Raw genomic sequence first — 55,321 nt, forward strand, 5'->3', positions numbered from 1 at the left:
CGAGGCGCGGATCGCCATGGAGCTGGCGGGCCGGGCGCGCGACGCCACCACCGTGAGCTGGGTGGCCAACAACCGCGGGCTGATCTGCCTGCACCAGGGCCGGTTCGGCGACGGCAAGGCCTTCTTCGACCAGGCCATCGAGGGGTTGCGGGCGGCGGGCAACCGGCCCTTCGAGGCGACCGCGCTCGGCAACCTCTCCCGCGCGCACCTCGGGATGGGCAACACGGAGCGGGCGGTGGAGATCGCCCGGCGCGGCCTCGCCGCCCACCACGAGATCGGACGCTCGGTGCGTCTGGCCAACAGCCACTTCGCGCTGGGGGTGGCGCTCACCCAGGCCGAGGAGTACGCGGAGGCCCTCGCGGAGTTCTCCGCCGCGCTGGAGATCTTCCACGAGCACCGGCAGTGGCTGTGGGAGGGCGTGACGCACTTCCGTATCGCCCAGGTGCATCTGGCGGCGGACCGTCCGGCGCGGGCGGCCCACCACGCCGAACTCGCCCTGACCCTGGGGGTGATCGGCGGCGACCGGATGCGCGGCAACGTCCTGACGCTGCTGGGGCGGGCGCTCGCCGCGCTCGGGCAGGCGGACCGGGCCAGGGTCTGCTGGCGCGACGCCCTCGGCCTCTACGAGGGGTCCGGGGCACCGGAGACCGACTCCGTCCGCGCGCTGCTGGCGGCCGTCTCCGCACCGTAGGAACGCGGTGGCACCGGGCCGTTCAGCGTTTGTTTATCGCCCACCGGCACTGTGGGGACAACGGGACCGTCGCGTCGGGGGGCAGGCGGTCCGGCAGGGGCCTCACCAGTTACTGTGTGCGGCTCCGAACGCCCGTCCGGCGGCCCTCGGGGGAGCATGCCGGACGGGCGTTTCTCACACGTCACCACAGCAGAGGAACTCAGTCCCATGAGCGACCAGAACACGGACGCGACCGCCGCACCGGCGAACAACGCCATGCCGACGCCGCCCGCCCCGGAGGAGCCGGGCGAGCAGATCACCACACTCAACAACGCCATGCCGAGCGAGCCCGCCAAGGGCGAGCAGATCACCGCGCTCAACAACGCGATGCCCGCCCCGCCCGCCCTCGACCGCGACCGCGGCGGGAAGTAGCGGCCCGGCACCCACGACGGGGGGACACGGGGGAGCACCACGGGGCCCGACGGGGGAACGACGGGCCCTGCGGGGGAACACGGGGGAACACGGGGGAGCACAGGGGGGACACGGGGGAAGGCGGACGACCGCGGCGGCGCGCAGCAGCGTCACCGCGGTCGTCCGCGTTCCGGCCGAGGGTTAACCCTTCAATCACCGGCAACACCCCAGAGTTCAGCGATCATTCGGCACCAGGGGGTGTGATTCCGGCCGCCTCACCAGGATGCTTTTGACATGAACCTGTTGCCCGAGGGACGGGCATCAGCCCTCATGGAGGTGTCGGAAATGCACCGCAGACTCGCCACCGCACTGACCGCCTCGGCCTTCGCCCTGGGCACCGTGGTCGCCACCGCGACCGCCGCGGGAGCCGCCCCCGCCGACAAGCCGCAGGTCCTCGCCAACTGGACCCAGACCAGCGCGTCCAGCTACAACCAGTGGGCCTCGGCCCGCGCGAACCAGGGCTCCTGGTCCGCGTACGGGTTCGACTGGTCGACCGACTACTGCTCGTCCTCGCCGGACAATCCGTTCGGCTTCCCCTTCCAGAACTCCTGCGCCCGCCACGACTTCGGCTACCGCAACTACAAGGCGATCGGCACCTTCTCCGCGAACAAGGCCCGCATCGACAGTGCCTTCTACGAGGACCTGAAGCGGGTCTGCAACGGCTACAGCGGCGCCACCAAGACCGCCTGCAACAGCACCGCGTGGACGTACTACCAGGCCGTGCGCATCTTCGGCTGACCCCGCGGTTCGGCGGGGCGTCTCAACGGGCGCCCCGCAGTTCGCCCTTGACCACCTTCCCGCTCGCGTTGCGCGGGAGCCGCGCCACGAACTCGACGGTGCGGGGCACCTTGTAGTTGGCCATCTCCCGCCGCGCCCAGGCGATCAGGTCGTCGGAGGTGGTGGGCGCGCCGGGTCTGCGCACCACGTACGCCTTGCCGACCTCGCCGAGCCGGTGGTCGGGGACGCCGACGACCGCGACGTCGGCCACGTCCGGGTGGAGACCGAGGAGTTGCTCGATCTCCGCCGGATAGGCGTTGAAGCCGCCGACGATGAACATGTCCTTGATCCGGTCGGTGATCCGCAGGTTGCCGTCCGCGTCGAGGACGCCGACGTCGCCGGTGCGCAGCCAGCCGTCCGGGCCGATCACCTCGGCGGTGGCGGCGGGGTCCTCGTGGTAGCCGCGCATCACGGTGAAGCCGCGCACCCGCACCTCGCCGGGCTCGCCCGGTCCGCACACCGTGCCGTCGGCGGCGACGACCCGCACCCGCGTGCCGGGGATCGCCCGGCCGGAGGTGGTGGCGATCACCGAGGGCGGGTCGCCGCGGCGGCACATGGTGACGATGCCGCTCGCCTCCGACAGGCCGTACGCGGTGAGGACGGTGGCGACGCCGAGTTCGGCGCGCAGCTGCTCGACCAGCCGCAGCGGCACCACGGCGGCGCCGGTCACGACGAGCCGCAGGCTGGAGAGGTCGTGGGCGGCGCGGGCCGGGTGGTCGAGCAGCGACTGGTGCAGGGTGGGCGGGCCGGGCAGCACGGTGATCCGCTCGGTGGCGATGTGGGCGAGGACGGTGTCGGCGGTGAAGACCGGCTGCGGGATCATCGTCGCGCCGCGGGTCAGGCAGGCGACGACGCCCGCCTTGTAGCCGAAGGTGTGGAAGAACGGGTTCACGATCAGGTAGCGGTCCCCCGCGCGCAGTCCGGCGAGGTCGGACCAGAGGGCGTAGGCGCGGACCGTCTGCGCGTGGGTGATGACGGCGCCCTTGGGGCGGCCGGTGGTGCCGGAGGTGAAGACGAGGTCGGAGGGCCAGTCCGGGCGGACGGCGTCGGCCGCCGCGCGCACCCGGCCGGGCGGTACGTCCTCCCCCGCGGCCAGGAACTCCTTCCAGGTGAGGAAGTCGGGCGGGGCGTCGCCGGAGAGGACCACCACCCGCTCCAGCGCGGGCAGCCCCGGCAACGGGCCGCGGCTGGGGCCCTGTTCGGGAGCGGGTCCCGCCGCCGGTCCCGCGGCGCGGCGCAGGGAGGCGACGTAGGAGGTGCCGAGGAAGGTGCCGGTGACGAAGAGCAGGCGGGCGCCGCTGCGGGCGAGGACCTCGGCCGCCTCGCCGCCCTTGAACCGGGTGTTGAGCGGTACGAGGACCGCGCCCGCCGACACCGCGCCGAGGGCGGCGGTGATCCAGTCGAGCGAGTTGGGCGCCCACACGGCGACCCGGTCCCCGGCCCGCACCCCGTACGCCAGGCAGGCCGCCGCGGCCCGCTCCACGCGGGCGCCCAGCTCGCCGTAGGTGACGCGGGTCCGGCCGTCGACGACGGCCTCGGCGGGGGCGAAGCGGCGGGCCGCCCAGCGCACCAACTCCGGTACGGTCCGCCACTCCTGGCGCCCGTGCGGCTCCGGTGCCTCCGCGTCCGGCATGACGGCCTCCCTCACGCACATTGAGCTGACGGATCATCAGATTAACGCTAACCTGACGCACTGTCAGCCCGAAGTCCCCGTGCGCGGAGGTGACCGGAAGATGGCCGGGCTCAAGGACGCCACCGCGATCGTCGGCATCGGGCAGACGCCCTTCGCCAAGCACCTGCCCGAGGACGAGAAGACGCTCGCCTGCCGGGCCGTCCTCGCCGCCCTCGACGACGCCGGGATCGACCCCGGCGAGGTCGACGCCCTCGCCTCGTACACCATGGAGGAGACCGACGAGGTCGAGCTGGCCAAGGCGGTCGGCCTCGGCGACCTCACCTGGTTCGGCCGGGTCCCGTTCGGCGGCGGCGGGTCCTGCGGCACCGTCGCCCACCTCGCCACCGCGATCGCCGCGGGCCAGGCCACGGTGGGCGTGGCCTGGCGGTCCCGCAAACGCGGCAGCGGCCCCCGCCCGTGGCGCGACACCACGGCCCAACTCCCCACGCCCGCCCAGTGGACGCGGCCCTTCGGCCTGCTGCGGCCGGTCGACGAGATCGCCCTGCTGGCCCGCCGCTGGCTCCATGAGTACGGCGCCACCCGCGACCACCTCTTCCACGTCGCCCTCGCCTGCCGCAACCGCGCCAACCAGAACCCGGCCGCCCTGATGTACGCCCGCCCCCTCACCCGCGAGGCGTACATGACCGCCCGCTGGATCAGCGAACCCCTCTGCCTCTACGACAACTGCCTGGAGACGGACGGGGCGTTGGCCTGCGTCGTCGTCTCCCGCGAACGCGCCCGCGACTGCGCGCAGCGGCCCGTCTACGTCCACTCGGTCGCCCAGGGCCTGCCCGCCCAGCACCACGGGATGGTCAACTACTGGAACGACGACCCGCTCACCGGCCCCGCCTGGACCGCCGCCCGGCACCTGTGGAAGCACGCCGACCTCACCCCGCAGGACGTCGACGTCGCCCAGATCTACGACGCGTTCACCCCGCTGATCCCGCTCTCCCTGGAGGGCTACGGCTTCTGCGGCCGGGGCGAGGGCGGCGCGTTCACCGAGGGCGGCGCCCTGGAGATCGGCGGACGGCTGCCGCTGAACACCGGCGGGGGCGGCCTCAGCGAGGCGTACGTGCACGGCTTCAACCTGATCACCGAGGGCGTGAAGCAGTTGCGCGGGACCAGCACCGCCCAGGTCCGCGGCGCCACCACCTGTCTGGTCACCGGCGGGGAGAGCGTCCCCACCTCCGCGCTGCTGCTGAGGAGTTGACATGCTGCGACCCCAGGTCGACGCGGACGGCGCCCCCTTCTGGGCGTACGCGGCCCGCGGCGAACTCCGCGTCCAGGCCTGCGCCGACTGCGGCGAACCCCGCTTCCCGCCCCGCCCCTGCTGCCCGCACTGCCACTCCTTCGCCCACGAGTGGCGGCCCACCGACGGCCGGGGCCGCGTCTGGTCGTACGTCGTCGCCCACCCGCCGCTGCTCCCCGACTACGCCGCCCACGCCCCCTACAACGTGATCCTGGTGGAGCTGTCCGACGCGCCCCGGGTCCGCCTCGTCGGCAACCTGGTGACCGGACCCGGCGCGCCCCTGGGCTCGTTCCCCCGCGAGCGGCTGGACCGGCTGCGGATCGGCGCCCGCGTCCAGGCCGTCTTCGACGGCTCGGGGCTGCCCCGCTGGGTCCTGGAGCGGCCGTGACCGTCCGCCGCGACACCGACCCGGAGAGCGGGGTCGCCGTCGTCACCCTGGACCGCCCGGCGCGGCTCAACGCGATCGACCTGGACACCGCCCGCGAACTCGCCGCCGTGTGGCGGGCGTTGCGCTGGGACGACACGGTCCGCGCGATCGTCCTCACCGGCGCCGGACAGCGCGCCTTCTGCACCGGCATCGACCGCGACGCCGTCGTCCCGCAGCCCGGATCGCCGTACATGCAGGACGACCCGCTGCTCACCCTCGGCCCCAAGGCGAACGACCTGTGGAAGCCGGTCGTCGCCGCCGTCGAGGGCATGGCCTGCGGCGGCGCCTTCTACCTGCTCGGCGAGTGCGAGTTCCTGATCGCGTCCACCGACGCCGTCTTCTTCGACCCGCACACCACGTACGGCATGGTCAGCGCCTACGAGTCGGTCCTCATGACCGGCCGGATGCCGCCCGGCGAGGTCGCCCGCACGATGCTGATGGGCACCGCCGAACGCCTCTCCGCGCACCGCGCCCACACCATCGGCCTGGTCTCCGAACTCACCGCCCCCGGCGCCGCCCTCCCCACGGCCGTCGCCCGCGCCGCCGTCATCGCGGGCCACCCCCCGCTCGCCGTCCAGGGCACCGTCCGCGCCCTCTGGTCCGCCGGCACCCCCACCCGCACCGCGGGCTACGCCCAGGCCCCCCACCTCATCACCCTCGGCAACCTCCCCCCGCAGGAACAGGCGGAGCTGTTCGGGAGGCGGGGGGAGGAGGGGGGCGGGTACCGGGTGCGGTGAGCGCCGCGTGAGCCCCCGTCTCCTCCCCGGGGCTTACGCCGTCCGGGCCGTGCCCGTGCCCTTCTCGGCGTCGAGGGCGTAGACGCAGCGGTCCTTGCTGCACGCGTAGACGATGCCGTCGCGGACGACGGGGGAGCCGGTGATCTCGCCGCCGGTGGCGAGTTTCCAGCGGAGGCGGCCGTCGTCGGCCTTGAGGGTGTAGAGGAGGTGGTCGGTGGAGCCGAAGTGGATGCGTTCCTCGGCGACCGCGGGGGCGCCGACGATGTCGCCGCCCGCCTGGAAGCGCCACTTCGGGGTGCCGGTGACGGCGTCCAGGGTGTAGAGGCCCTTGCCGCTGCCGACGTGGACGTGGCCCGCCGCGACCAGCACCGGGTCGATGGAGGAGCGGGCCTCGGTGGCGATGCGCCAGCGGTCGCGGCCGTCGGCGGCGTCGAGGGCGTAGACCGTGCCGAGGTAGTCGGCGAGGTAGACGCCGCCGCCGGTGACCGCGGGGCCGGGGACGAAGGCGGGCGGGGAGAGGAAGACCGCGGGCGCCTCGAAGTGCCAGCGGACCCGGCCGCTGGCGACGTCGACGGCGAGGACGCGGGTCCCGGCGGCGAGGTAGACGTGGCCGTCGGGGGCGTTCGTGACGCGGACCGGGACCCCGCCGCAGGAGGCGGCGTCGCCGATCGGGTACGACCAGCGCTCCTCGCCGGAGCGGGCGTCGAGGGCGCGCAGGCGGGCGTCCTGCCAGACGTAGACCGTGCCGTCGTGCAGGGCCGGGCCCGCCTCCGGGGACTCGAAGTCGGTCTGGCAGCCGGTGATCTCCCACAGTTTGCGGCCGTCGGACGCCTCCCAGGCCTGGACGCCGCCGCCGCGGGTGCCGGTGACGACGACGCCGTGCTCGGCGCGCAGGCAGTACACCCAGGCGTCGGTGGGCAGCCGCCACAGGTCGGTGCCCTCGCGGGCGTCCAGGGCGAAGAGGGTGGGGCCGTCGGAGGCGTGCACGCGGCCGTCGGCGACCGCCATCGACCAGGCGACGTCGCGGGTCTTGAAGCGGCGGCGGCCGGTGGCCACGTCCAGGGCGTGCACCTCGAAGGAGGTGACGTAGACGAGGTCGCCCGCGACCGCCGGGGTGCCCCACACGTCGTTCGACATGCGGAACCGCCAGGGCCGCCAGCCCTCCGGGGTGGCCGGGGCGGCGGGCGGCGCGGCGGTGGGCGCCGGGTCGGCGCCGTTGACGCCGGGGCGCAGCCGCGACCAGTGCGCGACGAGACCGGGGTCGGGCGCGGGCGCCTTCACGGCGGCGGTGTGCCGTACGTCGGCGACGCGCGGGCCGGGACCGATGGGGACGGCGTTGCCCGCCAGGCGGACGGGGCCGGTGCCGGGGGCGCCGACCGCGGCGGGCGGCACCGGTTCGCGGGGCGGGGCGGGCACCACGGGGTCGTGCGCGGGCGGGGGCGGCACCTGCGGCTGGGGCGGGCGGGCCATGCCGACGCCGGGGCGCTGGGCGGGCGCGGCCTGCTTGACCGGGCGCCCGCCGCGGCGGGACTCGATGAGCGCGACCGCCTTCTCGGGCAGCCACGCGGACGCCGTACCGCTGTCGTCGGAGCCGGGGCCGAAGAGGTGCGGGGCGAGCTGGGCCTGGAGGTCGGCGGGGCTCGGGCGGCCGGGGGCGTCCATCTGCATGCAGGACTCGATGAGCGGGCGCAGCTCGTGCGGCAGGCCCTCCAGGTCGGGGCCCTCGCGCAGCAGCATGAAGACGGTCTCGACCGGGTTCGCGCCGTGGAACGGGGGGTGGCCGGTGGCGGCGAAGACGAGGGTGGAGCCGAGGGAGAACACGTCGCTGGCGCCGGTGACGCTGCGGGAGTCCTTGGCCTGCTCGGGCGACATGTAGGCGGGCGTGCCGACGGCGACGTTCGTCATGGTCAGGCGGGTGTTGGAGACGCCGGAGGCGATCCCGAAGTCGATCACCCGGGGGCCGTCCTCGACGACGAGGACGTTGGACGGCTTCAGGTCGCGGTGGACGAGCCCGGCGCCGTGGATGGACTGGAGCGCCTCCGCGATGCCCGCGGCGAGCCAGCGGACGGCCTGGGCCGGCAGCGGCCCGCAGTCGTTCACTATCTCCTCCAGCGAGGGCGCCGGGACGTAGGCGGTGGCCAGCCAGGGCACGGCCGCCCGCGGGTCGGCGTCGACGACGGCGGCCGTGTAGAAGCCGGAGACCGCCCGCGCCGCCTCCACCTCCCGCGTGAAGCGCACGCGGAAGAGCTGGTCCTCGGCCAGTTCGGTCCGGACCGTCTTGATCGCCACCCGCCGCCCGGAGGCCGAACGCGCGAGATAGACCAGCCCCATGCCGCCGGCCCCCAGCCGTCCCAGCACCTCGAACGGCCCGATCCGCCGCGGGTCGTGCTGCGTCAGCTGATCCACCACTTGCCTGCCACCTCCCCGTACGGGCCGCGTCACCCATGTGTGTACGCGGCCCCGTGCAGCGTCTCACCACCGCACCGCCGCGGCGGCACGCACCCTGATTCTTCCTGGCCCGGCCCGTGGTTGCGAACCCTGCGACAATCGGGGTGTCTCATCTCATATACGTGCAGACGAGACGGGTTCAGCGCTGGAGCAGCGCGAACGACGCTCCTTGATTGTCCGTGACGACCGCCACAGTTCCGTACGAGGCGGCGAACGGACCGGCCTGCACGCGCCCCCCGAGGCGGCTCACCGTGCCGAGGGCGGCCGCGCAGTCGTCGGTGCCGAAGTGGACGAGGAAGTGCGGCGGCATCATCGCCGAGAAGACGTCCGCGACGGGCGAGCGCCCGAAGTCGGGTTCGGCGCCGGGCCCGAAGAGGGCGTCGTGGAAGAGGTGGCCGTAGAAGGTGTTCGCGGCGCCGGTGTCGCGGGCGTAGAGCTGCGCCCAGGCGAAGGCGCCGGGCCGGTGGCGGACGCCGAAGCCGGGCAGCGCGGCGGGCTGCCACAGGCCGAACACGGCGCCCTCGGGGTCGGCGGCGAGGGCGGCGGTGCCCGCCCCGCCGACCGGGAGCGGCGCGGTGACCAGCTGTCCGCCGGCCGTCAGGATGCGGCGGGCGGTGGCGTCGGCGTCCGGGGTCGCGAAGTACACGGTCCACACGGTGGGCATGCGGCCGTCCGCCTTGCGGGCCAGTCCGGCGACGGGGACGCCGTCGAGGAGGGCGGGTACGAGGCCGTCCGGGGCGTCGGGCTCGCCCGTGCGGCCGTTCAAGGGGCCGCTCGCGGGGCCGTTCTGGGGGCCGTTCGCGGGGCTGGTGCCGTCGGGGGCTTCGGGGGCGTTCCCGCGGCCGCTCGCGCGCCCGCCCGGACGCTCGCCGGTGCCGGGGAAGTCCCATCCGAACAGCTCACCGTAGAAGCGCTTGCCCGCGTCCACGTCGGGGAGCTGGGCGTCCACCCAGCAGGGAACGCCCTCTGCGTACACCGGTGCCCTCTTGGGGACGTTTTCGGCCATGCAGCCAAACTAACGGCGCCGCGCGCAGGCCGCAGACCAGGCACACCCGCCTCCGGACGCCCCCGCACCCCATTTGCAGTCGGCCGAATCGCGCTCCGATCACCCCTCGGTAAGCTGACGGCATGACAGGACAAGTGCGTACCGTCGACGGCCGCGTGGCCGGTCGGCGCGGGCAGGCGACGCGGCAGAAGCTGCTGGACTGCCTCAGCGAGATGCTCAGCTCCTCTCCGTACCGCGACGTCAAGGTCATCGACGTCGCCCGGAAGGCGGGCACTTCGCCCGCGACCTTCTACCAGTACTTCCCGGACGTCGAGGGCGCCGTCCTGGAGATCGCCGAGCACATGGCCGCCGAGGGCGCCGGGTTGACCGAGCTGCTGGCCGGACGGTCCTGGGTCGGCAAGGCGGGCTGGCAGACCGCGCAGGAACTCGTGGACGGCTTCCTGGAGTTCTGGCGGAAGAACGACGCGATCCTGCGCGTGGTCGATCTCGGCGCCGCCGAGGGCGACAAGCGTTTCTACAAGCTCCGCATGAAGATCCTGAACTCGGTGAACAACTCCCTCGCGGACGCCGTCGCCGAGTTGCAGTCGAAGGGCAAGGTCGACAAGGACGTGAACCCGGCCGCGGTCGCCGGTTCCCTGGTCGCGATGCTCGCCGCCGTCGCCTCCCACCAGAAGGGCTTCCAGTCCTGGGGCGTCAAGCAGGCCGAACTCAAGCCGAATCTGGCCCTGTTGGTCTATCTGGGGGTCACCGGCAAGAAGCCGACGAAGTGACGGCGTAGCGCGCGGCGGCACGGCAGCCGCAGATACCCAGGCCCCACGTCCTGTCTGGCAGGCGGTGGTTCACCCGCGACCGGGTGAGCCACCGCCTGCCGCGCTCTGCGGAGCCGGACGGAATTCGCCTACGGCGCCGGGGCGTTGACTGTGCGCCCGGCGACCGGGCCGGGGTTCACGCGGGCAGCGGGCGGTCGCGCACCACGTGCTTCATCACCAGCGTCGAGGTGAGGCGCTGCACCCCCGGCAGGGTGGCGAGCCGTTCGTCGTAGAGCCGCTGGAAGGCCGCGAGGTCGGCGGTGGCCACCCGCAGCAGATAGTCCGGCTCCCCGAACAGCCGCTGCGCGTCGAGGACATGCTCCACCTCGCCGACGGCCCGTTCGAACTCCACGACCGTGTCCCGGTCCTCCTGCCGCATCGAAACGAAGACCAGCGCCTCGAAGGCCAGCCCGAGGGCGGTGGGCTCCACGACGGCCCGGTAGCCGCTGATCGCCCCGGACCGCTCCAGCTCCCGCAGCCGCCGGTGGCAGGGCGAGACGCTGAGCCGCACCCGCGCCGCCAGCTCGGTCACGGTCAGCCGCCCGTCCTGCTGGAGCTGGGCAAGAATCTTCCGGTCCACGTCGTCCATGGGCAAGATCTTTCCCCATAAGGGGCGAATCCGTGAAAACTTCGAAAACACCTTCGCCCGATTCACGCCTGATGTCCCCGGCATGGACACCGGCACCCTCCTCTCCTTCCTCGCCCTGGACCTGCTCCTGGTCTGCGTCCCGGGCGCCGACTGGGCGTACGTGATCGCCACCGGCCTGCGCGGGCGCCCGGTCGGCTGGGCGGTGGGCGGCCTGGTCGGCGGGTACGCCCTGCACACGGCGCTGGCCGCCGCGGGCCTCGCGGTACTGGTGGCGGGCTCCCCCGGCACCCTCACCGCGCTGACGGCGGCGGGCGCCGGATACCTGGTGTGGCTGGGGTGGGGGGTGCTGCGGCGACCGGGGGTGCGGGGCGGTGCGGAGGCGCCGGGGCGGGCGGCGGGGCAGGCGGCGGGGCCGCCGGAAGCGGGGCGGGAAGCGGTGGGGGCCACCGGAGGGGTGCGGGCGGCCGGGGGTTCGCAGGGTGCGGCGGGGTGGGCGGGCGTGTTCCGGCGGGGTGCCGCGATCAGCGGCCTCAACCCCAAGGGCCTGCTGCTCTACCTCTCGGTGCTGCCGCAGTTCCTGACGGTGGGCGCGGCCGGTGCGGGCTCCGGGGCGGGGGCAGGCTCGGCGCCGGGGCCGGGTTCGGGGTCGGTGGGGCTGCCGGTTCCCGTACAGACGGCGGTCCTCGGCCTGCTCCACATGGCGTGCTGCGCCGCCGTCTACGGCGCGGTCGGGGTCGCGTCCCGCCGTCTGCTGGGCGCCCGCCCGCGCGCGGCCCGCGCGGTCACCCGGACGTCGGGGGCGGCGATGCTGGGGATCGGGGCGTTCCTGCTGGTCCAGCGGCTGGCGGCCGTGGGCTGAGCCGGAACAGCCGGATCTCCCGCGTCACCCGCGCCTGGTAGGCGGCGTACGGCGGCCAGAACGCGAGGGCGGTCCGCCAGGCCGCCATACGTTCCTCCCCGGTCAGCAGCCGGGCGGTGACCGGGATGTCGGTGCCGCGCCAGCTGATCTCGGCGTCCGGGTGGGCGAGGAGGTTCGCGGTCCAGGCCGGGTGCCCCGCGCGCCCGAAGTTGGACCCGACCAGCAGCCAGCCCCGGCCCCCGTCCTCGGGCAGACAGGCGAGCGGCGTACGCCGGGCCAGCCCGATGCGGGCCCCGGTCGCGGTGAGCACGAGCCCCGGCAGCAGATGGGCGCTGAGCAGCACCTTTCCCCGCGTGAGCCGGTGAACGGCCCGGTCGAGGGCGGGGACGACGTGCGGGGCGGCGCGCGCGAAGGCGGGCGTGGCGGAGACCCGCTGGACGAGCCGTACGAACCAGGCGGCCCGGAGGGGCGAGCGACGACGGGACGGGCGTAGACGGGACGGGTGTAGACGGGACGGGCGGCGTCGACGGGGCGGGTGGGACGCGGCGGACTGGGGGCCGCCGGTCACGGGGACACCCCGGCGGGGGCGGGGGCCGGGGCGAAGAGCCCGGCGCGCTCGGCGGCGTGGGCGCGCAGCCGGTGCGCGGGACCGAACAGCAGCGCGTCACCGGCGGCGCGCTTGAAGTACAGGTGGGCGTCGTGCTCCCAGGTGAACCCCATCCCGCCGTGCAACTGGATCGCCTCGGCGGCGGCGGTACGGAGCGCTTCGAGAGCGGCGGCGAGAGCGGGCCCGGCGACGGGTTCGGGGGACTCCACCGTTCGGGTGAGGGCGGGGCCAGGAACCGGGACCGGGGCCGCACCCGGGGCCCTACGCGAGACCTCCACCGCCCCCTCCCCCACTGGATGCTCCCCCTCCCCCTCCGGAGGCTCCCCCACCGCCCAGGCGGCGTAGTACGCGGCGGACCGGGCGGCCTGGACCTGGACGTAGACGTCGGCCAGCCGGTGCTGGACGGCCTGGAAGGAGCCGATCGTCCGCCCGAACTGCTCGCGCCGTCCGACGTGCTCGACGGTCAGCTCCAGCGCGCGCCCGGCGGCCCCGACGGCTTCGCAGGCGAGGACGGCGGCGGCCCCCTCCCCGACGGAGGCGAGCGCGGCGAGCACACCGCGAGCGCTCCCCACCGCTCCCGCCGCCCCCGCCTCCTCCTCACCCAGTAACTCGGCGCGGGTGTCGCGCAGTTGTACGCGTCCGAGCGGGCGGGTGGCGTCCAGCGCGGTCTGCCGTACGCGGGTCAGGCCCGGGGTGTCGCCGGGGACGAGGAAGAGGCGGACGCGGGAGCGGGCGTACCCCCCGGTGTGGGCGGCGACGAGGAGGAGGTCGGCGCTGTGCCCGTCGAGGACCTGGGCGGCCTCGCCGTACAGCCGCCAGGTGCCCGCGACCCGGCGGGCCTGGACGCCGCCCGCCCGGCCGCCGCCAGCCCAGTCGCCGCCGTTGCGGCGGGTCAGCCCGAGGGCGGTGGCGAGGGCGGCGCCCGGCACGGCGAGCGTGGCGGTGAGGGCGCCGGAGGCGAGGCGGGGCAGGAGGGCGGCGCGCTGGGCGCCGGTGCCGAGGGCGAGGACGAGCGGGGCGGCGAGGACGGTGGTGGCGAGCAGCGGGGAGGGGGCGAGGGCGCGCCCGGTCTCCTCGCAGGAGAGGGCGAGGTCGGTGACGGGGCAGCCGATCCCGCCGTACGCCTCCGGCAGGGCCAGGCCGGGGAGGCCGAGCTGTCCGGCGAGGGCGGCCCAGAGGCCGGGGTCGTGCCCGGCGGGGGTGTCGAGAGCGGCGCGCAGGGCGGTGGGGCCACAGCGGTCGTGGAGCAGTTGGCGCAGGGCGCGGCGCATCCCGTCCTGCTCGGCGGTGAGGCTGGGGTCCATGGGACGGCACTCCCTCCCGATCCGCCGGCTCACCCGGAGCCGACCTGACGGCCCGTCATATTAGGCGCGAAGTAACGGATTTCCCACACCCCCGACACCCTCCACTCCCCAACTCCCCCACTCCCCAACTCCCCAACTTCGCAACTCCTCCGCTCCCCCACCCGCACTTAATCTGATGTACCGTCAGATTTATGTCTCCTGTGGGTTCCCGCAAGGTGGCCGTGGTCGGGGTGGCGTTGTCGGACTGCGGCCGGGTGGACGACGTGACGCCGTACGCGTTGCACGCGCAGGCGGCGCGGCGGGCGTTGGCGGACGCGGGCCTGGACCGTGGGCTGGTGGACGGTCTCGCGTCGGCCGGGCTCGGCACGCTGGCGCCGGTGGAGGTGGCGGCCCATCTGGGGCTGCGGCCGACGTGGGTGGACTCGACGTCGGTGGGCGGCTCGACGTGGGAGGTGATGGCGGGGCACGCGGCGGACGCGATCGCGGCGGGGCACGCGAACGCGGTGCTGCTGGCGTACGGTTCGACGGCGCGCGCGGACGTCCGGGCGGGACGGCGGAGCGGGACGTACGCGTTCGGGGCGGGCGGCCCGCTCCAGTTCGACGTCCCGTACGGGCACACGCTGATCGCGAAGTACGCGATGGCGGCCCGCCGTCACATGGTCGAGTACGGCACGACGATCGAGCAGTTGGCGTCGGTGGCGGTGCAGGCGCGGGCGAACGCGGCGCTGAACCCGGAGGCGATGTTCCGTACTCCGCTGACGGTGGACGAGGTGCTGTCGGGCGGGATGATCGCGGACCCGTTCACGAAACTGCACTGCTGCGTACGGTCGGACGGCGGGGCGGCGGTGCTGCTCGCGGCGGAGGAGTACGCGCGGGACTGCCGTACAGAGCCGGTGTGGGTCCTCGGCACCGGGGAGCACGTGTCGCACGCGAGCCTGTCGGACTGGGAGGACTTCACGGTGTCCCCGGCGGCGGTGAGCGGTCGCCTCGCCTTCGCGCGGGCGGGCCTGCGCCCGGCCGAGATGGACTTCGCGCAGCTCTACGACGCGTTCACCTACATGACGTTGGTGACGCTGGAGGACCTCGGCTTCTGCGCGAAGGGCGAGGGCGGACCGTACGTGGCGGAGGGCGGCCTGCGCGTCGGCGCGGGCGGCGGCCTCCCGGTCAACACGGACGGCGGCGGCCTGTCCGCCCAACACCCTGGCATGCGCGGCCTGTTCCTCCTCGTGGAGGCGGCCCGCCAACTCCGCGGCGAGGCAGGCCCCCGCCAGACCCACCGCCCGGACGGCACCCTGCCCCGACTGGGGGTGGCGTCGGGGATCGGGGGGTGGTTCTGCTCGGCGGGGACGGTGGTGATGGGGGTGGGTTAGGGCCTGTCTCAGACAGGCCCCAGGCCGGGCACTAAGGTCGAGCGCGGAGGTGGGGCGATGTCCTGGCAGTCCGTGATCATCCTTGTCCCCGAGGGACAACGCGCGTCGCTGGAGGCGCGTTTCCACGGTCTCGACCTGAACCCCGATCCCGTGACGGGGGCCGAAAGGCCGCCGCACCAGGACGGGTACGCGCACTGCTTCGACCTCTCGGGCCACGTCCTGACGGACTACGCGCCGGAGAAGCTCGCCGAGGTGAGGGACCGGATCGGCGCACCGTACGCGGCCTTGGTGGAGTACCCATCGGTGGACGCGGCACGAACCGTGCTCCGCCGCGTCCTGCCCGGTGTGCACGGCCTCGTCGACACCGACCACCACGAGATCCTTCGGGCCGACGACTTCCTCACCCTGCTGGACCGCTTCCCCGACTGGGACTGGCACCACCGCCCGAGCACCGAACTGCTTTAGCCTCCACCGCTGTTGCCTGACCGTCGTCCGTCGTCCGTCGTCCGTCGTCCGGCACGATGGGCTCTCGTGACAGCTGGACGGGATGACCTCAGGGCGCTGCTGCGGCACGCCGGACTCGACGTGGTGGCGGGCGAAGGGGCCGTGGGGTCGAAGGCCGTGTCGCCCTCGGCCGCATGGCGCATGGTCGTCGCGGCCGGTACGGAACCGGCGGTACGGGTGCGCGCGGACCGGCCCGACGTCATCACGGAGCTGAACGCACGATGGCTCGCCCTCGCGACCCGCACCGAGCCAGCCAGCGCGGACGGGGCCGGGATCGTGGGCGAGGGCGGCGAGTTCCTCATCGATGTCGCCGGTGACTGGACCCACGGCGGGGAGCGGCGCTGGACGCGGGTGCGGCTCGCCGAGGGCTGGGATCTCGCCGGGGTCCTGGGCGAGCGGCCCGGCGGGCCGGAGTTCGTGACGCTGGCGCCGGACGGGAACGCCCTGCTGGGCATGGTGTGCGGCTCGGACGAGGTCCGCCTCGTCTCCGTACCGGACCTCCCCGCGCGGCGGGAGGCCGAGGCGCGGGCGGCCGTACGGGAGACCCCGCGGCAACGGGCGGACGCCTGGGACTCGTTGGCGTCGGGTCCGGTGCCGTCGCCGGAGTTGCGGGAGCAGTGGGCGAGCGGGCTGGCGACGAACGAGGCCCTGCCGGAGGAACTTCTCGTCCCTCTGCTGGGCCGGTCGCATCTCCTGCTGTGGCGTCCCCTTCCGGCGGCGGTCGTCGAGGCGGCCCTCGTCCACCCCGATCCGACGGTGCAGGATCTGCTGGCCGACGCCCAGACGAACCTGACCGGCCCGCAGTGGGCACGGCTGATCCTCGGCGCGCGGGACGAGCGGCACCGTTGGATCTACACCTGGAGTGCGGCGGACCGGGGTGCCGTACTGCCCGCGGAGGTGTGCGAACGGCTGGCCGCCGACCCCTCCGCGCGGGTGCGGGAGCAGGCCGCGAGGCTGCCCGGACCTCCCGGACTGTCCGGACTGTCCGCGGCGACGCTGACGGCTCTGGCGTCCGACGGGGCCGCGCGGGTGCGGGCCGAGGTCTGCCGGACGGCTTGGGCCGACCTGCGCCCCGAGGACCGCCGGGCGCTGCTCGACGACGCCGACGGTACGGTCCGCGAGGAGGCGCTGTTCCGGCACCACAGGGACCGGCCGGTGTCACGGTCAGTGTTCCGGGCGATGGTGGGTGATGGCGACGGGGCGTCGCCGGACGGAGCGGCGCGCGGGTCCTGGACGGATCACGGTGGCACCGTCCCCGCGGGGGCCAAGGAGATCCGGGTGCTCTCCGGCCTCCGCCTGGAGCGGGCCGTGGCCGAGGAGGCGGTCCGGCACGCGGACCCGGCGCGGCGCCGGGCGCTTGCGGGCAACCGTCACCTGGACGCGGACCTGGTCGCCGTACTCGCCTCGGACCCCGACGCGGCCGTCCGGTCCGCGGTGGCCGTACGGCACGACCTCACCGAGGAGCAACGGGCCCTCATACAGGTCGACTTCGATCCCAGGGGCTACCACTACACGCTCGACTGGGTCGGGAAGCTGCACACGGACGCCGACGCGATGCGCGGGCTGGCGGCCTCGTCGCATCCGCTGATCCGCAGGAGCGTGGCCCGTGCCCGGCGGCTCCCGCCGGATGTCGTCGCGCTGCTCGCCCGCGACGAGGACCGTGTCGTCCAGCTCTTCCTGGCGGAGTCCTGCGACGACGCGCCCGCCGAGATGCTGCTGCGCGTGTGGCGGTGGTGGACCGGCAGCCTCAGCGTCCCCGACCGCCCCCGCGGACACCCGAACTTCCCGCGCGAGGGCCTTCTGCGCTACGCCGACGACCCGAGCCCGCGGATGCGGCGTCTGGCGCCGGACGACCCCGCGTCGACGGCCGACCACGTCGAGCGGTGCGGCCGGGACGACGCGGAGGAGGTGCGGCGGCGGGCCGCGAAGGACCCGCGGCTGACGCCCGCGTCGGCGTTACGGCTGCTCGACGACCCGAGCAGGCGGGTACGGTGCGCGGTGGCCGCGGGGCATCCCGCGCTGCCCGCGGGAGTGACGGTCCGGCTCCTGCGGGACACCGACACCGCACAGGACGCGGCCCGCAACCCGGCCCTGCCCGTACCGGTGATGGAACAGATACTGCGGCTGCTCGGCGCCCCGCTTCCGAGGGAGCGGGACGCGCCGGGTCCGGACCAGATGACCTCACCGGTGAGCCCCCGGACGCCGGAGTGACCGTACTGCCGGACACTGGGTCCATGGGAACGGATCTCCACGACATGCTGAGGTCGCTGCGGGTATGGGACCCGGAGGTGACCGACCTGCCGCCCTTCGACCCGGCGGCGGCGCCGGACGAGCCGCTGGCACTGTTCACGCGCTGGTTCGCGGAGGCGGTGGCGGCGGGTGAGCGGGAGCCGCACACGATGACGCTGGCGACCGCCGACGCGGACGGGCTGCCGGACGCCCGGATCGTGATGCTGCACGGCGCCGACGAGGCCGGGGGCTGGGCCTTCGCCACCCACGCCACCAGCCGCAAGGGCGGCCACCTCGCGGCCCGCCCGTACGCGGCCCTCACCTTCTACTGGCCGCGCCTCGGCCGCCAGGTCCGGGTACGCGGCCCCGTGACCACGGCCCCGCCCCAGGAGGCCCGCTCCGACCTGCACGCCCGCTCGACCGGCGCCCTCGCGGCAGCCCTCACCGGCCACCAGAGCGAACCCCTCTCCTCCCTGGCCGAGTTGGCGACGGCCTCGGAAGCAGCCTGGGAAGTGGCCCGCCTCCACCCCACCACCGAGTCCCCCACCTGGACCCTCTACCGACTCCACCCCACAGAGACGGAGTTCTTCCAGGGAGACGCCAAACGCCGCCACGTGAGGCTGAGTTACCGGCGCGAGGGGGACGGGGAGGGGTGGTCTCGGGGGCTACTGTGGCCGTAGGGGTGCGCCTACGGCGGAAAGCCCGTGCCGCAGCTCGACACCGTGGAACTCGACTCCGCCCACGGGCCGGAGTTCCTGCACGGGCAGTCCCAACTCGACAAGTACCGTGCGCACCTGGACTGGATGGAGACGGCATCCCTGTCGGCCGCCGACTCCCGTGACTTCATGCACGGCATCGCCGTCACCTTCTGAGGAGGACTGGATGGACCCCATCACCTGGGAAGAGCCCTACTGCGCGGAGGGAGCGAACTGCTTCCGCATCGGCACCGACACCTCCGGCAACGCCTATATCGCCGTCGCCGGACACGAGGACACCCCCCTCACCGACACCCACGACGCCCTCCGCGCCCTCATCCTGGAGATCAAGGCGGGGAAGGCGGACCACCTGCTGTAGACCACGCGGCAGAACCCCGTGGCCCTCGTTCCGTGTTGATCGCCAACGGCCCTCAAGGAGCACCGATGGACAACGAGATCAGCGAGATCACCTGGGAAGCCCCCTTCTGCGGGGAGGGCAACAACTGCTTCCGCATCGGCACCGACGCCTCCGGCAACGCCTATATCGCCGTCGCCGGACACGAGGACACCCCCCTCACCGACACCCACGACGCCCTCCGCGCCCTCATCCTGGAAATCAAGGCGGGGAAGGCGGACCACCTGCTGTAGGTGGGGCGGGGTGGGTCAGCGGGTGCAGAGGACGGTGACCAGCGTGAACGAGGCGTAGAACGGGCCCTCCGACAGGGCGTCGAACGAGGCTCGGCCCCTGGTGGGGTCGATGTGGCCCCGGGCGATGGCCTGTTGGAGGTTGCGGCCGAGGCCGAGGGTGTGATCGGCCTCGGTGACGTCGGTGAAGACCGGGGTCGTCGCGGCGACGTGCGTGACGCGGAATCCCGCTGCCGAGGCGAGGCGGGGCAGGGCCCGGCCGATGGTCGCGTTGCGGACGACCTCGGCGGTGGTGAAGCGGGTGAAGGCGCGGCTGGTGTCGAGATCCTCCGCGTCGACCACCAGCGTGTCCCAGTCCGGCTCCGCGAGCGCGACGACCGCCCCGGGGCGGGTGACCCGGTGCAGCTCGGCCAGGGCCGCCGCCGGGTCGGCCAGGTGCATGAGGACGCGATCGGTCTTCGCGCGGTCGACCGAGCCGGCGCCCACGGGCAGCGCGTGAATGTCGCCCTCGCGCAGTTCCACCGCCCGCAGCCCCGCCGTCCGCGCGCGGGCCCGCGCCAGCATCTCCGGGTCCCGGTCGACGCCGATCACCGCGCCGCCGTCCCCGACGCGTTCCGCCAGCGCCGGGAGGTCGGTCCCCGGTCCGCAGCCCGCGTCCAGCACGGTCTGGCCGGGAGCCAGGTCCAGCCCCTCGACCAACCGCCCCTTGTACGCGCGTCCCGCGTCACCCGCCGCCGCGCGCAGCATGTAGTCGGCCTGGTCAGGGCGCGGTGCGCCGAGTGTCGTCGACATGGGCGCAGTCAACCACTCCCGCCCGGCCGGGGGGGGAGCGGGCGGGGTGCCCTCGCGGACGGCACGAACCGCACCCTGGTTCGGCGGGATCGCCTCGCCGCCGAACCGGAACCGGTGGACCACCGTACGGACGGACGGGCTTACGGGCCTACGGGCTTACGGCCGTGCGGGGCGGCGCCTTCGGGTCAGCCCGCCGCCTCCGCCGGTTCGGGGTCGGTCGCCAGTCGGGCGTGCAGGTGGACGTCCCGGTAGGCGTCCGTGCGCTCCGCCTCCCACATCGCGCCGCGCAGCGTCCCTTCGGCGGGGAATCCGCCGCGTTCGGCCACCCGGCAGGACACCTCGTGTCCCACCGCGTGCCCCAACTCCAGTCGGTGCAGGCCGAGTTCTGTGAAGCTCCAGCGGGCCGCGAGGAGCAGACTGCGTACCGCCACCCGGCGGCCTCGTGCCTCGGGGAGGACCCAGTAGCCGACGCGGGCCACGCCCATCGTGCGGTCGATCATGTTCACCCCGAGCTGCCCGAGGACCACGCGCCGCTCCCCGACCCCCGCCTCGGTGACGCGGAAGGTCACCGATCTCCCTGCGGCCCCGTCCGCCCGCCTGGCCCGCAGGGAGTCCCGCGCCTCGGCCAGGTCGGTGACCGGCAGCAACGGGGTGTTCCAGCGCCGGAACTCGGGGTCCTGGTAGGCGCGCAGCCACGCGGCCACGTCCGTACCGGACTCCGGGTCCCACGCGTCCAGCCGCAGTCCCGCCTCGTCCAGCACCGGGACGGTGTACGCCTCACGTATCTCGGTCATCCGGTCATTCAACACCGCCGGTCCGGTACGGGCGGAAGAGCGGCACCCCCGCCCGGAAGACCACCTCCAGCTCCATCCCGGCCCGCAGCGCATCCCCGAGCGGCCCGGAGGCGTCGGCACCGGCCGCCGCCCCGCCGACGGTGGCGCCCTCCACCAGCTCCGTCGCCATCCGCGGCCCCTCCGCGAGATCGACGACCGCCGCGACGTACGGGGTCCGCTCCCCGAACGGCGGCAGGTCGTTGCGGTGGACAACGGACCAGGTGTAGAGCCGGGCCCGCCCGCTCGCCGTCTCCCACCGCACGTCCTCGCTCCAGCAGTACGGGCAGAACTCGCGCGGATAGTGGTGCGCCCGCCCACACGCCCGGCACCGCCGCACCAGCAACCGCCCCTCGGCCGCCGCCTCCCAGTACGCCCGCGTGAACGCGTCCACCTCCGGCACGTCGTAACGCCGCACGTCGTAACGCGGTACGTCATAACGCGGTACGTCGTAACGCGCCCCGCCCGCAGGGCCGTTCCCCTCGCCCGTACGGCCGCCTCCCTCGCCCTCGGCGCCGACGTCGGCGCCCCTCACCCGAGCCACCCCACCACCGCGTCCAGCGACCATGTCTGCCACGTCATGCCGAACAGCGCCACCACCGAGATCAGCGCCATCATCGCGTTCTGCCCCTGCTCCGCCCAGTCGTGGATCATGAGGGTGAGGTAGAGCAGGTTGAGGACCAGTCCTCCGATCAGGGCGACCGGCGTCAGCAGGCCCGCCACCAGGCCCAGTCCGAGGGCGAGTTCGGCGTACACGACGACGTACGCCATCACACGCGGCCGGGGCGCGACGACCGCGTCGAAGCCCGAACGCACTGCCCGCCAGCGGTGTTTCGCCGCCACCTCCGCCGCCCACGCGATGCCCGTCCCGCGCTCGAACCAGGCCGCGCGGTCCTTGTGCCGCCAGCTCTCCAGCCACCACAGCCCGAGCCCGATCCGCAGCACCGCCAGCCACTCCGCCCCGGTGAGCCAGACCGTATCCATGAATCTGACGGTACGTCAGATGCACCCGCCCCGGAAGACCGCCAGCCCACGCCCACGCCCACGACCGAGCACCCCCACCCGCTCACCACCCACCCACCCCCCACCAGGTGACCCACGTCACCGATCCCGCCCCCACTCCCCCACACGTGATCGATCCGCAACCAATTCCGGTCTTGACCGAGACCCATCAACGCCCCGCGTGATTACGCTCGCGCTCATGGAAGACTCCGCACCGCGACCGAGCACCGCCGCGACCCCCGCGAACACCCCCGCGGTCACCGCTGCGAACCCCGCCGAGCGCCCCGTGTACGTCATCGGCGGCGGCCCCGGCGGCCTCGCCACCGCGTACGCCCTGCGCACCCTGGGACTGCGGGCCGTGGTGGTGGAGAAGTCGGACCGGATCGGCGCCTCGTGGCGGCGCCACTACGACCGGCTGCATCTGCACACCACCCGGCGTCTTTCGGCCCTTCCGGGGCTCAAGATGCCCCGCAAGTTCGGGCGTTGGCCCGCCCGCGACGACGTGGTGCGGTACCTGGAGAAGTACGCCGAGGTCCACGAGCTGGAGATCGTCACGGGCGTCGAGGTGTCCCGCGTCGAGCGCACCGCCGACGGCACCGGGTGGCTGCTGCACGCCTCCGGCGGCCGGGAGCTGACCGGCGCCGCGGTGGTCGTCGCCACCGGCTACAACCACACCCCGTTCCTGCCGGAGTGGCCCGGCCGGGACACGTTCACCGGCGACCTCGCGCACGCCTCCGCGTACCGCAACGGCACGCCCTACGCGGGCCGCGACGTCCTCGTCGTCGGCGTCGGCAACACCGGCGCCGAACTCGCCGTCGACCTGGTCGAGCACGGCGCCGGACGGGTCCGGCTCGCGGTGCGGACCGTCCCGCACATCGTGCGCCGCTCCACCGCCGGGTGGGCCGCGCAGTACACCGCGATCCTGGTCCGCCGCCTGCCGGTACGCCTCGTCGACCGGCTCGCCCGCCCGATGGCCCGCCTCAGCGTCCCGGACCTGTCCGCGCACGGCCTGCCGCGCCCCGACACCGGGCTGTACAGCCGGGTCCGGGAGGGCGCCATCCCCGTGCAGGACGTCGGCCTGATCGACGCCGTACGGAAGGGCAAGGTGGAGGTGGTGGCCGCCGTCGAGGGGTTCGAGGACGGCAAGGTCGTCCTCGCCGACGGCACCCGCGTCCAGCCGGACGCCGTGGTCGCCGCCACCGGCTACGTCCGCGGCCTGGAGGACCTGGTCGGGCACCTCGGCGTCCTCGACGACCGCGGCAGACCCACCTCCCACGGCCGCCGCGCCCCCAAGGCCACCCCCGGCCTCTACTTCACCGGCTTCACCACCCCCATCAGCGGCACCCTCCGCGAACTCGCCCACGACGCCGAACGCATCGCGAAGGCGGTCCGCAAGGACCTGCGCACCCGCTGACCCACCCGCACACACGCACGCACGCCGAAGAGCCGTACGGCCACCCGCCGTACGGCTCTTCGCCGTACGCCCATCCCCGCGGCCATCCCCGCCCCACTCCCGCACCCCTCAACTCCACTCCTGCATAAGCCAGTTACGTCCCACCCGTTGCCCCCGCCCTCACCCGTCCGCAGAATGTGAGCCCTGTTCACCTTTTACACCCACCGCCCCCTCTCCACCCACCTCCACCCACCCCTCTCCACCTCGCTCCACCCACCCCTCTCCACCGACGGAGGACGCACGTGGCTCGTGGAAGACAGCTCTCCCGCCGCTCGCTGATCGGCGGCGGCACCGCCGCGCTCGCCGGGGCGGCCACCCTGACCTCGGCCGGGGCCGCCCAGGCCGCGCCCGCCGCGACGCGGGACGTCGACGTGGCCGTCGTCGGCGCCGGGCTCGCGGGCCTCACCGCCGCGCGGGACCTGGTCGCGGGCGGCCGGACCGTGGCCGTGCTGGAGGCGCGGGACCGGGTCGGCGGCCGGGTCGTGAACCTGGCGCTCGGGGGCGGCGAGGTCACCGAGGGCGGCGGCGAGTTCATCGGCCCCACCCAGGACCGCATCCGGGCGCTCGCCGACTCCCTCGGCGTGGCCACCTTCGCCACGTACAACACCGGCAAGAACCTGCTCCACAAGGACGGCAGGCGGACGCCGTACGCCACCGACGGCCTGCTCGGCTCGGTCCCGCCGATCGACCCTGCCGGACTCGCCAACGCGGCCGTGGTGCAGGCGCTGTTGAACGACATGGCGCGGCAGGTGCCGGTCGACGCGCCCTGGACCGCGGCCAAGGCCGCCGAGTGGGACCGGCAGACGTTCGAGACGTGGCTGCGCGCCAACGCCGTCGTCCCGTCGGCCAAGTTCCTGCTGGACGTGGCCTGTACGTCGATCTTCTCGGCCGAGCCCCGCGAACTCTCGCTGCTGTTCGTGCTGTTCTACATCGCCGCCGCGGGCGACGCCTCCCACCCCGGCACCCTGGAACGCCTCACCGAGACCGCGGACGGCGCCCAGCAGCTGCGCTTCGTCGGCGGCTCCCAACTGGTGCCGATCCGGCTCGCCGCGACCCTCGGCGACCGGGTCGTCCTGGGCGCGCCGGTCCGCGCGATCACCCGGACCGGCACCGGAACCGGCGGCAGCGGGAGCGGCGGCGCGGACGCCCGCTACACCGTCACCGCCGACGGCGTCACCGTCACCGCCCGCCGGGTCGTCGTCGCGCTCCCGCCGCCGCTCGCCGCCCGCATCGCCTACGACCCGCTGCTGCCCGCCGCCCGCGACCAGCTCACTCAGCGGCTGCCGATGGCCTCCGTCGGCAAGGCGATCGCGGTCTACGACACCCCGTTCTGGCGGGCCGACGGCCTGAACGGGCAGGTCGTCAGCGACACCGGGGTGATCAGCTCGACGTTCGACAACTCCCCGCCGGACGGCTCCTACGGCGCCCTGATGGGCTTCATCGAGGCCGACCAGGCGCGGGCGCTGGACGCGGCGAGCGAGGCCGAAGTGCGGACCGCCGTGCTGAAGGACCTGGTCACCTACTTCGGCGCGAAGGCGGCTGTCCCCACCTCCTTCGTGCTGCAACGCTGGAACAACGAGGCCCACACGCGCGGCGGCCCCGTCTCGATCGCCGGGCCGGGGGTGCTCACGCAGTACGGCCCGGCCCTGCGCCGCCCGGTCGGCGGCATCCACTGGGCCGGGACGGAGACGTCCACGTACTGGATGGGCTTCATGGACGGCGCCGTACGGTCCGGTGAGCGGGTGGCGCGGGAGGTGCTGGCGGCGCTGTAGCCGGTACCGGGAGTCCGCCCGCGCCCCCTCGCGGCACATCCTCGGTGCACGACCGTTCCTGACGGACCATCAGTTCTGTAACCTGACAGAGCGTCAGCTACCGGCGGGTCACGAAGGCCGCCCGCCCGGACAGGTCGCGCACGCCATGCGCGTCCCGTACGTCACGCGCGTCCCGTACGTCATGGGCGTCCCGTGCGTCATGCAGGTCAGGTACGTCAGCCACGTCACTCAGGATCGGGCGGACCGATGCTTGGATCAACCCACGGCACCCTCACCACCGGCGCCCGCCGGGCCCGGGTCCTCGCGTGCGACGAGCGCCCCGGGCCCGCCGTCCACGGCCGGCCCGCCGACACGGACGAACTCGACGTCAGCGGGCGCCCGTTGTACGCCGACGTCCCCGATCTGGACCGGTTCTTCCGGCCCGAGTCCGTCGCCGTGATCGGCGCCTCGGACTCCGAAGGACGCCCGAACACCGGTGTCACCCGCCAACTGGTGGACTGGGCGGAGCGGGTGGGGGCGCGGCTGCACCCGGTGCACCCCACCCGCGTCTCCGTGTTCGGCATCCCCTGCGTGCCGTCGGTGGCCGCCGTGCCCGAACCGGTCGACCTCGCCGTCCTGCTGGTCGCGGACCCGCTGCCGGTGATCGAGGAACTCGGCGCGGCGAAGGTGAGGTTCGCCGTCGTCTTCGCGTCCGGTTTCGCGGAGACCGGCGAGGAGGGCGCGGCGGCGCAGCGGCGCCTGGCGGCGGCCGTGGCCCGGTCCGGCGTACGGCTGCTGGGGCCGAACACCAACCTCAACGCGTTCGAGCGGTTCCGGGACGACCTCGACGGTCCGGCGATCGCGCTGATCACCCAGTCCGGTCACCAGGGCCGCCCGGTCTTCGCGCTCCAGGAACTCGGCATCCGTCTCTCGCACTGGGCGCCGACCGGCAACGAGGCCGACCTGGAGACTGCGGACTTCCTCTCCTACTTCGCCGAGCGGCCCGAGGTCGGCGCGATCGCCTGCTACGTCGAGGGGTTGAAGGACGGCCGGTCCTTCCTGCTGGCCGCCGACCGGGCGGCCCGGCGCGGGGTCCCGGTCGTCGCGGTCAAGGTCGGCCGCACCGAGACCGGGGCCCGCACGGCCGCGACCCACACCGGCAAACTGACCGGCGCGGACGCGGTGGTGGACGCGGCGATGCGGCAGTACGGCGTGATCCGCGTCGACGGTCTCGACGAACTCCAGGACACGGCGGCCCTGTTGGCGCGGGCGCGGCGCCCGGTGGCGGACGGGGTCGCCGTCTACGCGATCTCCGGGGGGACCGGCGCCCATGTGGCGGACCTGGCGACGGCGGCCGGGCTGCGGCTGCCGCGGCTGTCGGAGGCGCGGCAGGCGGAACTGCACCAGTGGATACCGGAGTACCTGGACGTCGCGAACCCGGTCGACAACGGCGGTCATCCGGTGGGCGACGAGCGCGGCCGGAAGATCATCGACACGTTGCTGGCGGACCCGGACGTCGGGGTGCTGATCTGCCCGGTGACCGGCCCGTTCCCGCCGCTCAGCGACCGTCTGGTGCGGGACCTGGTGGACGCGGCCGAGGAGACGGAGAAGCTGGTGTGCGTGGTGTGGGGGTCGCCGGTGGGCACCGAGGCGGCGTACCGGGAGGTGCTGCTGGGCTCGTCCCGGGTGGCGACCTTCCGTACCGTCTCCGGCTGTCTCACGGCGGTCCGCGCCTTCCTCGGCCACCACCGTTTCACCGCCGACTACCGCTCGCCCTTCGACGAGGCGCCCCGCACCCCGTCGCCGTCGTTCCGCAAGGCCCGCATGCTGATGCGCCCCGGCCAGCAGCTCAGCGAACACGCGGCGAAGCAACTGCTGCGCGCGTACGGCATCCGCGTGCCGCGCGAGCAGCTCGTCACCAGCGCGGCGGCGGCCGTCCGGGCGGCGGGGCTGGTCGGCTACCCGGTGGTGATGAAGGCGTCCGGCGCCCGCATCGCGCACAAGACGGAACTCGGCCTGGTCAAGGTCGGCCTGACCTCCGCGAGCCAGGTCCGGGACGCCTACCGGGAGTTGACCGACATCGCCCGCTGCGAAGGGGTCGCGCTGGACGGCGTCCTGGTCTGCCAGATGGTCGAGCGGGGCGTGGAGATGGTCGTCGGCGTCGCCCACGACGACCTGTTCGGGCCGACGGTCACGGTGGGCCTCGGCGGGGTCCTGGTCGAGGTGCTGCGCGACACGGCCGTACGGGTCCCGCCGTTCGCGGAGGAGCAGGCGCACGGCATGCTCGCCGAACTGCGCGGCCGGGCCCTGCTGGAGGGTGTCCGGGGCCGCCCGCCCGCCGACGTGGACGCCCTCGTGGAGGTCGTGCTGCGGGTGCAGCGGATGGCCCTGGAACTCGGCGACGAACTGGCGGAGTTGGACATCAACCCGCTGATGGTGCTGCCGCGCGGCCAGGGCGCGGTGGCCCTGGACGCCCTGGCCCTGTGCCGCTGACCCCCACCCCTCCCCCTCCCCCACCGGACGGACCCGCCCCCATGCCGGACCCCTGCCTCCACCACACCCATCTCCACCACACCCACCACCGCCACGTCACCACCCTCACCCTCAACCGCCCGGAGGCCCTGAACGCCCTCACGCCCGCACTGCGCGACCGGCTCATCGCCCTGCTCGGGGACGCCTCGGCCGACCCCGACGTCCGCGCGGTCGTCCTCACGGGCACCGGGCGCGGCTTCTGCGCGGGCGCCGATCTGCGGGGGTCCGGCGGCGGGGGCGAGCGGGTCGCCGGGGACGTGGCCCGGACGCTGCGGCTCGGCGCGCAGCGGCTGATCGGCGCCGTACTGGACTGCGAGAAGCCGGTGATCGCGGCCGTGAACGGGACGGCGGCCGGGCTCGGCGCGCATCTCGCGCTCGCCTGCGATCTCGTCCTGGCCACCGAATCGGCCCGGTTCGTCGAGGTGTTCGTGCGGCGGGGCCTGGTCCCGGACGGCGGCGGCGCCTATCTGCTGCCCCGGCTGGTGGGCCCGCAGCGCGCGAAGGAGCTGATGTTCTTCGGCGACACCCTCACCGCCCCGGAGGCGGCCCGTCTCGGCCTGGTCAACCGGGTCGTGCCGCCGGGCGAGTTGGCCGTGACGGCGCAGGCGTGGGCGGATCGGCTGGCCACCGGCCCGACACGAGCCCTCGCCCTCACCAAGCAGTTGGTGAACGCCTCCCTGGACTCCGACCGCGCGACCGCCTTCGCGGCGGAGGCGGCGGCCCAGGAGATCAACCTGACGACGTCCGACGCACACGAGGGCCTGACCGCCTTCACGGAACGCCGCACCCCCCGCTTCACCGGCACCTGACAACAGCGCGCCAGAAACTGTCACCTGACGCACCATCAGTTCTACTGGAAGGAATGGACGGCATGATGGGTCACGCGGGTGCGGCGGCGGCGGCCGTCCGCCATCTCCGAGGTCAGCAGGCCGGTCCACCACCCCGGCCCGCCCTGCGCTGTGTCCGGGAGGACGAGCGGGCGCCGGTCGGCGAGGGCGAGTTCCGCCGGGTACTGGGCACCTTCGCGACCGGGGTCACGGTGATCACGGCCCCGTCCGCCGACGCCGACCCCCGCCCCGCCGGATTCGCCTGCCAGTCCTTCTCCGCCCTCTCCCTGGACCCGCCCCTCGTCGCGTTCATGGTGAACCGTACGTCCACGACCTGGCCGCGCATCGCCCGCGCGGGCGTCTTCTGCGTGAACGTCCTCGCCGCGGACCAGGCGGCCCTGTGCCGGACCTTCGCGGTGAGCGGCGCGGACAAGTTCGCCGGGGTCTCCCACACCCCGGCCCCCGTCTCCGGCGCCCCCCGCCTGACCGGCACCCTCGCCTGGATCGACTGCGCGATCCACACCGTCCACCCCGGCGGCGACCACCTCATCGTGGTGGGCCGCGTCACGGCCCTCACCCCCGACACCCCCGACAGAGCCCCCCTCCTGTTCCACCGCGGCCACTTCACCTGACCCGGACGGCCGGCCCGCGGCGAACTTCACAGTGGCGAACCGTGGATCACCCCGATAGCGTCGTCGCTCGCGACCACACTCATGTCGAACGGGGAGATCACCGTGCAGCGCCCTCACGCACCCGCCGCGCGCAGAGAGGGGCGCCGGTGGCAGACCCGGATCTGACGGTCGACTACGCCTTCCTCTCGGACTCCGAGCGCCGACTCGGCGAACTCCGGAAGACGTTCAAGGACATCGAGAACCGCCGGGACGACATGCGCGGGCACTGGGGCTCCGGCGCCGCACAAACTACCTCCACGAGAAGGCCGGGTGAGAAGCCGTACAACGCGCCGTACTCAGACTGGAAGGACAACACCTTCAAGCCCGCCTCCGACAGCCGCTGGCAGCGAGAAGGACGATCATGGACCTGCACCCGGCACGATCGGCCACGGAGGCGGAAGCGGGCCGCACCGGGATCGGCACCGGCCCCAGCCGTCGGCTCCGGCTCACCCTGATCATCGGTATGCCCCTGGTCTTCCCGGTGATCGCCGTCATGATCCTGGTACCCAAGTCACTGAGGGACGACATCCTTCACGTCTACGAGGCGGTGATCATCGCCTGCCTCCTGCACTACACGTGGGTCTTCGCGAAGTACCCCCGGCACGCGAACCGTCCACCGTTCCTCACCCGCGATCTCGCCATGGGCGGCGGCTTCTTCCTGCCCTCGATGCTGCTGGGATTCTGGCCGGGCATCATCGCCGCGCCCGCCTGGGTGGCGTTCGTCGGCCTCACCTACGCGATCGAGGAGCGGCGGGAGCGCCATGACGGCGGCTGAACCGCGCCGGTCCCCGACCGGTTTCAACCTCGTACCGCCTCCCGGCTGGGACGTCACCCGCTCCTACCCCGCGGACGGCAGCACCCTGATGACCTCGGTGACGTACCACTGGCACACCCCGCCGGGCCTCGCCGACGTCGTCCTGCGCGGACACCACGACGACCCGGAGGTCATCGCGGCCGTCCTGGAGCGACTGGACGACTTCGCCCGCACCCTCCGCCTTCCCGAGGCCTCCGGGACGGCCCGCTGACCCCCGCCGAACCCCCCTACGCCACCGCCACCGCCCCCACCCCCGCGACCGGCCTCCGCCGGATCACCAGGGCCATCAGGGCCGCTGCCGCGCACAGGGCGCCCGAGGCGTACCAGACGACGTCGTAGGAGCCGAAGATGTCGCGGGCGACGCCGCCGAGGAAGGCGACGAGGGCGGCGCCCAGTTGGTGGGAGGCGAGGACCCAGCCGAAGACGATCGCGCTGTCCTCGCCGTACTGCTCGCGGCACAGGGCGAGGGTGGGCGGGACGGTGGCCACCCAGTCGAGGCCGTAGAAGACGATGAAGAAGAGCATCGGCGGGTGCACGGTGGGCGCCAGCAGGAGGGGCAGGAAGAGCAGGGAGACGCCGCGCAGGGCGTAGTAGACGGCGAGGAGGCGTCGTGGTTCGAAGCGGTCGGTGAACCAGCCGGAGGCGATCGTGCCGACCACGTCGAAGACGCCGATGACCGCGAGCAGCGACGCCGCCGCCGTGACCGGCATGCCGTGGTCGTGGGCGGCGGGCACGAAGTGGGTCTGCACCAGGCCGTTGGTGGAGGCGCCGCAGATCGCGAAGGTGCCGGCCAGCAGCCAGAACGGGCCGGTCCGCATCGCCGAGAACAGCACCCGCAGCGTACGGCGGGCGGCACCCGGCACCGGCGGCGGCTTGGGCACGAACTCCGTTGCCCCGTACGGCTTCTGGCCCACGTCGGCGGGGTGGTCGCGCAGCAGCAGCCACACGAACGGGACGACGGCGAGGGCGGTCAGCGAGACCGTCACCGCCGCGGGGCGCCAGTCGTGGCGGGTGATCACCCAGGACAGCAGCGGCAGGAAGATCAACTGACCTGACGCGGAGGCGGCGGTAAGGATGCCGGTCACCAGCCCTCGCCGCTCGGTGAACCAGCGGTTGGTGACCGTCGCGGCGAACGCGAGCGCCATCGAACCCGACCCGAGCCCCACCAACAGGCCCCACAGCAGCAGCAGTTGCCAGGCCGCCGTCATCCACACCGTGAGTCCGGACCCGACCGCGATCACGGTCAGCGCGACCGCCACCACCCGCCGGATGCCGAACCGGTCCATCAGCGCCGCCGCGAACGGCGCGGTGAGGCCGTACAGCGCGAGGTTGACGGAGACGGCCGCGCCGACCGTCCCCCGTGACCACCCGAACTCCTCGTGCAGCGGGTCGAAGAGCAGGCCCGGCAGTGACCGGAAGGCGGCGGCCCCGATGATCGTGACGAAGGTGACGGCGGCGACGAACCACGCCCGGTGCAGCCGGGGACGACGGCGACCGGGGCCACGCACCTCCTCGGCGGGACCGCGCACCTCCCCGGCGGGGCCGCCCACCTCCTCGGCAGGTGCGGCAGCGGCGGGTACGGGGGCGGTGCGGGCGGGGTCGATCTGGGTCACACCGTAGAGCCTGCGCCCGCCCCGCACCGCGATCGAGTGGCCCGGAGGACAGCATTCGCTAGGATCGGGCCATGCGCCCGGACCCGACGCCCCACACCCACCCCCACCCCCACCCCCGCACCCACGCCGGCACCCACCCTCACCCCCACCCCGGCCCTCACCCGCGCCCCCACCGGGTCGTCGTCCTCGCGCTCGACGGGCTGCTCCCCTTCGAGCTGGGGATTCCGCACCGGATCTTCGGGCGGCCGAGGGGCGCGGACGGGCGGAAGCTGTACGAGGTGGTGACGTGTTCGGTGCGGCCGCCGGGGCCGGTGGAGACCGACGCGGACTTCGCGATCGACGTGGCGCACGGCCCGGAGGCGCTGGCCACCGCCGACACCGTGGTCGTGCCCGCCTCCTACGAGCTGGGCCCGGTCTTCGAGCGGGGCGAGCTGACGCCCGAGCTGGCCGCCGCGTTCGCCCGCATCCGGCCCGGCACGCGCCTCGCGTCGATCTGCACGGGCGTGTACGTGCTGGCCGCCGCCGGGTTTCTCGACGGCCGCCCGGCGACGACGCACTGGGCGGACGCCGAGCGCCTCCAGCGGCTCTTCCCGGAGGTGCGGGTCGACCCGGACGTGCTGTTCATCGACGACGGCGACGTCCTGACCTCGGCGGGCGTCGCCGCGGGGATCGACCTCTGTCTGCACATCGTGCGCCGCGACCACGGTACGGCCGTCGCCAACGAGGTGGCCCGCCGTACCGTCGTGCCGCCGCACCGCGACGGCGGGCAGGCGCAGTACATCGAGCGGCCGGTGCCCGATCCGCAGCAGTCGGGGACGGCCGCCGCCCGCGCCTGGGCGCTGGACCGGCTGCACGAGCCGATCCAGCTGCGGGACATGGCCGCGCGGGAGTCGATGTCGGTACGGACCTTCACCCGCCGTTTCCGTGAGGAGGTCGGGGTGAGTCCGGGGCAGTGGCTGAGCCGGCAGCGTGTGGAGCGCGCCCGGCACCTGCTGGAGTCGAGCGGCCTCTCCGTCGACCAGGTCGCCCGAGACGCCGGTTTCGGCACCGCCCAGTCCATGCGGCAGCACCTCCAGTCGGCGCTGGGGGTGACCCCGACGGCGTACCGGCGCACGTTCCGCCCCGACCCGGGGACCCTCACCGATCAGCGCGGGAGCAACGGCCGTACGGGCGGGGTCAGAACGTGAGCACGGCCCGCGCCACCCGCCCCGCCTCCGCGTCGGCGACGGCCTTCGCGAAGTCCTCCACCGGGTAGGTGCGGGTGACGAGTTCGTCGAGGAGGAGGCGGCCCGCGCGGTACAGGTCGGCGTAGAGCGCGATGTCCCGCTGGGGGCGGGCGGAGCCGTAGCGGCAGCCGAGGACCGACTTGTCGAGGAAGAGCGACGAGACGCGGAAGGACGCCTCGGCGGTCGCGGGCGGCATGCCGAGCAGGACGGCCTGCCCGTGCCGGTCGAGCAGGTCGATCGCCGCCCGCACCAGCTCCACCCGGCCGACGCACTCGAAGACGTGGTCGGCGCCGGTCGGCAGCAGGGCGCGCACCCCGTCCGCGGAGGGCAGGAAGTCGGTCGCGCCGAAGAGCCGGGCCGTCTCCTCCTTCGCCGGGTTGGCGTCGACGGCGACGATCCGCGCGGCGCCCGCGAGCCGCGCGCCCTGGAGCACGTTGAGCCCGATCCCGCCGGTGCCGATCACGACGACGCTCTCCCCGTGCCCGACGCGCGCCCGGTTGAGGACCGCGCCGACGCCGGTCAGCACCCCGCAGCCGATGAGCGCGGCCGAGGCCGGCGGCAGGTCGGCGGGGACCGGTACGGCCTGCACGGCCCGGACGACGGTCCGTTCCGCGAACGCCGAGTTGGCCGCGAACTGGTACACCGGCCGCCCGGCGCGGGTGAACGGGCGGCCGGGCCGTCCGATGGCGCGCCGGCACATCGTGGGCCGCCCCCGGTCGCAGTCCGGGCAGGTCCCGCAACTGGCCAGGGTGGACAGGGCGACCGGGTCGCCGGGCGCGACGTGCCCGACGCCGGGGCCCACCGCCTCCACCACGCCCGCGCCCTCGTGCCCGAGCACGACCGGCGCGGGGAACGGGATCGTCCCGTCGACCACCGACAGGTCGGAGTGGCACAGCCCGGCCGCCGTGACCGCGACCCGCACCTCCCCCGGCCCCGGCTCCCGGACCTCCAGATCGTCCACGAAGGCGGCCCGCTTCCCGTCGAACACCACACCACGCATGGGGAGTTCCCCTGTCCTCTGTCCTCGGCCAGTCGCCAGGCCGGACACGGCCTAGTCCTGGGTCCCTTTGGGCTGTCTGGGCAGGCCGAGCACCCGCTCGGCGATGATCGTGCGCTGGATCTGGTCCGAGCCGCCGTACACGGTGTCGGCCCGCGAGAACAGGAACAGGTGCTGCTCCGCGTCGAGTTCGTACGGCGACGACGGCGACCAGTCGGCCGGTCCGGTGCCCGCCGCCGCGCCCCGCACCCGTACGGCCAGCTCCCCGAGCCGCTGGTGCCAGCCCGCCCACAGCAGCTTCGCCGCGCTCGGCGCACCGGGCCCGGCCGTGCCGCCGAGGGTGCGCAGCGCGTGCCACCGCATCACCCGCAACTCGGCCCAGAGCCCGACGAGTTCGTCGCGAACGACGGGATCGGCGGCGGCGCCGGTCGCCTCGGCTGTGCGGACCACGGACGCCAACTCCTCGGCGAAGCCGATCTGCTGGGCGAGGGTGGAGACGCCGCGTTCGAAGCCGAGGAGACTCATGGCGACCCGCCAGCCGTCGCCGGGCGCCCCGACGACGTGCTCGGCGCGGGCGCGGGCGCCGTCGAGGTGGACCTCGTTGAAGTCGCTGGTGCCGGTGATCTGCCGGATGGGCCGGACCTCGATCCGGCCGGGCTGGTCCATGGGCACCAGCAGGAAGGTGAGTCCGTGGTGGCGGGCGGAGCCGGGGTCACTGCGGGCCAGGACGAAGCACCAGTCGGCCTCGTGGGCGAGGGAGGTCCAGATCTTCTGCCCGGTGATCCGGTAGGAGCCGTCGGCCGTCCGCTCGGCGCGGGTGCGCACCCCGGCGAGGTCGGACCCGGCGCCGGGTTCGCTGTAGCCCTGGCACCACAGTTCGTCCCCGGCGGCGACGGCGGGCAGGAACCGCGCCTTCTGCTCCGGGCTGCCGTGCGCGAGGAGGGTCGGCGCGAGCAGCTTCTCCCCGATGTGCCCGGACCGCGCGGGCGCCCCCGACCGTACGTACTCCTCGGCCCACACCACCTGCCGGGTCAGCCCCGCGCTCCGGTTGCCGTACCCGTCCTCCCCCCACCCCAGCCCGATCCACCCGCCGGCCCCCAGCTCCCGCTCCCACCCCCGCCGCGACCCGCCGTACGGCAACCGCTCCCGCAACCACCCCCGCACCTCACCCCGGAACACCTCGTCCCCACCGGAAAACCCGAACTCCACAGCCCCTCCCACCTGTCCCAAGGGGCGCGGGGAACCGCGCACCCAGCCCGACCCGAGGGCCACGCCCAAAACCCCGCCCCACCACACCCACCTAAGGGGCGCGGGGAACTGCGCGACCAGCCACAACGCACACGCACCCGCCCACCACCCGCACCCCCCTACCCCCCACCACCCCCACCCCGCCCCTCGGAGAGCAACGGCATCGGCTCCACCCCCACCGCCCCCGGCAGCACCTCCGCGACCCGCTCCACGCTCCACCCCCCGGACGCGTACACCGACCGCACCTCCCTCGGCTGCGCCCACACCGCGATCTTCTCGCCCGCGACGGTGTACACCTGCCCGGTGACGCCCGCCTCGCGGGCCCGCTCGCTGAGCAGGTAGACGACGAGCGCGGCCACGTCCTCCGGCTCCCCGATCTCCCCGAGCGCGAACGGCACGCCCGCCGACATCCGGGTGCGCGCGACGGGCGCGACCGCGTTCGCGGTGACGCCGTACTGGTGCAGTCCGAGCGCGGCGCTGCGCACCAGCGAGATGATCCCGCCTTTGGCGGCGCTGTAGTTGGCCTGGGAGGACGAGCCCTGGTGGTTGCCGCTGGTGAAGCCGATCAGGGTGCCGGAGCGCTGGGCGCGCAGGACGGCGGAGGCGGCCCGGAACACGGTGAACGTGCCTTTGAGGTGGGTGTCGAGGACGGCGTCCCACTCCTCCTCGGTCATGTTGAACAGCATCCGCTCGCGGAGGATGCCGGCGACGCACACCGCTCCGTCGAGCCGTCCGAACGCGGACAGCGCGGTGTCGACGACGTGCTGCCCGCCCGCCATGGTGGAGATGTCGTCGGCGACGGCGACGGCCCGCCCGCCGGCGGCCTCGATCTCCTTGACGACGGCGTCGGCGACCGCGCTGGTGGGCGAGGCGCCGTCGACGGCGACGCCGTAGTCGTTGACGACGACGGCCGCGCCCTCGGCGGCGGCGGCGAGCGCGACCGCCCGTCCGATGCCGCGCCCCGCGCCGGTGACGACGACGGCCCTGCCGGTCAGGAAGTCCCCCACACCGGCCCCCTTCCCACGTTTTCTGACGGTCCATTAGATTTGACGGTCCATCAGATTCTACGTCCGGTCGTACACCCGCCGACAAGCCCCGGGGAGGCACCGAATGACTCCGGCCGCCGAGTTCCAGGCCCTCGCGCAGCGCGTCCGCAACTGGGGCCGCTGGGGCGCCGACGACGAGATCGGCACCCTCAACCTGATCACCGACGAGGTCGTCCGGGGCGCGGTGGCCGAGGTGCGCTCGGGCCGCCGGGTGCCGTTGGCGCTGCCGCTGCGCGAGGACGGGGTGCAGACGGGGGTGATCCCGGGCCGGGTGAACCCGCTGCACGCGATGACGCAGATCAACCAGGAGCTGTTCGGTCCGGGCGGCCCGGCGTGCAGCGACGACGTGGTGACGATGGGCCTCCAGGCGGGCACGCACTGGGACGCGCTGGCGCACGTCTCGTACGGGGGGCGCCTCTACAACGGCCGTCCGGCGACCGCCGTCACCGCGCACGGCGGGGCGGGGTCCAGCGGCATCGACGCGGTGCGGCACCTGGTCTCGCGGGGGGTGCTGCTGGACGTGGCGCGGGTGCACGGCACGGACCGGCTGCCCGGCGGGCACGCGGTGACGCCGGAGGACCTGACGGCGGCGGAGGAGCTGGCGGGGACGCGGGTGCGGGCGGGGGACGTGGTCCTCGTCCGGACCGGGCAGATCCGGCTGTATCTGGGCGGCGACCGGCACGGGTACGCGTATCCGTCACCGGGGCTGTCGGTGCGGACGCCGGAGTGGTTCCACGCGCGGGACGTGGCGGCGGTCGCCGACGACACGCTGACGTTCGAGGTGTTCCCGCCGGAGATCCAGGGGCTGTGGCTGCCGGTGCACGCGCTGCACCTGGTGGAGATGGGGATGCTCCAGGGCCAGAACTGGAATCTCGAAGAGTTGTCCACAGCCTGTGGACAAGAAGGGCGGTACGCGTTCCTGCTGTCGGCGACACCGGAGCCGTTCACCGGCGGGACCGGCGCACCGGTCGCCCCGGTCGCGATCCTCTGAGCACCGCGGCCCCGCACCGGAAGCGCCACGCAGCACACGCTCTACGCATCGCACACCCTGCACAGCGCACGCCCCACGCAGCACGCGCTCTGCGCATCGCACACCCTACGGCTCGTGCGCCCTACGGCTCGTGCGCCGGAAGGCGGCGCGGCGGTACCCGCCCCGAGCACGGCACCGCGCGCCACCCTCCGACTCGGCGTGCCCGCCCCGCCCTCCCCCCGACCCTGAGGGACCGGCGCCGAATCACGACCTGCCTTCGCCGAGGACCCCGTCACCGGGCCCTCGTCGTCCCCTCGCGGCGGATCGCTGCCCACAAGCGTGATCAAACGGACAGGGGACGTCAACACCCGATCGGGGATTCATCCCTTATGTGCCGGGCGCGCACGGAAGCACGGCCGGGCGCACGCCCCCGTCACACCGCCTGGACGGCCTCGTACGCGAACCCCTCGAAGCCCTCGTAGGCGCGGTCGGCGCGGGCCGCCGCGGGCTCCGGGCCGTGGAAGGCGCCGGTGCCGCACTCCGCCGTACCGGTGCGGTCGGCGGTGTCGGAGGAGGGGGCGCAGCGGTCGAGTTCGCACCAGATGCGTTTGCCGTGCCCCTCGACGGTCCAGCCCCAGCGGTCCGCGAGGCCGTCGACGAGGGCGAGGCCCCGCCCGCCGGTGGCGTCGTCGCCCACGCAGCGGGGCACGGGCGCCCGTTCGCTGCGGTCGGCCACCTCCAGCCGGACCGTCGCCTCCCCGGCCGGGCCGCCCGGCAGGGAGAGGCGCAGCACGGCCGGACAGCCGGTGTGCACCACGGCGTTGGTGACCAGCTCGGAGACGAGCAGGACGAGCGTCTCGGCGAGCGGCTCGTCGGCCCCTATGCCGGACCCGGCCAGGCGCGAACGGGCCCACTTCCGGGCTCGCCCCACCTCAGCGGGGTCGGGCCGGATCTCCAGCTGCACTTGAAGCACCTGCACCGCTCACACCATCCGAACCGGCGGACACATGGCCGCGCGCCACGTGAGCCACGCAAGCCACGCGAGCACCATGACGACGAGGGCCACGATCGTAGCCATTTTCTGCATGACCAGAACAACGGTCAGAGGCAGGGTGACGGAACGTGATTCCCTTACGAGACAGCTTGGTTGACCTACAGTCACCCCAACAAGCGCTTCGGGCATATTCCAGCGCGAAGGAGTACGCGTACGGCATACTGTGCGACGCTCGCCGCGGGGAGTCGAACAGACCGGGTCCGCGGACCCGTCCGCCCTGCGAGCAGGCACGCGCACCGTCGCATCCGGCCCGGCCCCGGGGGCCCCGCCGGCACGGCTCGCGCTCGTCGCCACTCGCATCTCACAGAAGGTACCGGAGCGAGTGCCGACTCCGGGCCGTGACGGGTCACGCCTCGGACACAACCATATTTCACACTCCGTCACCTCCGGCTGCCACGATCAGTGACACCGCGCCCGCTGACGGTGCATCACCGCAGGCCGCGCCGGGTCAGGCGGGCCCGGAGAGCAGCGCCCGCGCCAGTTCTTCCTCACTCTGCGTACCGCCTCCCGTACGGCGGGTCCGCGTCCAGGCGCGTTTGAGCACCAGGTGGACCTCCGCCTCCCAGGTGAACCCCATGCCGCCGTGGACCTGGAGGCAGTCGCGGGCGCCGCGCACCGCGGCCTCGTCGGCGAGGAGGCGGGCGGCGGCGATGTCGAGGGGGTCGGCGGTGACGGCGGCGGCGTAGACGGCGGCCCGTGCCACCTCCACCCGCACCAGCAGGTCCGCGCAGAGGTGCCGGACGGCCTGGAAGGCGCCGATCGGCCGCCCGAACTGCTCCCGCGTCCGGGCGTGTTGCGCCGCGAGGTCGCAGGCCCGCCCGGCCGTGCCCAGCTGCTCGGCGGCGGTGAGCAGGACGGCCACGGGATCGGGGGCGACGGGGCCGGCCGTGCCCCCGGCCGTGTCCCCGGCGGTGTCCCGCGCCGTGGCCGGGACCCGGTGCAGCGGGGTCAGCGGATCGACCGAACGCAGCGCCACCGCACCGGAAAGCGCACCGGGCAGCGCACCGGACAGCGGGTCGGGGAGCGCGTCGGGCACCGCACCGGGAGCCGTGCCCGGTCCCGCCAGGACCGTCCCGTCGGCGCCGAGCACCACGTCCGCCGCCGTCAGCCACTCCACCAGCCCGCCGCCGTCGACCGCCGTGACGACCGTCTCGCCGGTCGCCGCGCCCGGCACGCGGCCCGCCGCGAGAAGGGTGGGCACCAGCGGGCCCGGCAGGAGCGCGCGGCCCGCCTCCTCGAAGGCCAGGACGGTCTCGGGCAGCCCGAGCCCCACCCCGCCCTCCGTCTCCGGCAGGAGCAGCGCGAAGAACCCGGCCGCCCCGAGGTCGCGCCACAGCGCCCGGTCCAGCGTGGCGCGGCCGACCGCCGCCCGCAGCGCCGTCGCGTCGAAGCGCCGGGCCAGCACCTCCCGTACGCCGTCGCGCAGCGCCTCCTGGTCCGTGGTCGGTCGGAACCGCACGTCAGCGTCCCTTCGGCAGGCCGAGCAGCCGCTCGCCCACGATGTCCCGCTGGATCTGGGAGGTCCCGGCGGCGATCGTGTACGCCAGCGAGGCGAGCCGGTCGGCGACCCAGGGCCGGTCCAGGTCGAGGGCGGCGTCGCCCAGCACCTCGGCGGCCGCGTCGTACAGGTCCTGGCGGGCCTGGGAGTAGCGGAGCTTGAAGAGCGAGCCCGCCGCCCCCGGCACGCCCCCCGCAGCGCCCGGCACGCCCCGTGCCGCCCCCAGCACGCCCCCCGTCGCCCTCGCCGTGTCTGCGGTGGCGCTCGCGTTCCACTGGGCGAGCCGCCACAGGGCGCGAAACTCGGCGTGCAGGGCGCCGAGCCGCCGCCGGAGCGCGGGGTCGTCCCAGCGGCCCGTGCGGCGGGCCTCGTCGGCGAGGTCGCCGAGGACGCGGCGGCAGGCGACGACCTCGCCCGCGAAGGCGGTGCCGCGTTCGAAGGAGAGCGTGACCATCGTGACCCGCCAGCCGTCGTTCTCGGCGCCGACCCGGTGCGCGACCGGCACCCGGACGTCGTCGAGGAAGACCTCCGCGAACTCGGTGGACCCGGCGAGGGTGCGCAGCGGCCGGACGGTGACGCCGGGGGTGTCCATGGCGAGCGCCAGCCAGGTGATGCCGCGGTGCCGGGGGGCGTCGGGGTCGGTGCGGACGAGGAGTTCGCACCAGTCGGCGACCTCGGCGTGCGAGGTCCAGATCTTGGCGCCGTTCACGACGTAGTGGTCGCCGTCGCGGTGGGCGCGGGTGCGCAGCGCGGCCAGGTCGGACCCGGCGCCGGGCTCGCTGAAGCCCTGGCACCAGACCTCCTCGCCGCGCAGCACCGGCGGCAGCCAGCGGGCCCGCTGCGCCTCGGTGCCCTCGGCGGCGATCGTGGGCCCGGCGTGCAGCAGGCCGACGAAGTTGGCGCCGACGTAGGGCGCCCCGGCCCGCTCGGTCTCCTCCAGGAAGATCAGCCGCACGCCCGGCGGCGCGTCCCACTGCACGCGCGCGTACCCCGCCTCGTACAGCGTCCGCTGCCAGCCCAGGTCGTGGGCGCGGCGGCCGGGCCAGTCGGCGGGGGACGGCGGCGGGGGCAGCGTGGGGAGGGTGCGGGCCAGCCAGTGCCGCAGTCCGGCGCGGAAGGCGGCCTCCTCGGGCGAGTCGGCGAGGTCCACGGCGGTCAGCGTCCGGAGTGGGCGGGGCGATGGTCGAGGTCGAGGTCGAGGTCGAGGCCGAGCATGCGGATCGCGTTGCCGCGCATCAGTTTGTAGACGGTCTCGTCGTCGAGGCCCTTGACGTGGTCGAGGGCGACCTCCTTGGTGTGCGGGAAGGTGGAGTCGACGTGCGGGTAGTCGGTCTCGAAGGTGGCGTTGTCGCGCCCGACGACGTCGAGCGAGGCGACGCCGTGCCGGTCGCGGAAGAAGCAGCAGAAGATCTGCCGGTAGTAGTACGTCGACGGCGGCTCGGGCACGAGGTCGCGGACCCCGCCCCAGGCCCGGTGCTCCCGCCAGACGTCGTCGGCGCGTTCCAGGGCGTACGGGATCCAGCCCATCTGGCCCTCGGAGTAGGCGAGTTTCAGCCGGGGGAAGCGGACGAGGACGCCGCTGAAGAGGAAGTCCATCATCGAGGCCATCGCGTTGTTGAAGCTGAGCGAGGCCTGCACGGCGGGCGGGGCGTCCGGGGAGGCGGCGGGCATCTGGGAGGAGGACCCGATGTGCATGTTGACGACCGTGCCGGTCTCCTCGCAGACGGCGAAGAACGGGTCCCAGTACCCGGAGTGGATCGACGGCAGGCCGAGGTGGGTGGGGATCTCCGAGAAGGTCACCGCGCGCACCCCGCGGGCGGCGTTGCGGCGGATCTCGGCGACGGCGAGGCCGGTGTCCCACAGCGGGATCAGGCAGAGCGGGATGAGGCGGCCGCCGCTGTCGCCGCACCACTCCTCCACCATCCAGTCGTTGTAGGCGCGGACGCAGGCGAGGGCGACCTCCTTGTCCCGCGCCTCGGCGAAGGTCTGCCCGCAGAAGCGCGGGAAGGTCGGGAAGCAGAGGCTGCCCTCGACGTGGTTGAGGTCCATGTCCTTCAGCCGCTCGGCCGGGTCCCAGCAGCCCGGCCGCATCTCGGCGCGGGTGATGCCCTCCAGCGTCATCGCGTCGCGGTCGAAGCCGACGGCGGCGATGTTGCGCTTGTACGGGAAGCGCAGGTCCTCGTAGACCCACCAGTCGGTGGGCGGGCCGTCCGGGTCCATCGTGATCCGGTACTTGCCCGCCTCGTAGGCGAGTTCGCCGATCCCGGCGGTGAGCGGCCGGGGCCCGCGCTCGCGGAATCTGCGGGGCAGCCAGGTGTCGAAGAGGTGCGCGGGTTCGATGACGTGGTCGTCGACGCTGATGATGCGGGGCAGTTCGGCCATGGGTCCCCTCCGCCGGACACGTGGGGGACGACGGACGCGGCCCCCTGACATCTGACGGTACGTCAGATACGTTCCCCGGCAGGCTAGCCCCGCACCCCTGGACCGACAAGGCGGACGGCCCTACGCTCCGCACATTCTCTGACGGAGCGTCAGTTCCGGTGCTCCGCCCGTCCCGTCCGTCTCCGAGGGGCCGCCGTGACCGACACCGCCCGCACCCCCCGCGCACCCCGCACCGCCCCCGCACCCCGCTCCCCTCGTGCGGCGCAGATCCCGCGCGCGCTCGACGGCAGCGCGACGCTCTGGGACCTGCTCGACCGGCGCGCGGACCTCACCCCCGACCGGCCGGTCCTCCTCCAGGGCGACCGCGTCCTCACCTTCGGCGCCCTGCGCGAGCGCGCCGAGCGCACCGCGGCGGGCCTGTACGGCATGGGCGTACGCCCCGGCACGGTCGTCGCCTGGCAGCTCCCCACCCGCCCGGAGACGGCCGTGCTCTCCTTCGCGCTGGCCCGCCTCGGCGCGGTGCAGACCCCGGTGATCCCCTTCTACCGGGAGCGCGAGGTCGGCTTCGCGCTGCGCGCCTCCGGGGCCGAGTTCTTCGCCTCCCCCGGCGTGTGGCGCGGCTTCGACCACACCGCGATGGCCCGCGCGCTCGGGGCGCGCGGCGTCTTCGAGGCGTACGACGGCCTCCCGGACGGCGATCCGGCGGTGCTGCCCGCGCCGCCCGCCGAGGGCACGTCGGTGCGCTGGATCTACTGGACCTCGGGCACCACCTCCGACCCCAAGGGCGTGCTGCACACGGACCGTTCGCTGCTCGCGGGCGGCTCCTGCCTCGCCCACGCGCTGCGCCTCGGCCCGGACGACGTCGGCTCGATGGCCTTCCCGTACGCGCACATCGCGGGCCCCGACTACACGGTGATGCTGCTGCTGTACGGCTTCCCCGCGGTGATGTTCGAGCACTTCGCGCTGCCGGAGGCGCTGGCCGAGTACCGGCGGCACGGGGTGACGGTCGCGGGCGGCTCCACGGCGTTCTACGCGATGTTCCTCGCCGAGCAGCGCAGACGGCCCGGCGTGCCGCTGATCCCGACGCTGCGGCTGCTCGCCGGAGGCGGCGCGCCCAAGCCGCCCGAGCTGTACCACGCGGTGGTGCGCGAGCTGGGCGCGCAGCTCACCCACGGCTACGGGATGACCGAGGTGCCGATGATCACCATGGGCTCGCCGGACGACACCGCGGAGCAGCTGGCGACCACCGAGGGGCGGCCGCCGGAGGGCATGGAGATCCGGATCGTGGACGGCGAGGTGCGGCTGCGCGGGCCCGCGGTGTGCCGGGGCTATCTCGACCCGGAGCAGACGGCGGAGGCCTTCGACGCGGACGGCTTCCTGCGCACCGGGGACCTCGGGCGGCTCACCGCGAGCGGCCATCTCGTCCTCACCGGGCGGCTGAAGGACGTCATCATCCGCAAGGGCGAGAACGTGTCCGCGCAGGAGGTCGAGGCCCTGCTGCACACCCATCCCGGTGTGGGCGACGTGGCCGTGATCGGACTGCCGGACGCGGAGCGCGGCGAGTTGGTCTGCGCGGTCGTCGAACAGCCGCCGGGCGTGCGGCCGTTGACGCTGGCGGCGGTGACGGAGCATCTGCGCGCGGCCGGGCTGTCGGTCCACAAGCTGCCGGAGCGGCTGGAGGTGGTGGACGCCCTGCCGCGCAACGAGACCCTGCGGAAGGTGCTCAAGTACCGCCTGCGGGAGCGGTATTCGGGGACGTGAGCGGGTGCCTCGGGGTGGCCGGGGGCCTACTCGGGGACGGTGAAGTAGCGGGCGAAGGCGGGCACGGTCTCGGCCTCGCCGACCTTGCCGTCGGCGTCCGTGTCCAGGGTGGCGGCGGCCTGCCGGGCGGTCTCCTCGTCGGCGCCGAGGGCGCGCAGCACCCGTGCCGCGTCCTCGACGGTGGCCCGCCCGTCGCCGTCGGCGTCCGCGACGGCCAGGACGGCGTGCAGGAAGGGGCGGGCGATCTCCGCGAACCGCTCGGGGTTGTCGCGCAGCCGCTTGACGGCGCCGCCCACGAACTCGTCGCGGGTGATGCGCTGGTCGCCGTCCCGGTCGGCGATGCCGGCCATGCCCTGCCAGAACGCCTCGGCTCCCGCGTAGAGCGCCTGGCCCCGGTCCGACCGGGCGGGTGTGCCGAACTCGGCCAGCACCGCCTGGGCGGCGGCGGCGAAGTCCGCGCGGTCGATGTAGCCGTTGCCGTCCTGGTCGAAGCCCGCGAACCGGGCGGCGATCCTGTGCTCGTACTCGCTGCTCACCATGGAGTCGGACCGCCTCACGTCGTCGGGTCGATGGGTGACCGGCGGATGTGCCGGTACTCCGTCTGGGAGCGTACGACGTGGGCGACGCGGAGGCGGCGGGAACGTGACGCCTGTGCCAGGACCGGCGGAATATCGGTACCGGGGTGTGGCGAAGACAGACCGGACCGTGACCTCCCGCACCGGCCGCACGTGCCGTACCTCGTGGACGGACGCACCCCGGCTCGGACGGACGCGCCCCGGCGGCTGCGGGCGGTGGAGCGGGCCGGGCGGTCCGTCACGCGGACAGCGGCTCGGCGCTCTCGTCGACGGCGGCGGTGACATCGGCGTACACGTCGAACAGGCGGCGGACGCCGAGCGCGCCCAGCACCCGGTTGACGTGCGAGTCGTCCACGGCCCCGCGCGCGGGCAGGACGATCCGCAGCCCGCCCCGGCAGGAGCGCATGAGGCGGCGGACGGCGATGAGCACGCCCACGCCGCTGGAGTCGCAGAAGTGCACCTCGGAGAGGTCCAGGACGAGACGGTGGCGGCCCTCGGCCACCTCGTCGTGCACCCGCTGGCGCAGCACCGGCGCCGTCACCAGGTCCAGTTCGCCCGACACACGGAGCACGACCCAGCCGCCGCGCTCCTCACCGCTCACCTTGAACGCCACCACCAGGCCCTTCGTCCGCCGTACCGGAAGCGGCGCCGTCGCTTCCGTTCGCTTCCACGCAGCGCGGCTGCCCAGCGGCCGTTCCCCGAAACACGGCACGGATAACGGGCCGCTGGCGAGAGCGGCCGGTTCTTTTCGCTTTCGGTCTTGTTCGATCCGATCCCGTCTGATCCGATCCGATCTGAACATGCCCGGTCCGCGCGCGATTACATCCGATCCCCTCCAGTCAATGCTGATCGCGGGCGATCGTGTCTGATCTTGGGCAGGAAGGGTAGACAACCGGCCGCGGCGGCCCGCCCCGGCTCCCCTTACCACCCGCCGGGCCGCAGGGGGCGCACATTGCGTCAAAGGGGCGTGCGTCGCCGGACGTGCCGACTACATTCGAGGTGACAGTGCACGCACGCTGGACAGGAACAGGCCCCGGCAGGGGCGCCGCGCAGGGGTGAGGGGCCGCATGGCGACGAAGGACGCACCACCCCGCTGGGACCACAAGATGCAGCAGCGGCTCGCCCGCGGCGAGGCCGCCGCCCTCGGCGAGCTGTACGACCGGTACGCCTCCCTCGTGCACGGCCTCGCCCACCGCGTGCTCGACGACGAACGCGCCGCCGACACCGTCACCCGCGAGGTCTTCCTCCACGCCTGGGAGCACCCCGACACCTACGACCCCCGGCAGGGCCCGCTGCGCACCTGGGTCGCCGCCCTCACCCACCGGCTCGCCGTCCAGCGGCTGCGCGCCACCGGGACCGCCGCCCTCGCCCGCGGCGGCTCCGACGGCCCGGAGGAACGCGCCCACCTGGAGGGCACCGTCCGCCACGCCTCCGTCGCCGCCCGCGCCGACTACATCGTCCAGTCCATGCCCACCCCGCTGCGCGACGCCCTCGAACTCGCCTACTTCGAGCGCCGCGACTACCGCCAGACCGCCGCCGACCTCGGCGTCACCGAGGACGAGGCCCGCCGGCGGCTCCGCCTCGGCCTCCAACTCCTCGCCACCGCCCACGACACCGCCGCGCCCGGCGCCCCGCCCGGCTACGGAGGTGCCGCGTGACCGAATGGGGACACTCCGAGGCCTACGACGGGGACCGCGACGGCGGCCACGGCGGGCACCGCGAGCCCGACCGGGCGGCGGCCCGCGTACCGGTGCCCCGCGCCTCCGTCGAGGACGGCGGACGCCCGCTGCCCGACCCGGCCCCGGCACGCGCCCCGCTGCGGCTCGACCACCGGGTGCTGAAGGCGCTGCTCGGCGCGTGGGCGCTGGCCGCCTGCTCCGTCGCCGAGACCGAGGCCGTCGAGGAGCACCTCGGGGAGTGCGGTGCCTGCGCCGACGAGGCGCGGCGGCTGCGGGAGGCGGTCGGCCTGCTCCAGCGCCCCGACAGCCTCGACCTCGATCCCGGCCTGCGCGCCCGCGTCCTGGAAGCCTGCCTCGACCGGCGACCGCCGCGCATCCCGGTGCCCGAGTGGGCTCGCGCCTACGACACGGAGACCGCGCGGCTGGACGCGCTGCTCCAGGACTTCGGCGACGGCGAGTGGCACGCGCCGGTACGGCTGCGCTGGTTCGAGGGCAAGGAGGCGACGGGCCGCCGGACCACCGTCGCCGGGGTCATCGCCCACCTCCTCGCCGTGGACGGCCTCGTCGCGCTCGCCCTCGGCCTCGACGACCCGCTGGCCGCGGTCACCGGCGACGGCGAGGCCGGGCGGCCCGGGTCGCCGACGGACCGCACGGACGCGTTCTGGGCGGCCGGGAGGTTCCCGCCGACCCGGACCGTGCGCGGCCCGTGGCGGGAGCAGACCCACGCCGTGGTGCGCACGGTGTCGTTCACCGGCGGCGGCCCCGGCACGATGCCCGTGTCGTACGGCGCCTTCGACCTGCCTCTGCGGGACGCGCTGCTGGACCGGGCGTTCGAGTGCTGGGTGCACGGGGAGGACATCGCGGACGCGGTCAGCTACCCGTACAAGCCGCCCGCGCCGCGGCATCTGCACGACATGATCGACCTGGCGGCGCGGATGCTGCCCGGCGCGCTGGCCGAGCGGCGGCGGACCGGGCTGGCCTCGCCCGCGCCCGGACGCCACCTCGCCCCCGCCGGGCGGCCCGGCCGCAGTCTGCGGCTGGAGATCGAGGGGCGGGGCGGCGGCCAGTGGCTCATCCCGCTGGACTCCCCCGCGGCGGTGGGCTCCGCCGACCACGAGGTCGCGCATGTCGCCCTCGACGACGTGGAGTTCTGCCGCCTCGCCGCAGGGCGGGTTCCTCCGGAGGACGCGGCGGCGGGTCAGCTCGGCGACCGCGCGGCGATCAGGGACGTCCTGTTCGCGGCGGCGTCACTGAGCCGGATGTAGGCGGCGCGGCGGGCCCCCGGGGCGGCAGCTCTCATCGCCGGGTGCGGCCCGACGGGGGCCGTTCGCGCAGTTCCCCGCGCCCCTGAGGAACCAGCCACGTCTCGTCGCCGGGTGCGGCCCGGCGGGGCCCGTTCGCGCAGTTCCCCGCGCCCCTGAAAAACCGGCCACGTCTCGTCGCCGGGTGCGGCCCGGCGGGGCCCGTTCGCGCAGTTCCCCGCGCCCCTGAAAAACCTGCCCGCACCCGGCACTTGAAAGCCCACCCACAGTCCCGTCCACCCCCGCAGGGTGCGCCCCGCAGGGGCCGCCCCCCAGGGGCGCGGGGAACTGCGCGACCAGCCACGACGCGACCCGCACCCGCCCACGGGCGAAGGCTGCCCCCGCAGGGGGCACTCAGGGGCGCGGGGAACTGCGCGACCGGCCACGACGCACCCGCACCCGCCCACCGCCCGGTGGTCCTCAGGGGCGCGGGGAACTGCGCGACCAGCCCCCACCGGCCCGCAGGCCGACGCCGGCCCGCAGGCCGACCCACACGACACGCACCCCCACCCCGACCGCGAGGCCCGCCGCAGGCGGCTACGCGAAGACCACCGTCCGCGCACCGTTGAGCAGAATCCTCCGCTCCGCATGCCACTTCACGGCCCGCGCCAGCGCCTGGCACTCGACGTCCCGCCCGACGGCGACCAGCTGATCGGGCCCGACGTCGTGCCCCACCCGCTCGACCTCCTGCTCGATGATCGGCCCCTCGTCGAGGTCCGCGGTCACATAGTGCGCGGTGGCCCCGATCAGCTTCACGCCCCGCGCGTGCGCCTGGTGGTACGGCTTCGCCCCCTTGAAGCTCGGCAGGAACGAGTGGTGGATGTTGATGATCCGCCCGCTCAGCTGCTTGCAGAGGTCGTCCGACAGCACCTGCATGTACCGCGCGAGCACGACCAGCTCGATCCCTTCCTCACGCACGATCTCCAGCAGCCGCGCCTCCGCCGCCGCCTTGGTGTCGCGTGTGACCGGGATGTGGTGGAAGGGGATGCCGTAGGAGCCGACCAGTTCGGCGAAGTCGGTGTGGTTGGACACGACGGCCGCGATCTCGACCGGCAGGGCCCCGGTCCGCGCGCGGAACAGCAGGTCGTTGAGGCAGTGCCCGAACTTGCTGACGAGCAGCACGATCCGCATCTTCTCGTCGCCGCGGTTGATCTGCCAGTCCATGTGGAAGGAGTCGCCGATCGCGGCGAAGCTGGCCCGCAGCTTGTCGACGGTGACCGGCGCGTCGGCGGAGAAGTGGACGCGCATGAAGAACAGTCCCGTGTCGTGGTCACCGAACTGCTGGCTGTCCTCGATGTTGCAGCCGGTCATGAAGAGGTAGCTCGACACGGCGTGCACGATGCCCTGTTTGTCCGGGCAGGAGAGCGTGAGGACGTACTGGTCGGCGGGGGGCACCGCGGCTCGGGCGGACGGCTCGTTCATGCCCGACAGGGTCTCACGGCGGCCCCCACCGGTCGGAACCGTTCCGCCACGCGGACCGCCCGCCCGTCCGGCTACGCGGACCGCGTCATGATCCGCAGGACCTCCAGGGTGCGCGGCGGCGCGTCCGGCTCGTCGGCGTCGGCGGTCGCCATCCGTACGTGCGCGTCGCGCGCCGCCCGGACCGCCTCCGGCCACGCCTCGTGCTGGAGGTAGGCGGAGACGGGCGCGTCCGGCCCGACCTGGTGCATGATGCGCAGCACCCGCAGCACGGCGGTGTCGACGAGCGCGGCCTCCTGCGAGTCGCGGAAGATCGTGCCGACGTACTTCTCGGCGGACCAGTTGTCCAGCCAGGTGTCCTCGACCAGGCGGTACACGGCGTCGGTGACGTCCCCGTACCCCTCGGCACCGGCCAGCCAGACCTCGTGCTGGAACGCCGGGTCGGAGAGCATGTGCAGCGCGGAGCGCACATTGCTGCGCCAGCGCCACCACGGCATGTCGTTGAGTGGCATGCCGCCCATGGTGGAGGAGCGACGGCCGCGACGGGAAGAGTTCTCCGAACCTTGCACGGTCGTCGATCGTACGTTTTCCGCGCTCCGGGCACCTCATCAGCCCCCGCAATTCACCTCTCCGTCACCCTTCGTTGCCCACGGGTCACTCGCGGGTTAGCGATGTGGCGGAATCGTGCGTGGACATGACCGGCAGTCGACGCACCCGAGGCAGAGTCCTCCTCCGCTCCCTACGCACCTCCGGGCTTCTGGGTTCCCCAGCCCGTTCGGTGGCCGTCCTGCTGGCCTGTACGACGCTCGCGGCGGGCTGCGGGCTCGCCCCCGGCGGCGCGGGCTCCGGGGACGACACCATCGTGGTGATGACGTGGGCCCCGGAGGGGACCGGCGCGACCAACAAGCCCGGCATGCCCGCCTTCGCCCGCGCCTACGGCCGGTGGATCAACGCCGACGGCGGGCTGGACGGCCGGAAGATCAAGGTCCTGACCTGCAACGACCACAACGAGCCCGTGGACGCCGCGAAGTGCGCCCGGCAGGCGGTGAAGGCGAAGGCGGTCGCGGTGATCGGCTCCTACAGCCAGCACTCCGAGTCGTTCATGCCCCACCTCGAAGGCGCGGGCATCCCCTACATCGGCGGCTACGGCGTCACCGACGCCGAGTTCACCAGCCCGCTCTCCTACCCGGTCAACGGAGGTCAGCCCGCCCTGCTGGCCGGTCTCGGCCGGGAGCTGGCGGCGAGCTGCGGCCCGGTGGCGCTGGTCCGCCCGGACACCATCGCGGGCGACACGCTGCCCGCGATGCTCGACGCCGGTCTGAAGGCGGGCGGCCACGACGCCGCGGTGGACCAGCGGGCCGCGGAGGACGCCACCGAGTACGGGGAGCAGGCCGACGCGGCCCTGGAGAAGGCCTCGGCGGACCCGCCGGGGCTGTCGGGGTCGTCCGGGTCGTCCTCGAACGGTGACGGTGACGGCGACAAGGGCTGTGTCGTCCCGGCCCTCGGTGACCGCACCGGCACCTTCATGGACTCCTTCCGCCGCAGCCGCGACGACTACCCGGCGGTCCGCACCGCGACCGTCCTCGGCAGCGTCGACCAGGCCGTCATCAACTCCACGGGCGGCGCGTCGAGCGCCTTCGAGGGGGCGTACGTCACGGGCTGGTACCCGGTGGCGGACGACGCGCGCTGGGAGCCGATGCGGAAGGTGATCAAGGAGAGCGCCTTCTCCGACACCCGGATCGACCCGGCGGACACCGGGGTGCAGACCACGTGGATCGCCTACACGGTCTTCCGGCAGGCGGTCGAGTCCCTGGAGGGCGGACCGGTGACCGCGGACACGCTCACCAGGGCCCTGGACGACGGCCTGAAGATCGACACCGGCGGCCTCACCCCCACCCTGCGCTGGGGCTTCAGCGACCGCCTCGCCTCGATCGGCTTCCCCCGCCTGGTCAACGCCGACGTCACCCTCCAGACGGTCCGCCAGGGCCGCCTGGTCGCCGCCCGCGACGACTTCACGGACGTGACGAAGACACTGGAGAACGCGGACGTCGACTGAGCCGGAGCACCGGCCCCGTTCAGTAGCGCACGGGCAGGTCGAGCAGGCCGCGGGAGCGCATCGACGGCCGGTGCCGCGGGCCACCCGCCGGGAGGTCGAGGGCGAGCCGGGGGAAGCGGTCGAGGAGCGCGCCGAGGGCGATCTCGGTCTCCATCCGGGCCAGGGGCGCGCCGAGGCAGTAGTGGATGCCGTGCCCGAGGGCGAGATGGCCGGTGGCGTCGCGGCCCAGGTCGAGCCGGTCGGGGTCGGGGAAGCGGCGCGGGTCGCGGTGGGCGGCGGCGAGGGAGAGCAGGACGGTCTCCCCGGCCGGGACGACGACCCCGCCGATCGTGACGTCCTCGGTGGGGAACCGGCGGATGGCGAGCGGCACGGGCCCGTCCCAGCGGGCCAGTTCCTCGACGGCGGGGCCCAGCAGGGCGCGATCGGCGCGCAGCGCGGCGAGCTGGTCGGGGTGCCGGAGCAGGGCGAGGGTGGCGTTGCCGATGAGGTGGACGGTGTTCTCGTACCCGGCGAAGAGGATCAGGAAGGCCAGGGACATGAGTTCGTCCTCGGTCAGCCGGTCCGCACCCCCGCCGCCCGCGCCGTCGCCGTCGTCGCGTACGGCGATGAGCGCGGAGAGCAGGTCGTCGGCGGGGGCGGCCCGCTTGGCGGCGAGGAGTCCGGTGAAGAAGCCCACCACCGAGCGGACGGCGTCCCGGGCCTGCTCGGGCCGGGCCGGGTCGGGCGCGATGAGGGTGTCCGTCCAGGCCCGGAAGTCCCGCCGGTCGTCGGCCGGTACGCCCAGCAGGTCGCAGATCACGATGATGGGCAGCGGCGCCGCGTACGAGGCGATGAGGTCGGCGCGGCCGAGCGGTTCGATCGCGTCGAGCAGCGCGTCGGCGGTGCGCCGGACCGGTTCCCGCAGGCGTTCCACCCGGCGCGGGGTGAACGCCCGGGAGACCAGGCGGCGGATGCGGGTGTGGTCCGGCGGGTCCATGTTGAGCAGGTTGGCGTCCAGCGCGGGCGGCAGGGCCAGACCGCGGTAACCGCCCGGTCTGGCCCGCCGCTTGTCGAGCGACAGCCGGGGGTCGGCGAGGGCCCGGTGCACGTCGTCGTAGCGGGTGACGAGCCAGGCGGGGAGGCCGTCGGTGCCGGTGATCCGGTGGACGGGACCCGCCTCGCGCAGCCGCGCGTAGGCCGCGTACGGGTCCGCGATCAGCTCCGCGGGGTCGGCAAGGGGCGGCGGCTGGGCGGGAGTTGCGGTGGACATGGCCCCAGCCTAGACAGCACGGCCGTTCGCCGCGGGCCGTACGGGCCGCCCCTCACAGGGCGTACGGGTCGCACGGGTCGCGCCTCGGGGTCGTACGGGTCGCACGGGCCGTCCGGTCGCGCCTCGGGTCGTACGGGGTGCAGGACCCGTACGGGTCCGTACGGGTGGCACGGGGCGTGAGGGGCGCGCCTCGGGGTCGTACGGGTCGGGGGTGCGGGTCAGGCCTTGAGGGAGCGGCCCGCCAGGGTGAGGACGACGCGGCGGGGGGCGAGGCGGACCGCGGCGGCGGAGAGGCGGTTGCCGAGGCCCGCGACGACGCTGGGCGGGGTGGAGCGGCGTTCCAGGGCGCGGCGGGCGGCGGTGACGACGTCGACGGCGGTGGAGACCCGGCCGACCACGGCGTCCCGGGTGCCGACGACGTCGAAGAACTCGGTCTCGACCGGGCCCGGGGAGACGGTGAGGACGCGCAGGCCCGAGCCGCGGGTCTCGTAGGCGAGGGCCTCGGTGAAGTGGAGGACGAACGCCTTGGTGGCGCCGTAGACGGCCATGGCGGGGGTGGGCTGGTAGGCGGCCGTGCTGGCGACCGTGACCAGGGCGCCGCGGCCGTCGGCGGCGAGGCGGGGCAGGAAGGCGCGGGTGAGGTCGGCGACGGCGGTGATGTTGAGCTGGATCATCTCCGTGACCTGCGCCGGGTCCTGTTCCAGGAAGGCGCCGTGGCTGCCGAAGCCCGCGTTGTTGATGAGGGTGTGGACCGCGATGCCGCGCGCGTCCAGTTCGTCGCGCAGGGCGGTGCCCGCGCCGGGCCGGGCGAGGTCGGCGGCGACGGGCGTGGCCTTGACGCGGTAGGTCTTCTCCAGCTCGGCGGCGAGGCCCTCCAGCCGGTCGAGGCGGCGGGCGACGAGGACGACGTCGGCGCCGCGCTCGGCCCACTGGCGGGCGAACTCCGCGCCGAGGCCGGAGCTGGCGCCGGTGATCAGGGCGGTGGTGCCCTGATAAGACAGGGTGGACATGGCAGTGCTCCGCTGGTCGGGAACGGGACGGGACAGGAACGACCCCACCAATGTAGGCACGTGCCATCATTGTAGTCAACCGACAACATCCGGGTGCGGGAGCGGCCGGGGGATCGAGGAGGGTGTTTTCCGTGGCCGAGGGTTCCTACCATCACGGCAACCTGAGGGCCGCGCTGCTGACCCGGGCGGAGGCCGTGCTCGCCGAGTCCGGGGTCGCCGCGCTGTCGCTGCGCGGGCTCGCCCGCGACCTCGGGGTCAGCCACGCGGCCCCGACCCGGCACTTCCGCGACCGCCAGGCCGTCCTGGACGCGCTGGTCACCGGCGGCTTCACCGACCTCAACCGGCGGCTGGAGGAGGCCGTGGACGGGGAGGGCACGGTGGAGGCGCGCCTCGCCGAACTGGGCCGCGTCTACGTGGCGTTCGCCACCGAGCGGGCCGCGCTGCTGGGGCTGATGTTCACCGCGAAGCACGAGGAGGACGCGAGCCCGGAGCTGGACCGGATCGCGCACCGCAGCCTGGACCTCGCGGCCGGGCTCGTCGCGGAGGCGCAGCGGGCCGGCGCGGTCCGCCCCGGCGACCCGGTCCGCCTCGCGCAGGTCGCCTTCTCCACCGTGCACGGCCTGGCCGCCCTCGCCGTCGGCGGCCTCCTCGACGACACCCCCGTCGACGAGGCCACGGACCTGGCGCTGGAGGTGCTGCTGGCGGGGCTGCGGGCGGGGTAGGACACCGGCCCCCTACGGGCGGACCCGGACCCGGCCCCAGACCCCTACGGGCGGACCCGGACCCCTACGGGCGGACCCGGACCCCGACCGGCGGCAGGCCCTGCGGAGGCGGGCGGTCCGCCTCCGGGAACCGGCCGGGCGGCGGTCAGAGCTGGGTCGGCTGGCGCTCCGTCAGGCCGTACGTGCGGGCGATCGTGTTCCACAGCTGGGCCGCCTTGGCCTTCTGCGCCGTGGCGGTGCCGCTGGCCCGGTTGCCCTGCTGGGTGTCGCCGGTGGAGCGGGCCTGCCCCTTGCGGCACAGCTTGCCGCGCTGGGCGGCGACCTGGTCGGCCCAGGCCGCGTAGTGGTCGTCGGCGGACGCGGACGCCTGCCAGGCCTTGGTGAGGGCGGCGGTCAGCGCGGCGTGCTGGGGCAGCTTGTCCACGCTCAGCCCCTCCAGCTTCGTCACCAGCCCGGTGCGCTGCCGTCCCGCGTCCCGCAGATCGGTCGCGGCCTGGGCGAGGTTGCCGCAGCGCTTCACGTCGGCGACCGCCGCGATCACCGAGGCGCGGCTGCTGCCGCTGTCCGCGAGCAGCTTGTCCAGCGCCTCGGCCTGCTCCTTCGCCGCGTCCGCGGAATCGGAGCCGGAACCGGAACCGGAGTCGTCGGTGGCGGACTGCGAGGCCGCCACGGTGCGGCTGTCGTCGGCCTCGCCGCCGCCCCCGCCGGCCATCAGCGCGCCCGCGCCGACACCGATCACGGCCAGGGCCACGCCGACCGCCACGATCAGCGGCACCTTGGAGCCGCCCCGGCCCGAACGCCCCGTCCCGCCGCCGCCCGAGCGGGAGCCGCGGCCCTCGTCGCGCGGACCGCGCGGGCCGCGGGGACCGCCGCCGGGGTGCGGCGGATCGGTGTCGGTGACGCGGGGCAGGTGCTGGGTGGCCGCGGCCGGGGAGTCGCCGCCGGGGCCGGTGCGGAAGAGGTTGTCGAACTCGGCCGGGGGCTGCCGCTCGCCACCGGCACCCGCACCGCCACCGCCGTAGGAGGGCGGGCCCTGACCGCCGGGCACGGGCGGGATGTACTGGGTGGTCTGCGCGTCGGGGTGGTCGCCCGCGCCCGGGTACGGTCCCGCGGCCTGGCGCGGGGCCTGGCCGAGGTAGTGGGTGGACTCCGCCGGGTTCTCGGGCGGCAGCGCGCCCGGCGCGACCGGCGGCAGGAACTGCGTGGCGCCCTCGTCCGGCGCGGCGGGGACCGGCGGCAGGAACTGGGTGGCGCCCTCGTCGGCCGGTATCGGCGGCCCGGCCGTGACGGGCGGTATGAACTGGGTCGCGCCCTCGTCGACGGGCGGCAGCGGCCCCGCGCCGGGCAGACCCTGACCGCCGTACGCCGGCTGCTGGGGACCGCCGTACGACGGCGCCGGGGCACCCTCAGGCGGCAGCGGACCGGGACCCGGCCCCTGCGGCTGGGCCTGCGCCTGCGGCGGGGCCTGTGCGGACCAGGCCTCGCCGATGGACGGCTGCTGCGTGCCGTACGCGTCCTGGCGGTACGGGTCCTGCCCGTACTGGCCCTGCTGCTGAGGCTGGCCCTGCTGGCTGTGCTGGCCCTGCTGGTGAGGCTGGCCGTACTGGTCCCCGCCGTAGGGGTCCTGGCCGTACTGGCTCCCGTACTGGCCCTGCCCGTACTGGTCCTGCCCGTAGGGGGTTTCGTCGTACGGCTGCGGGGCGGGCCGCTCCTCGGCGGGCCGGGAGCGGCCGGGGCGGGAGGGCTGCGGCGGCACCTGCGTCATGCCGGGCAGC

General features: G+C 74.4%; 54 protein-coding genes and 1 pseudogene (2 of these 55 only partly in view). 29 read left to right on the forward strand and 26 right to left on the reverse strand.

Translation table 11 applies throughout. The annotated features are described in order from the left end of the window. From ACIQPQ_RS13060 to ACIQPQ_RS13070, 3 genes are all read left to right on the forward strand, one after another. Nucleotides 1-691, forward strand: partial view of an AfsR/SARP family transcriptional regulator gene (locus tag ACIQPQ_RS13060; protein WP_401303105.1) — the 3' portion only. It extends 2,510 nt beyond the left edge of the window; only the last 691 of its 3,201 coding nucleotides appear in the window; its start codon lies beyond the left edge, outside the window; its stop codon occupies nt 689-691. 207 nt (nt 692-898) lie between these two features. Beyond that, nucleotides 899-1,102: a hypothetical protein gene (locus tag ACIQPQ_RS13065; protein ID WP_401303107.1), complete on the forward strand. Its 204-nt coding sequence runs from the start codon at nt 899-901 to the stop codon at nt 1,100-1,102. Nucleotides 1,103-1,426: 324 nt separating this feature from the next. After that, on the forward strand, nt 1,427-1,879 hold the full coding sequence (locus tag ACIQPQ_RS13070; RefSeq protein WP_383769502.1) for a phospholipase: 453 nt from the start codon (nt 1,427-1,429) through the stop codon (nt 1,877-1,879). 22 nt (nt 1,880-1,901) lie between these two features. On the opposite strand, the gene ACIQPQ_RS13075 is transcribed toward ACIQPQ_RS13070, so the two are convergent. After that, entirely contained in the window at nt 1,902-3,551 is a 1,650-nt protein-coding gene (locus ACIQPQ_RS13075) for a FadD3 family acyl-CoA ligase (RefSeq protein ID WP_401303109.1), read from the reverse strand. A gap of 100 nt (nt 3,552-3,651) precedes the next feature. On the opposite strand from ACIQPQ_RS13075, the gene ACIQPQ_RS13080 reads away from it, so the two are divergent. The 3 genes from ACIQPQ_RS13080 to ACIQPQ_RS13090 are packed head-to-tail and all read left to right on the forward strand — an operon-like array spanning nt 3,652 to nt 6,003. Beyond that, nucleotides 3,652-4,800, forward strand: a complete 1,149-nt coding sequence (locus tag ACIQPQ_RS13080) for a lipid-transfer protein (protein ID WP_401303111.1) — start codon at nt 3,652-3,654, stop codon at nt 4,798-4,800. 1 nt (nt 4,801) lies between these two features. After that, nucleotides 4,802-5,227, forward strand: a complete 426-nt coding sequence (locus tag ACIQPQ_RS13085; protein WP_401303113.1) for a Zn-ribbon domain-containing OB-fold protein — start codon at nt 4,802-4,804, stop codon at nt 5,225-5,227. Next, the gene (locus ACIQPQ_RS13090; protein ID WP_401303114.1) at nt 5,224-6,003 is read left to right on the forward strand and encodes an enoyl-CoA hydratase/isomerase family protein; all 780 of its coding nucleotides are present in this window, start codon (nt 5,224-5,226) and stop codon (nt 6,001-6,003) included. Before ACIQPQ_RS13085 ends, ACIQPQ_RS13090 begins: the two co-directional genes overlap by 4 nt. 33 nt (nt 6,004-6,036) lie before the next feature. On the opposite strand, the gene ACIQPQ_RS13095 is transcribed toward ACIQPQ_RS13090, so the two are convergent. Next, nucleotides 6,037-8,412: a PQQ-binding-like beta-propeller repeat protein gene (locus ACIQPQ_RS13095; protein WP_401303115.1), complete on the reverse strand. Its 2,376-nt coding sequence runs from the start codon at nt 8,410-8,412 to the stop codon at nt 6,037-6,039. A 178-nt stretch (nt 8,413-8,590) separates the two neighbouring features. After that, nucleotides 8,591-9,457 (reverse strand): VOC family protein, encoded by an 867-nt coding sequence (locus tag ACIQPQ_RS13100; RefSeq protein WP_401303117.1) that lies wholly within the window; start codon nt 9,455-9,457, stop codon nt 8,591-8,593. Nucleotides 9,458-9,591: 134 nt separating this feature from the next. Between ACIQPQ_RS13100 and ACIQPQ_RS13105 the strand changes: the two genes are divergently transcribed. After that, entirely contained in the window at nt 9,592-10,227 is a 636-nt protein-coding gene (locus tag ACIQPQ_RS13105) for a TetR family transcriptional regulator (protein WP_383769499.1), read from the forward strand. Nucleotides 10,228-10,402: 175 nt separating this feature from the next. On the opposite strand, the gene ACIQPQ_RS13110 is transcribed toward ACIQPQ_RS13105, so the two are convergent. After that, nucleotides 10,403-10,855 (reverse strand): Lrp/AsnC family transcriptional regulator, encoded by a 453-nt coding sequence (locus tag ACIQPQ_RS13110; protein WP_401303119.1) that lies wholly within the window; start codon nt 10,853-10,855, stop codon nt 10,403-10,405. 82 nt (nt 10,856-10,937) lie between these two features. On the opposite strand from ACIQPQ_RS13110, the gene ACIQPQ_RS13115 reads away from it, so the two are divergent. After that, a complete protein-coding gene (locus ACIQPQ_RS13115; protein ID WP_401303121.1) occupies nt 10,938-11,714 on the forward strand; it encodes a LysE family translocator in 777 nt (258 codons plus the stop codon). On the opposite strand, the pseudogene ACIQPQ_RS13120 reads toward ACIQPQ_RS13115, so the two are convergent. Both ACIQPQ_RS13120 and ACIQPQ_RS13125 read right to left on the reverse strand, forming a co-directional pair. Beyond that, a pseudogene (locus ACIQPQ_RS13120) lies at nt 11,638-12,159 on the reverse strand (nitroreductase family deazaflavin-dependent oxidoreductase); the annotation flags it as partial. The gene ACIQPQ_RS13115 and the pseudogene ACIQPQ_RS13120 sit on opposite strands and share 77 nt — an antisense overlap. 119 nt (nt 12,160-12,278) lie before the next feature. Beyond that, nucleotides 12,279-13,625, reverse strand: coding sequence for an acyl-CoA dehydrogenase family protein (locus ACIQPQ_RS13125; RefSeq protein WP_401303123.1), 1,347 nt, complete (start codon nt 13,623-13,625; stop codon nt 12,279-12,281). 191 nt (nt 13,626-13,816) lie between these two features. On the opposite strand from ACIQPQ_RS13125, the gene ACIQPQ_RS13130 reads away from it, so the two are divergent. The 7 genes from ACIQPQ_RS13130 (at nt 13,817) to ACIQPQ_RS13160 (ending at nt 19,071) form a co-directional block, all read left to right on the forward strand. Then, nucleotides 13,817-14,995, forward strand: coding sequence for a thiolase C-terminal domain-containing protein (locus ACIQPQ_RS13130; RefSeq protein ID WP_401303125.1), 1,179 nt, complete (start codon nt 13,817-13,819; stop codon nt 14,993-14,995). Nucleotides 14,996-15,052: 57 nt separating this feature from the next. After that, a complete protein-coding gene (locus tag ACIQPQ_RS13135) occupies nt 15,053-15,460 on the forward strand; it encodes a hypothetical protein (RefSeq protein WP_401303126.1) in 408 nt (135 codons plus the stop codon). Between the two features lie 66 nt (nt 15,461-15,526). Next, nucleotides 15,527-17,710, forward strand: a complete 2,184-nt coding sequence (locus ACIQPQ_RS13140) for a PE-PGRS family protein (protein WP_401303128.1) — start codon at nt 15,527-15,529, stop codon at nt 17,708-17,710. Between the two features lie 23 nt (nt 17,711-17,733). Then, the gene (locus ACIQPQ_RS13145; protein ID WP_401303130.1) at nt 17,734-18,408 is read left to right on the forward strand and encodes a pyridoxal 5'-phosphate synthase; all 675 of its coding nucleotides are present in this window, start codon (nt 17,734-17,736) and stop codon (nt 18,406-18,408) included. A 24-nt stretch (nt 18,409-18,432) separates the two neighbouring features. Continuing rightward, nucleotides 18,433-18,600, forward strand: coding sequence for a Scr1 family TA system antitoxin-like transcriptional regulator (locus tag ACIQPQ_RS13150; protein WP_401303131.1), 168 nt, complete (start codon nt 18,433-18,435; stop codon nt 18,598-18,600). Between the two features lie 10 nt (nt 18,601-18,610). Continuing rightward, entirely contained in the window at nt 18,611-18,802 is a 192-nt protein-coding gene (locus ACIQPQ_RS13155; protein ID WP_401303133.1) for a hypothetical protein, read from the forward strand. Between the two features lie 77 nt (nt 18,803-18,879). Beyond that, nucleotides 18,880-19,071, forward strand: coding sequence for a hypothetical protein (locus tag ACIQPQ_RS13160; protein WP_401303580.1), 192 nt, complete (start codon nt 18,880-18,882; stop codon nt 19,069-19,071). Nucleotides 19,072-19,086: 15 nt separating this feature from the next. Here ACIQPQ_RS13160 and ACIQPQ_RS13165 read toward each other — a convergent pair whose 3' ends face one another. The 4 genes from ACIQPQ_RS13165 to ACIQPQ_RS13180 all read right to left on the reverse strand — a co-directional run bounded on the left by ACIQPQ_RS13165 (nt 19,087) and on the right by ACIQPQ_RS13180 (nt 21,674). Continuing rightward, the gene (locus ACIQPQ_RS13165) at nt 19,087-19,860 is read right to left on the reverse strand and encodes a methyltransferase domain-containing protein (protein WP_401303135.1); all 774 of its coding nucleotides are present in this window, start codon (nt 19,858-19,860) and stop codon (nt 19,087-19,089) included. Between the two features lie 185 nt (nt 19,861-20,045). Continuing rightward, a complete protein-coding gene (locus ACIQPQ_RS13170) occupies nt 20,046-20,654 on the reverse strand; it encodes a GNAT family N-acetyltransferase (RefSeq protein ID WP_401303137.1) in 609 nt (202 codons plus the stop codon). A 4-nt stretch (nt 20,655-20,658) separates the two neighbouring features. Continuing rightward, nucleotides 20,659-21,108 carry a Zn-ribbon domain-containing OB-fold protein gene (locus tag ACIQPQ_RS13175; protein WP_401303139.1) on the reverse strand — a complete coding sequence of 150 codons (450 nt, stop codon included), beginning with the start codon at nt 21,106-21,108 and terminating at the stop codon, nt 20,659-20,661. Between the two features lie 113 nt (nt 21,109-21,221). Continuing rightward, nucleotides 21,222-21,674 carry a DoxX family protein gene (locus tag ACIQPQ_RS13180; protein WP_401303140.1) on the reverse strand — a complete coding sequence of 151 codons (453 nt, stop codon included), beginning with the start codon at nt 21,672-21,674 and terminating at the stop codon, nt 21,222-21,224. A 217-nt stretch (nt 21,675-21,891) separates the two neighbouring features. Between ACIQPQ_RS13180 and ACIQPQ_RS13185 the strand changes: the two genes are divergently transcribed. Together ACIQPQ_RS13185 and ACIQPQ_RS13190 are read left to right on the forward strand one after the other, a co-directional pair. Further along, nucleotides 21,892-23,106, forward strand: coding sequence for a flavin-containing monooxygenase (locus ACIQPQ_RS13185; protein ID WP_401303142.1), 1,215 nt, complete (start codon nt 21,892-21,894; stop codon nt 23,104-23,106). A gap of 281 nt (nt 23,107-23,387) precedes the next feature. Then, complete coding sequence (locus ACIQPQ_RS13190) at nt 23,388-24,917, forward strand: flavin monoamine oxidase family protein (protein WP_401303144.1); 1,530 nt, start codon at nt 23,388-23,390, stop codon at nt 24,915-24,917. A 97-nt stretch (nt 24,918-25,014) separates the two neighbouring features. On the opposite strand, the gene ACIQPQ_RS13195 is transcribed toward ACIQPQ_RS13190, so the two are convergent. Then, nucleotides 25,015-25,140: a hypothetical protein gene (locus tag ACIQPQ_RS13195; RefSeq protein WP_401303146.1), complete on the reverse strand. Its 126-nt coding sequence runs from the start codon at nt 25,138-25,140 to the stop codon at nt 25,015-25,017. 23 nt (nt 25,141-25,163) lie between these two features. Between ACIQPQ_RS13195 and ACIQPQ_RS13200 the strand changes: the two genes are divergently transcribed. From ACIQPQ_RS13200 to ACIQPQ_RS13220, 5 genes are all read left to right on the forward strand, one after another. Then, nucleotides 25,164-27,389 (forward strand): acetate--CoA ligase family protein, encoded by a 2,226-nt coding sequence (locus tag ACIQPQ_RS13200; RefSeq protein ID WP_401303147.1) that lies wholly within the window; start codon nt 25,164-25,166, stop codon nt 27,387-27,389. Nucleotides 27,390-27,430: 41 nt separating this feature from the next. After that, the gene (locus tag ACIQPQ_RS13205) at nt 27,431-28,237 is read left to right on the forward strand and encodes an enoyl-CoA hydratase/isomerase family protein (RefSeq protein WP_401303149.1); all 807 of its coding nucleotides are present in this window, start codon (nt 27,431-27,433) and stop codon (nt 28,235-28,237) included. Between the two features lie 65 nt (nt 28,238-28,302). Further along, nucleotides 28,303-28,887 carry a flavin reductase family protein gene (locus tag ACIQPQ_RS13210; protein WP_401303581.1) on the forward strand — a complete coding sequence of 195 codons (585 nt, stop codon included), beginning with the start codon at nt 28,303-28,305 and terminating at the stop codon, nt 28,885-28,887. Between the two features lie 400 nt (nt 28,888-29,287). Continuing rightward, on the forward strand, nt 29,288-29,701 hold the full coding sequence (locus ACIQPQ_RS13215; protein WP_401303151.1) for a hypothetical protein: 414 nt from the start codon (nt 29,288-29,290) through the stop codon (nt 29,699-29,701). Continuing rightward, nucleotides 29,688-29,951, forward strand: a complete 264-nt coding sequence (locus ACIQPQ_RS13220) for a hypothetical protein (protein WP_401303153.1) — start codon at nt 29,688-29,690, stop codon at nt 29,949-29,951. Before ACIQPQ_RS13215 ends, ACIQPQ_RS13220 begins: the two co-directional genes overlap by 14 nt. Nucleotides 29,952-29,967: 16 nt before the next feature. Here ACIQPQ_RS13220 and ACIQPQ_RS13225 read toward each other — a convergent pair whose 3' ends face one another. Further along, on the reverse strand, nt 29,968-31,269 hold the full coding sequence (locus ACIQPQ_RS13225; RefSeq protein ID WP_401303583.1) for an MFS transporter: 1,302 nt from the start codon (nt 31,267-31,269) through the stop codon (nt 29,968-29,970). Nucleotides 31,270-31,424: 155 nt separating this feature from the next. Between ACIQPQ_RS13225 and ACIQPQ_RS13230 the strand changes: the two genes are divergently transcribed. Further along, nucleotides 31,425-32,540 carry a GlxA family transcriptional regulator gene (locus tag ACIQPQ_RS13230; RefSeq protein WP_401303154.1) on the forward strand — a complete coding sequence of 372 codons (1,116 nt, stop codon included), beginning with the start codon at nt 31,425-31,427 and terminating at the stop codon, nt 32,538-32,540. Here ACIQPQ_RS13230 and ACIQPQ_RS13235 read toward each other — a convergent pair. From ACIQPQ_RS13235 to ACIQPQ_RS13245, 3 genes are all read right to left on the reverse strand, one after another. Continuing rightward, nucleotides 32,530-33,579, reverse strand: coding sequence for a Zn-dependent alcohol dehydrogenase (locus ACIQPQ_RS13235; protein ID WP_401303156.1), 1,050 nt, complete (start codon nt 33,577-33,579; stop codon nt 32,530-32,532). The two genes, ACIQPQ_RS13230 and ACIQPQ_RS13235, sit on opposite strands and share 11 nt — an antisense overlap. A gap of 51 nt (nt 33,580-33,630) precedes the next feature. Then, entirely contained in the window at nt 33,631-34,785 is a 1,155-nt protein-coding gene (locus ACIQPQ_RS13240) for an acyl-CoA dehydrogenase family protein (protein ID WP_401303158.1), read from the reverse strand. 158 nt (nt 34,786-34,943) lie between these two features. Beyond that, on the reverse strand, nt 34,944-35,831 hold the full coding sequence (locus ACIQPQ_RS13245; RefSeq protein WP_401303160.1) for an SDR family oxidoreductase: 888 nt from the start codon (nt 35,829-35,831) through the stop codon (nt 34,944-34,946). 103 nt (nt 35,832-35,934) lie between these two features. On the opposite strand from ACIQPQ_RS13245, the gene ACIQPQ_RS13250 reads away from it, so the two are divergent. Beyond that, nucleotides 35,935-36,861 carry a cyclase family protein gene (locus tag ACIQPQ_RS13250; RefSeq protein ID WP_401303162.1) on the forward strand — a complete coding sequence of 309 codons (927 nt, stop codon included), beginning with the start codon at nt 35,935-35,937 and terminating at the stop codon, nt 36,859-36,861. Nucleotides 36,862-37,273: 412 nt separating this feature from the next. On the opposite strand, the gene ACIQPQ_RS13255 is transcribed toward ACIQPQ_RS13250, so the two are convergent. The 4 genes from ACIQPQ_RS13255 to ACIQPQ_RS13270 all read right to left on the reverse strand — a co-directional run bounded on the left by ACIQPQ_RS13255 (nt 37,274) and on the right by ACIQPQ_RS13270 (nt 41,774). Next, nucleotides 37,274-37,804 carry an ATP-binding protein gene (locus tag ACIQPQ_RS13255; protein ID WP_401303585.1) on the reverse strand — a complete coding sequence of 177 codons (531 nt, stop codon included), beginning with the start codon at nt 37,802-37,804 and terminating at the stop codon, nt 37,274-37,276. Nucleotides 37,805-38,342: 538 nt separating this feature from the next. Continuing rightward, a complete protein-coding gene (locus tag ACIQPQ_RS13260; protein ID WP_401303163.1) occupies nt 38,343-39,353 on the reverse strand; it encodes an acyl-CoA dehydrogenase family protein in 1,011 nt (336 codons plus the stop codon). A gap of 1 nt (nt 39,354) precedes the next feature. Continuing rightward, the gene (locus tag ACIQPQ_RS13265) at nt 39,355-40,542 is read right to left on the reverse strand and encodes an acyl-CoA dehydrogenase family protein (RefSeq protein ID WP_401303165.1); all 1,188 of its coding nucleotides are present in this window, start codon (nt 40,540-40,542) and stop codon (nt 39,355-39,357) included. A gap of 5 nt (nt 40,543-40,547) precedes the next feature. After that, nucleotides 40,548-41,774 (reverse strand): amidohydrolase family protein, encoded by a 1,227-nt coding sequence (locus tag ACIQPQ_RS13270; protein WP_401303167.1) that lies wholly within the window; start codon nt 41,772-41,774, stop codon nt 40,548-40,550. Between the two features lie 267 nt (nt 41,775-42,041). Here ACIQPQ_RS13270 and ACIQPQ_RS13275 point away from each other — a divergent pair, with 267 nt between their 5' ends. Then, nucleotides 42,042-43,535 (forward strand): class I adenylate-forming enzyme family protein, encoded by a 1,494-nt coding sequence (locus tag ACIQPQ_RS13275; RefSeq protein ID WP_401303587.1) that lies wholly within the window; start codon nt 42,042-42,044, stop codon nt 43,533-43,535. A 26-nt stretch (nt 43,536-43,561) separates the two neighbouring features. On the opposite strand, the gene ACIQPQ_RS13280 is transcribed toward ACIQPQ_RS13275, so the two are convergent. Together ACIQPQ_RS13280 and ACIQPQ_RS13285 are read right to left on the reverse strand one after the other, a co-directional pair. Further along, the gene (locus tag ACIQPQ_RS13280; protein ID WP_401303169.1) at nt 43,562-44,074 is read right to left on the reverse strand and encodes an EF-hand domain-containing protein; all 513 of its coding nucleotides are present in this window, start codon (nt 44,072-44,074) and stop codon (nt 43,562-43,564) included. Nucleotides 44,075-44,348: 274 nt separating this feature from the next. Then, nucleotides 44,349-44,729 (reverse strand): STAS domain-containing protein, encoded by a 381-nt coding sequence (locus ACIQPQ_RS13285; RefSeq protein WP_383769482.1) that lies wholly within the window; start codon nt 44,727-44,729, stop codon nt 44,349-44,351. A gap of 448 nt (nt 44,730-45,177) precedes the next feature. Between ACIQPQ_RS13285 and ACIQPQ_RS13290 the strand changes: the two genes are divergently transcribed. Then, nucleotides 45,178-45,768 (forward strand): sigma-70 family RNA polymerase sigma factor, encoded by a 591-nt coding sequence (locus tag ACIQPQ_RS13290; protein WP_401303170.1) that lies wholly within the window; start codon nt 45,178-45,180, stop codon nt 45,766-45,768. Next, the gene (locus tag ACIQPQ_RS13295) at nt 45,765-47,054 is read left to right on the forward strand and encodes a maleylpyruvate isomerase N-terminal domain-containing protein (RefSeq protein ID WP_401303172.1); all 1,290 of its coding nucleotides are present in this window, start codon (nt 45,765-45,767) and stop codon (nt 47,052-47,054) included. Before ACIQPQ_RS13290 ends, ACIQPQ_RS13295 begins: the two co-directional genes overlap by 4 nt. 573 nt (nt 47,055-47,627) lie before the next feature. On the opposite strand, the gene purU is transcribed toward ACIQPQ_RS13295, so the two are convergent. Beyond that, nucleotides 47,628-48,512 (reverse strand): formyltetrahydrofolate deformylase, encoded by an 885-nt coding sequence (gene purU / locus ACIQPQ_RS13300; RefSeq protein ID WP_401303174.1) that lies wholly within the window; start codon nt 48,510-48,512, stop codon nt 47,628-47,630. Nucleotides 48,513-48,583: 71 nt separating this feature from the next. Further along, entirely contained in the window at nt 48,584-49,030 is a 447-nt protein-coding gene (locus ACIQPQ_RS13305) for a hypothetical protein (protein ID WP_383769392.1), read from the reverse strand. A 173-nt stretch (nt 49,031-49,203) separates the two neighbouring features. On the opposite strand from ACIQPQ_RS13305, the gene ACIQPQ_RS13310 reads away from it, so the two are divergent. After that, entirely contained in the window at nt 49,204-50,565 is a 1,362-nt protein-coding gene (locus tag ACIQPQ_RS13310; RefSeq protein WP_401303177.1) for an ABC transporter substrate-binding protein, read from the forward strand. A 19-nt stretch (nt 50,566-50,584) separates the two neighbouring features. On the opposite strand, the gene ACIQPQ_RS13315 is transcribed toward ACIQPQ_RS13310, so the two are convergent. Next, entirely contained in the window at nt 50,585-51,814 is a 1,230-nt protein-coding gene (locus ACIQPQ_RS13315; protein WP_401303178.1) for a cytochrome P450, read from the reverse strand. A gap of 218 nt (nt 51,815-52,032) precedes the next feature. After that, nucleotides 52,033-52,824, reverse strand: coding sequence for an SDR family NAD(P)-dependent oxidoreductase (locus ACIQPQ_RS13320; RefSeq protein ID WP_383769384.1), 792 nt, complete (start codon nt 52,822-52,824; stop codon nt 52,033-52,035). Nucleotides 52,825-52,955: 131 nt separating this feature from the next. Between ACIQPQ_RS13320 and ACIQPQ_RS13325 the strand changes: the two genes are divergently transcribed. Then, nucleotides 52,956-53,546, forward strand: coding sequence for a TetR/AcrR family transcriptional regulator (locus ACIQPQ_RS13325; protein WP_401303180.1), 591 nt, complete (start codon nt 52,956-52,958; stop codon nt 53,544-53,546). A 145-nt stretch (nt 53,547-53,691) separates the two neighbouring features. Here ACIQPQ_RS13325 and ACIQPQ_RS13330 read toward each other — a convergent pair whose 3' ends face one another. After that, nucleotides 53,692-55,321 carry the 3' portion of a hypothetical protein gene (locus ACIQPQ_RS13330; RefSeq protein ID WP_401303182.1) on the reverse strand. 86 nt of this gene lie beyond the right edge of the window, so 1,630 of the gene's 1,716 nt are visible here — the last part of the coding sequence; its start codon lies beyond the right edge, outside the window — the gene reads right to left on this strand; its stop codon occupies nt 53,692-53,694.

It is taken from the genome of Streptomyces sp. NPDC091281 (genome assembly GCF_044757425.1).
In the GTDB taxonomy this organism is placed as follows: domain Bacteria; phylum Actinomycetota; class Actinomycetes; order Streptomycetales; family Streptomycetaceae; genus Streptomyces.

What these genes read in the sequence shown, in the direction of transcription:
- ACIQPQ_RS13065 (WP_401303107.1), top strand. Translation starts at nt 899, where the DNA reads ATGAGCGACCAGAACACGGACGCGACCGCCGCACCGGCGAACAACGCC.
- ACIQPQ_RS13070 (WP_383769502.1), top strand. Translation starts at nt 1,427, where the DNA reads ATGCACCGCAGACTCGCCACCGCACTGACCGCCTCGGCCTTCGCCCTG.
- ACIQPQ_RS13075 (WP_401303109.1), bottom strand. Translation starts at nt 3,551, where the DNA reads ATGCCGGACGCGGAGGCACCGGAGCCGCACGGGCGCCAGGAGTGGCGG.
- ACIQPQ_RS13080 (WP_401303111.1), top strand. Translation starts at nt 3,652, where the DNA reads ATGGCCGGGCTCAAGGACGCCACCGCGATCGTCGGCATCGGGCAGACG.
- ACIQPQ_RS13085 (WP_401303113.1), top strand. Translation starts at nt 4,802, where the DNA reads ATGCTGCGACCCCAGGTCGACGCGGACGGCGCCCCCTTCTGGGCGTAC.
- ACIQPQ_RS13100 (WP_401303117.1), bottom strand. Translation starts at nt 9,457, where the DNA reads ATGGCCGAAAACGTCCCCAAGAGGGCACCGGTGTACGCAGAGGGCGTT.
- ACIQPQ_RS13110 (WP_401303119.1), bottom strand. Translation starts at nt 10,855, where the DNA reads ATGGACGACGTGGACCGGAAGATTCTTGCCCAGCTCCAGCAGGACGGG.
- ACIQPQ_RS13115 (WP_401303121.1), top strand. Translation starts at nt 10,938, where the DNA reads ATGGACACCGGCACCCTCCTCTCCTTCCTCGCCCTGGACCTGCTCCTG.
- ACIQPQ_RS13125 (WP_401303123.1), bottom strand. Translation starts at nt 13,625, where the DNA reads ATGGACCCCAGCCTCACCGCCGAGCAGGACGGGATGCGCCGCGCCCTG.
- ACIQPQ_RS13130 (WP_401303125.1), top strand. Translation starts at nt 13,817, where the DNA reads ATGTCTCCTGTGGGTTCCCGCAAGGTGGCCGTGGTCGGGGTGGCGTTG.
- ACIQPQ_RS13135 (WP_401303126.1), top strand. Translation starts at nt 15,053, where the DNA reads ATGTCCTGGCAGTCCGTGATCATCCTTGTCCCCGAGGGACAACGCGCG.
- ACIQPQ_RS13145 (WP_401303130.1), top strand. Translation starts at nt 17,734, where the DNA reads ATGGGAACGGATCTCCACGACATGCTGAGGTCGCTGCGGGTATGGGAC.
- ACIQPQ_RS13155 (WP_401303133.1), top strand. Translation starts at nt 18,611, where the DNA reads ATGGACCCCATCACCTGGGAAGAGCCCTACTGCGCGGAGGGAGCGAAC.
- ACIQPQ_RS13165 (WP_401303135.1), bottom strand. Translation starts at nt 19,860, where the DNA reads ATGTCGACGACACTCGGCGCACCGCGCCCTGACCAGGCCGACTACATG.
- ACIQPQ_RS13170 (WP_401303137.1), bottom strand. Translation starts at nt 20,654, where the DNA reads ATGACCGAGATACGTGAGGCGTACACCGTCCCGGTGCTGGACGAGGCG.
- ACIQPQ_RS13180 (WP_401303140.1), bottom strand. Translation starts at nt 21,674, where the DNA reads ATGGATACGGTCTGGCTCACCGGGGCGGAGTGGCTGGCGGTGCTGCGG.
- ACIQPQ_RS13185 (WP_401303142.1), top strand. Translation starts at nt 21,892, where the DNA reads ATGGAAGACTCCGCACCGCGACCGAGCACCGCCGCGACCCCCGCGAAC.
- ACIQPQ_RS13200 (WP_401303147.1), top strand. Translation starts at nt 25,164, where the DNA reads ATGCTTGGATCAACCCACGGCACCCTCACCACCGGCGCCCGCCGGGCC.
- ACIQPQ_RS13205 (WP_401303149.1), top strand. Translation starts at nt 27,431, where the DNA reads ATGCCGGACCCCTGCCTCCACCACACCCATCTCCACCACACCCACCAC.
- ACIQPQ_RS13210 (WP_401303581.1), top strand. Translation starts at nt 28,303, where the DNA reads ATGGGTCACGCGGGTGCGGCGGCGGCGGCCGTCCGCCATCTCCGAGGT.
- ACIQPQ_RS13215 (WP_401303151.1), top strand. Translation starts at nt 29,288, where the DNA reads ATGGACCTGCACCCGGCACGATCGGCCACGGAGGCGGAAGCGGGCCGC.
- ACIQPQ_RS13220 (WP_401303153.1), top strand. Translation starts at nt 29,688, where the DNA reads ATGACGGCGGCTGAACCGCGCCGGTCCCCGACCGGTTTCAACCTCGTA.
- ACIQPQ_RS13230 (WP_401303154.1), top strand. Translation starts at nt 31,425, where the DNA reads ATGCGCCCGGACCCGACGCCCCACACCCACCCCCACCCCCACCCCCGC.
- ACIQPQ_RS13235 (WP_401303156.1), bottom strand. Translation starts at nt 33,579, where the DNA reads ATGCGTGGTGTGGTGTTCGACGGGAAGCGGGCCGCCTTCGTGGACGAT.
- ACIQPQ_RS13250 (WP_401303162.1), top strand. Translation starts at nt 35,935, where the DNA reads ATGACTCCGGCCGCCGAGTTCCAGGCCCTCGCGCAGCGCGTCCGCAAC.
- ACIQPQ_RS13270 (WP_401303167.1), bottom strand. Translation starts at nt 41,774, where the DNA reads ATGGCCGAACTGCCCCGCATCATCAGCGTCGACGACCACGTCATCGAA.
- ACIQPQ_RS13280 (WP_401303169.1), bottom strand. Translation starts at nt 44,074, where the DNA reads ATGGTGAGCAGCGAGTACGAGCACAGGATCGCCGCCCGGTTCGCGGGC.
- ACIQPQ_RS13290 (WP_401303170.1), top strand. Translation starts at nt 45,178, where the DNA reads ATGGCGACGAAGGACGCACCACCCCGCTGGGACCACAAGATGCAGCAG.
- purU (WP_401303174.1), bottom strand. Translation starts at nt 48,512, where the DNA reads ATGAACGAGCCGTCCGCCCGAGCCGCGGTGCCCCCCGCCGACCAGTAC.
- ACIQPQ_RS13305 (WP_383769392.1), bottom strand. Translation starts at nt 49,030, where the DNA reads ATGGGCGGCATGCCACTCAACGACATGCCGTGGTGGCGCTGGCGCAGC.
- ACIQPQ_RS13310 (WP_401303177.1), top strand. Translation starts at nt 49,204, where the DNA reads ATGACCGGCAGTCGACGCACCCGAGGCAGAGTCCTCCTCCGCTCCCTA.
- ACIQPQ_RS13315 (WP_401303178.1), bottom strand. Translation starts at nt 51,814, where the DNA reads ATGTCCACCGCAACTCCCGCCCAGCCGCCGCCCCTTGCCGACCCCGCG.
- ACIQPQ_RS13320 (WP_383769384.1), bottom strand. Translation starts at nt 52,824, where the DNA reads ATGTCCACCCTGTCTTATCAGGGCACCACCGCCCTGATCACCGGCGCC.